Source organism: Veillonella parvula, assembly GCF_042850485.1.
GTDB classification, from domain to species: domain Bacteria; phylum Bacillota; class Negativicutes; order Veillonellales; family Veillonellaceae; genus Veillonella; species Veillonella parvula_Q.
The window spans coordinates 195,343-253,013 of record NZ_AP031417.1 but is presented as its reverse complement, the minus strand read 5'-3'; the positions used below and the strand labels follow the sequence as shown (position 1 = coordinate 253,013).

Genomic DNA, 57,671 nt, shown 5'->3' with positions numbered 1-57,671 from the left:
GCTCATCTCCTTCGATGTGGAATACGCCAAAACACTACAAATTCCCGTCACTTTCACCCTTATTTTATATCGTTCATTATTAATCATGACCATCATTATCGGCATTCAATCGGTAGGGGCTATCTTGATTAGCTCCCTCCTCATTGCACCCGCCGTTGGGGCAAGACAGTGGACGAATAAACTGGGCACCATGTGTATATTAGCAGGATTTTTCGGCATGATATCCGCCATCGGCGGTACTATCTGGAGTACATCAGTTCCAAAATTACCGACAGGTCCAGCTATCATCGTCATTTTATCGATTCTCGTATTATTGAGCCTCATCTTTGCTCCTAACAGAGGTATGCTCTGGCAGTTCCGTAAAAATAGACAGTCAAAGCACGCATTATTGTTAGAAACCACGAGGGCTCCCAAATCCAAGGCACAGCAAAGTATTTGCGTAGCAGAGGACGCACAACCTCGCATAGGAGGTGCCCCATGACAGTTCATACAGAGATATTGCTCATTGCCATTGCGGTATCCATCGCATGTGCCATCCCTGGGGTCTTCCTCGTATTGCGTCGCATGTCCATGATGGCCGATGCCATTACGCACACCGTATTCCTCGGCATCGTGCTCGCTTTCTTTATGACGGAAGATTTAAACTCTCCATTTCTACTCGTCGGGGCTACCTTAGTTGGTGTAGGCACCGTATGGCTTACAGAAATGATACACAATACGGGGCTTGTCAACGAAGATGCGTCTATCGGCATCATCTTCCCGCTTCTATTCTCTATCGCCATCATTCTAGTCAGCCTATACAGCGGTAACGCTCATCTCGATGTAGATACCGCATTACTCGGCGAAATAGCCTTTGCCCCCTTTGATCGATGGATTGTGAGCGGCACCGACTTGGGGCCTATATCGCTATGGATTTCCCTAGGCGTGGCGCTCATCAATTTAATTTTAGTCATGCTGTTCTACAAGGAATTGCAATTATCTACCTTTGATCCGCTACTAGCGGGGCTCTTCGGCTTTATGCCAGCCCTCATCCACTATGTACTCATGACCATGGTATCCCTCACCGTTGTAGCCTCATTCCAAGCGGTAGGTGCCATTCTCGTCATCGGCCTCATGATTGGGCCTGCGGTCATCGCTTATTTATGGACGGACTCTGTGAAAGCCATGCTTACTAGCAGTATCATCATCGGTATTATCTGTGCTGTCGTCGGTACGGAAGTATCTTTCACCATGGACGTATCCATCGCGGGTTCTATTGCAACCACCATCGGTATTGCACTAATTATCGCTGTTATCGCAACACCGAAGACAGGCTATATCGCCACATACCGTCGTCAACGTCATTTACGTCGCCACTATCGGGAAACGATGATGCTATGCCATATTTATACACATATGGATACACCTATCGCGCACGTTGAAAACGGCATTGGTACCATTCATGAGCATTTGAACTGGAGGCCTGATTATACTCATCAAGCTGCTTCACAGCTAAAGAAACAAGGTCTATTATATGTGACAAATGGACACTACGTGCTTACTGATAAGGGTATAGCACAAGTTAAAGAGATTATTTAAATACAATACCAATACTTTTCCCAACAAAAAGAAGCTGAAATCAATGCTGCTTGCAAAGATTTCAGCTTCTTTTATTTTTAACTAATAGTCTTACATCCTATTAATAACTGCATTCACGTCAATGACTATCTATAAGAAATAGTACCAACATTATAATAAGCTCAACACAATCACAAAGAATCCTATTAATTAATAATAGCTTCTAATGGAATTACATGAGGTAGCCCATTGTCATCCATATAAATTTTCGTTTTAACACGGTATACATCTTCCATCATGGCTTCTGTAAAGATGTCTTTCGGCGCGCCTTGAGCGTATACTCTACCCTCCTTGAGCACGATGATTTCATCTGCGAACATAGCCGCCAGATCAAGATGATGCAATGTTACGAGCGTTGTAAAATCATTTTCTTGAGTCAGATTTTTTAGCAATGTTAATAAGTCAAATTGCTTGTGCAAATCTAAAGCACTTGTCGGTTCATCAAGAATTAAGATTTTAGGTTCTTTTACAAGGGCTTGCGCCATGAACACAAGTTGGCGTTGACCACCGCTGAGCTCCATGATGCTGCGCGATGCAAAGCGCTGTAAGTTCAACCGTTCCAATACCTCTTGTGTGGCTGCAATATCCTCATCACTTACGCGGAAGGACATGGAGCCCATGCGCCCTAGCATAACGACTTCAAAAACAGATAGATTGACTTTACAGTCATTATCTTGAGACAAATAGCTCACTGTACTACTAAAATCCTTTGTAGAATATTGAGATACAGGTTTACCATTAACGGAAATCTCGCCCTTGCCTTTCAAAATACCCATGATTGTTTTTAAAAGTGTAGATTTACCAGCACCGTTAGTACCAATGAGCGCAGTCAATTTACCTGTTTTGGCAGCAAAATCAACGCCCTTTAAGATTTGTCCGTCTTCCGTAGCGGAATAACCAAAGGTTAGATTATGAACTTCAATCATTTGAAATAGCTCCTTTTCCTAGTTAATACCAACGAGAAGAAGAAAGGTACACCGATGATTGCTGTTACAATACCGATTGGGAACATCGCCCCAGGAACGAGCATCTTACTCGCAATAGATGCGAGAGACAAAATCGCCATGCCACACACTGCAGATAAGGGTAAGAAATACCGTTGATCCTCACCCACAAGCATACGTGCAATATGTGGTCCTACAATACCGATAAAACCAATGGTTCCAACGAAAGAAACGGCAACGGCTGTAATGATGGAGATGAAAGCAAACACTTTTACTCGTAAGCTTTCAACATTAACACCAAGACCAGAAGCCTTTTCATCGCCTAATTTTAATGCTGTTAAACGCCAAGATTCACGCATCATAAGCGGAAGCATGATTGCTAATACGATAAGAACAATAGAGATGTTCACCCAATTTGCCTTAGCTAAACTCCCCATAGTCCAGAACACGATGTTTTGAAGGGCCTCAGGAGATGCCATATATTGCATCAAAGATTGAAGCGCTTGGAACAAGAACATCATGCCAATACCGGCGAGAATCATCGTTTCAGAGGAGAAGTTCTTAATCTTATTGATGGAATAGATAAAGAAACTCGTCAAACTAGCGAATACAAAGGCGCCAAATGGAACCATAAAGACACCTAAAAACTCTAATGCACTAGCGCCTACAACAACCATAAGAGATGCACCGAAGCCAGCCCCTGCGGATATACCAAGTGTATACGGGCTAGATAACGGGTTATCAAGAATAGTCTGCATGCCAGCACCAGCAATGCCCAAAGAAGCACCTACGAGCAATGCCATAATGGCCGTCGGAAGACGAATCGACCAAATGATGACATATGCGTTTTTGGAAACCTCTGCAGGATCTGTTAATGCGAGCCACACATCACTTAACGTAAGTGATGCAGGGCCTACAATAATATCGGTAACAAAACTTACCGCACAAATGATCAATCCGATAATAATGAACAATAGTTTTTTATAACTCTGTTTCTTATAATCGTACTGGTTGTTAGTTTCTGTCACTACGAAAAACCCCTTTTTAGTTCAAATGCATAAACCAAACGCCACCGTAAGAGAATGGAAGGAATTTGTCATAGAATTCCTTAAGTGTGCCTTCAGGATCTACATCCTTGAATTCCTCAGGATAGAATGTTTTAGCTAAGTATTCGAATACTGCAACGTCATATACTTCACGAGGTAAACCATGGTGAGTAGAGAATACGTTTTTAGATTGAACGGCTTTCAATTCAGGCCAGCCTTGACGTTCTGTGGTGAAAGCTTTCAACAATTCTTGAGATTTTGCTTCATTTGTATCAAAACCTAAACGCATAGAAGTCGGTTTCTTAGGCCAGTAGGAACCGATGATCATTATAATATCTGGGTTTCTTTCTAAAATAAATTCTGGGTTAACAGGGCCTGCTTTTTGAACTACATCTTTGGTAATAAGGTCGCCACCAACTTGCGTTGCTAATGCGCCCCAGGCTACGTTTGCACTATACGCAAAACCTAAACCTTCTGGACCTTCGTTACCTGTTTCAATGTAAACAGTTGGTTTTGGTTTATTGATTTTGCTAATGCGGTCCATAACTCGTGTTAAACGGTCAGTATAGAACTTGTTAATTTCTGCTGCACGCTCTTCTTTACCCAATGCTTTACCGATAGCTTCGATAGATTTTTGGTGATTTTCAAGCTTTTCAGCATGGTAATCGATATAGATGGTAGGGATACCAGCTGCATCGATTTTAGGTTTGTAATCAGCTTCGTATTGATCTTTAAAGTATAAAGGCATGAAAATAACATCTGGGTTTAAGGAAATTACTTTTTCCACATCAAATGTTTTGTCATTTACGTTACCAATGAGAGGAATTTTTTCCAACTCTGGCACTTCAGATTTGTAGCGATCCCACATATCTGTACGCAATTTGCTCAAATAAGGGTCCATCCCAACAATAGTCTTAGCCACATCCTTGCCTTGCAACGCAGCCATAGTCAAGAACGCACCACCAGAAGCACTCAATTGAACTACTACGCGTTCTGCTGGTTTTTTCAAGGTAACCTTTTGACCAGTTACGTCTGTAATCTCAATTTGTTTGCCAGATTGTGCCGCATCCTTTTTCGTATCTGCAGGACCACCACAAGCTGTCATAATCATGCTCACAACTAGTAGGAGCACCGTGGCAAGATAAGCCATAAATTTCTTTTTCTTAACCATAAAAGCACCTCATATCTAAAACACAATAATTTCAAATGATAACATCAGAAAATAACTTTCAAAACCTCGGTCAATCAACCCCTATCGACACGACACAAAATCCTAGTTCATATGCATAAACCAGATACCACTATAAGAGTATGGCAAGAATTTGTCATAGAACTCTTTAAGTGTAGCTTCTGGATCAACATCCTTAAACTCTTCAGGATAGAATGTTTTTGCTAAATATTCGAATACGGCCGCATCAAATACTTCGCGTGGAAGACCATGATGTGCAGAATAAACTTGTTTATTCTCAACGGCTTTCAAATCACTCCAACCTTGACGCTCTGTAGTGAAAGCTTTCAACAACTCTTGAGATGATGCTTCGGTTGCTTCAAAACCTAAACGCATAGAAGTTGGTTTCTTAGGCCAGTAAGAACCCATGATCATGATGATATCTGGATTTTTTTCAAGTATAAACTCTGGATTAATAGGAGACGTTTTCTTAATAACATCCTTGGTGATGACATCAGCACCAGCCATAGTAGCTAATGCCCCCCAAGAGTAATTACTACTAAAGGAGTTACCAAATTCTTCCGGGCCATTCATACCAACTTCAAGGTAAACAGTTGGTTTTGGCTTATTAATTTTACTAACACGGTCGAGAACTCTTGTCACGCGATCCGTATAGAACTTGCTAATTTCTGCAGCGCGTTCTTCTTTACCCAAAGCCTTACCGATGGCTTCGATGGATTTTTGATGACTTTCAAGTTTTTCAGCATGGTAGTCAATGTAAATCGTTTGTACACCTGCTGCATCTAGTTTTGGTTTAGCATCGGACTCATATTGTTCTTTCAAGTCAACAGGAATGAAAATAACATCTGGGTTCAAGGAAATAACTTGCTCCACACTAAATGTTTTATCACCGATAGTCCCCACTACAGGAATCTTAGCTAACTCAGGCATTTCTGCAGTAAAGTGCTTCCACATATCCGCTCTATATTCCTGTAAAGATGTATCCATGCCAGCAATAACCTTCGGTGTATCCTTGCCCATAAGTGCGGAAATCGTAAAGAATGGACCACCAGCGCCACTCCATTGTAAAACAACTCTCTCCGCTGGTTTTTTGAGCGTTACCGTACGCCCTGTTACGTCTGTGATTTCGATAGGCTTGTTACTTTGCGCCGTATCTTTCTTTGTCTCACTAGGACCTCCACATGCAGCGATAAGCATACTCACAATTAGGAGAAAAACCGTGACTAAATACGCCATAAACTTCTTTTGTTTAAACATAAGTATCCCTCTTCTCTCAACTAAAACTATCACTATAAGTGCACATAAAAAGCCCGTTTCCCCACGAAGAGGAAACGGGCTGTCATCTCAGTTAGACTAACTACCACGCCTAATAAGCTAGCATATAGTATGAGCTTTCAACTATGCATAGCTAGTATAAATCCATCTATATCAATCCCCATCCCTGTCTGTCGCAGGTCAATCGGCAATTGTTAATTAGGCAGTTCTCCTGGCTCCAGTTTAACGTTACTTTGCGCCTTCCCAAAAATTTCAGTGACCGAGAGCATTTCACCCTCTATGCAAAGTACCTCGCTGTTACAGTGGCGTGACCGCTTTGGCTTGTACCAAATTCTCTATTAAGTCAATAGACACCTAACCCAATCATATGTGATTTTTCTCATCGTAGCATGAGGGATATACAGTGTCAATAAACATATAGGGGTACAGCTATTCTTGTAAAATCTATACTTTTCAGCAAAAAAGAAGCTAAAACTCAACCACTAAGCCGAGTTTTAGCTTCTCATTAGGACAATCTGTAGAAATGCCCTTCAAATTCGATAATTTATTTTTATCGATTAATAACTTTTCCGCTACAATTCAAGGCGCATTTGATACCATTTGGCACCGCCATGATCCGACGTTGACGCCCCTTCATTTACAAAACCAAACTTAGCATAATAAGGTATCTTTTCTTCCTTACAGGTTAGAATTAGGCCCTTTCGGTTTTCCTCTCTGGCCAATTCTATAAAAGCCTCTATCAAATGACCACCAACACCACGATTGCGATATTTAGGCATCGTATTTAGACCAAAAATCATCTGCCATGCGCCGTTAGGGTTATGCAAAGAAGCATCGGCAAACATCTCGTCCGTTAAGACTTCATCATCCGTTACAAAACCATCGATAAAACCAATCGGCGTAGTTCCATCAAAGGCAATTAAAAACTGACCTACATAATGGTCTAATCGTTCCTTAAAAGCCTCACGAGGCGCCGCCTCTGCCGGAGGAAAACAAGTTGCTTCTATATTCGTTACTAAATCCAAATCATCAATTGTAGCTTTTCTTATTAACATATTATGTCCTTCTTTATGTACTTACATACTTATGTATTTATATATTTTTATAGAGCACATTTTAAAATGAGTCAGCTAAAATAAATCATTTTTAGTATAAACGCTTTACGCCATAAAGGCTACACGTAGAGATGTTACGTGTAGCCTTTTTTGAATCTTATATTTACTAAATTTACTTTTTCGTATACTTAGGCCCATTGCGATACTGCATCGGTAAAGAATTCTCTTTTACTTTAAAGCCATGTTTCTCGTAAAAGGTCGCATTCTTGCTGTCGCCAATCATAACATTGATATACAAATACGACTTGTAAGCATCTTTTACTATCTCTAGCAAATGTCCAGCAATACCTTGGCCCCGATAATCAGGATGAACTAGCACATAATTGATGAAACACACAAGTTCGCTATCATCCATGACACGAATAAGACCGACTAAACGGTCACTGTCCCAAGCAGTAATCACGCGCGATGAATTCATCAGTGCCTTATGCAATCTATCAGGATACTTGCCCACCACCCAACGAACAGACAAAAACAACTCTGCTACCTGTTGAGGCGTGAAATCTTTTTCTTCGGTATACCTAATCGCCATATCGTCCTCAACTATACTAATCATACAAATGCCTTTATATCTATTTTATATTACGACGATAGATTATCTAGGCGATACAATCTCTTTAGGATTCCACCAAATCACAGCCGACCGAGAGGATATCAAGCACTTGTTGTCTTTTGATCGAGCGATAACCTCTTTGCGTATCTGTTCTTCTGCTTCTGGTGTTAAATCCCCTTCGTATTGTTCGTAGATAATCTTTCTGCACTCGATTTCATCCTCGACTATGCGCTCGCATTTATAATCAATGACGCTTACATTAGGGAATCGCCCTTGTGAAAGCAACATATTGTACAGAATCTGGAATTCTTCTACATCAGATTTACTTGCTGCTCGAGGATTTTTCCAGTCAGGAATACCAGCCACAATGGCACAATAGCCTTTTGAGTATTGCTCCATTTGTAAAATTCGAGGCCACACATCAGGAAACATCCAAAGTACTAAAGAAATAGCCACTACATCAAATTGGGAGTCAAAAGATCCATCTTGAGGTAAGTCCTGTACCATTTCTTCAATGATGTTAAAGTTCTCTACACCTAATTCTTTGGCATTTTCTTTAAGGACTGCAACCATGCCCTTAGAGGGCTCGATAGCGGTAACAGATTTAATATGTTGAGCAAAAGGAATTGTGAAAGAACCTGGACCAGCACCTATATCTAACATGCTAGAATCAGGTGTTAAGACACTACTTAAAGCAGCATACACCTTCCGTCCAAAGTCGTAGTCATTGCTTTTACGCATAAGAGAAAAATCATTGGCCCGCTTATCCCAATACTCTAATAATGGATTCGCCCGAATCCCTTTCTCACGATCATAATAACTTTGTTTCCACATTTCATTCCAGAACGAAAAATCTGTAACTTGCGGTGCCATACGAAACCTCCTGACTTAATCTAAATTCCTCATTTCTCGGATAAACTCTTCTGCCTCTTGCAGGTTCTTAGGGAACTCAAAATAAATGCAACTTTCATGACCACAATAAGGATTTCGGAAGTCATAGCCGCTCAACAACAAATACTCGATAATCTTCCATTCTTTGTCATTAGATTTCTTAGGAGCCTTGAACTTCTCGTTCACAAAGTACATTTTACCATTGCAGGTAGGGCAGGTTTTATTTCTATTAAATAACTCGTAGTTTGTTCCCTCCGACAAGGATATCCGGCAGTTTACACATACATTTTTATAGCCCATAGTCATTTACTCCCATATGGTTTATGCTGAAAGATATCTTTTATAATCCCTTCACCAACAATATTGCCACCTTCCATGATAAGAAACTCTGCACCTACCTGTATAGCAGAATAATCTACGGTTTCATATACAGGTAAAGCATTGGCTTGAATCGGTTTATCAAAGATAACATCTTCACCATCAATAAAGTTAATTCCAAGATACTCCTCAGTACCTTTTATAACGATATGAGGATAGTACATTCCATAATTTAAATCCGGTGGACTCGTTCTCTTCTTGCTGAAGAACGTAACTGTACAGCTAATAGTAAAATCTAAATTGCACATCTCAGGCCTCATTCAATTACATATACCATATCACCTTTAAAGTATATGTTCATTATGCAGTGAACTGGATTCCCTTCGGTCCATAACCAACCTTGGAATACAGCGTGTCCCCAATTATAAGTCTCCGTAATGACCTCGAATTCACTTTCACTATAATCCTGTTGATACTGAGGTAACTCAATTCTTTTACCTGTGAAAGTATCTAGTATTGTAGTATTAAAAACGAGAATTTCAAAAAAATCTATATCGCACGTCTCAAACACAACCTTGGCTTTATGAGTCTGTTCAACACCGTTCTCATAAGAGAAAATGTACTCAAATGTAAGGATCAAATCATCATCTGCGTATTCTATTTTCTGTACCCTTGCATCGTGGAGAGAATATTTGGAATACTCGCCAAAAGATTTTGTTGTTTTCATGAGACCTCCTTCTACAAATAAAATTACTTATTCATAGAAAAATACTAATACCAATATGAAAAAACACAATGAGCCTATATAAAAACACATAGTTAAACGCTCAAAGTCTAAACTATATGCTTTTTTATATACCATTCAATCATTTAAAATTTATTTGCTTACTTATATGTACCATATTTCAATCCAATAACCTTCATATAATTACAAATAATCAATAGTATCCATAAAATTTAAAAGTGACTCTTTAGTGTTTATTCGATTATTAGTTAAAATCTCTATTATATCTCCCCCAGATATAATAATTACAGGATGTCCATCTTCTAGTAATTCTTTATATGCCTGTTCAGAAACATAAGAAGTTGTAACAAAAATTCCAAAATCTCTATATTTTAATCTAGATATTAATCTAGACAACAATTTTACCCCATTTGAATTATCTCTTTGATAACATTTTGCCTCTAATGCACATCTCAGTTTTATAGAGTTATTTTTATGACCTAATCGATACTCACCTATAGCATCTATACCGCCATCCCTAACAGTCCGTGTAATATTAAAATTCAAAAAATTATTATCCATTAACCCAACTAATTTTGCAGCAAAATACTCAAATTTATAAGGCTCGTCTTTATAATATTGATATATAAAATCTAACTTTCTAAGATCTTTATCCGTTGATGGTAATTGTTCAATTTTTGATCTATACTCTTTATTCTTTGGGGCTCTTAAAATAATATCATCAGTTAAACCTTGTTTTACATACTTAAGCCAAGCATCAGGCGCAAATCTAGTGTTTAAAGAATCTCCATTTATTAAACAACTAAGCCATTCTCGATTAATTGATTTTGTATTTAAGATTGTAAAATGAGCCTCGTAATTTATAAATCTTTCACTATTAGAAGTTCTCCAAATTGCTTTCAATGAGTTATCCTTACCTAGATAGTAATCTTCTGGAACAGCTAAGCCCAAAAACCTAACACTCCTATTGCTTGCTACTGTAGGATTCTTCATGAAAATAAAAACTGGAGGAATTTTATTACGATTTTTCTCATTAAATATAGTTTCTAAAATTAGATTACCTTTCTTAGAATCTACTTTATCTCCAGGTCTTTTATTATCACCATAATATTTAAATTTACCAGTTTCTGCTTCTAATACATCTGGCCAATCTATATCTTCATTAGATGAATATAAAACAATATAAGCTTTATCTGTAGTATTCAAAACATTCCTATATCTAAAGCCACCAGCATTTTGTACCCCCATTAACTTAGTTAAAACGTCATCTAATATATTACCAACAGCTCCGCCTTCATAGATTTCATCTATCACAAGATCTACTTCAGTTTCACATACGTCTTTAAATGAAATCATATATTCCCCACCTTAACAGGCTCCACATTTTATAAATTAACAATATTATTATCATTATTATCTACTTTTATAAAATCTAATATAGCTGATGCCAGTTTAACTGATAGAATAGGAGGAACTGCATTGCCAATTTGCCTAAATGCAGCCGTCCGTGATGATTCAAAATAAAAATTATCTGGGAATCCTTGAATTCTTGCAGCCTCTCTTACACTTATAGATCGATTCTGTCTCAAATCAGGATGAATATAATAGTGTCCATCTTTAGATATATGGGCAACAACTGTATGGCTTACCGAATCATAATCTAAAGCTTTATATCTATCTAAAAATGAAGTCGTGTTAGAATGTGTCTGAAGCTCTACCGGTATATCATTATACCTCAAGTTCTCTCCTATTTTTTTTGCCTTCAATACTAATTTATAGATTCTTAAATCATTTTTACTATGTGGTCTTGCAATATGTTGAGTTAAAATATCATCATTACTACGAATATATTTTTGGACATACTTACTTACATAATTACAACAATATTTCTTCGAACTTTTTCCAGCCCTTATATTTGGCAAATCAGCGAATAATTCTTTTAATTTGGGGCTTGGTTCAACATAATTATATAGATAATCAAAAAAAGATTTATTAAATAGTAAATCCTTCCTATGTCCAACTATAATTACACGTTCTCTATTTTGTGAAACACCAAAATCATTAGCATTAATAACTTCATAATCTACAGCATATCCAGCAGAATCAAACTCCTGAATCATTTTATCAAGTAGTAAGTCTCCAGATATATCCTTAAAAGAAAGTAACCCTTTAACATTTTCAAATATAAAAAATTTAGGCTTATACCTATTGCAAAAATCTAAATAATGCTTATATAAGTAAATTCTTTTATCTGTGTCTTTTTTCTTCTTATTATTAGCTCTCCCAATAATAGAATAAGCTTGGCATGGTGGTCCACCTATAATTCCATCTAACTCTTTAGTTCCTAATCGCTTATCTATAAATTCAAATATGGGTGATATCGTCTCCTCACTTATTTCCTTAGACAAAATATCTTTTGTAACCTCATTTGGAACCATAGAGTACAATACTTCTCTAGATATATTTCCTTGTATATATTCAAAATATGGAGATAGGTTATTGATATTTTTTAAATAATAATATATATTTCTCAAGCATAGCGAGGCACAAGCATCTTTATCCATCTCTATATGACATATAAATTTAAATTTCGTGTTATCTCTAAAGCCCTCTGTAAGCCCACCAGCACCTGAAAATACATCAATTATATTTAGCATAACCACACCTCCTTTCCAAAATATTAATTATAAATTATTTAAAACACTATCACAGTTAAACTCTGGCTGCCCTTGTCTATGATAATAGGAACTAAATCTTGAAACTATATCTCTTTTAAAACTTTCAGTAATTACACCAATTTTAAAATATGAGTCATCAATAATTTCTCCACGCTCTTTATCATATTCAAGAGAAAGTATAGAACGAAAATCGACAAAACCTCCAGTAAAGTCTTTTACCTTTGGCAAAAAATGATATCTCAAAGAATCCGAGTGTGAGTTTCTAAACCACTTCATTAAATCCCCCTTTGCTTTCTTTGCTTTATTAGATTCTTTGTTTTGTTCATTATTATATATATCTAATCGTTCCTTAAAAGATTGTACTTCATCATAATTTTTAATTTTACACAATATGACTTCATCTACTTTTTTGTTAGCAAGATCACATGATGGTGTTAAAACCATATAATACTCACAAGAATTTTCACCTATGTTTTTTTTATAAATGTCACACGTACAAACTTGTTTGATAGGATTCGGAAACATATACATTTCAATTGGCTCGACATCAATATATTTATCATCAAACATATACTTATTGGAAAGCCAACTTGATATATATCTTATAATTACAGTTTCTTGCTTCTCTTTAGATAATAGTGATATATCTTGATTCTTACTAGTAAAACACTGAGGAATTACATTCCAAAATAACTCCTTTATATTTTTATTTATCTCACCTCTTGATCCAAAGATTTTAAAAACAGAATCGCTGTATTTTTCTATTAACGCATTAATCTCATCATATAAATTTGTCTCTTTAGGGAGGACCTTAACAATACTTTTATCAATATCAGTACTTACTTTATCAGGAAAACCAGTTATTACAACAATAGGAACAATTTCTTTTTCTATTATTCTTTTTAACAAAACATTTCCTGATATTTCTTCATCAGGTTTAGCTGCATTATCATCATTGTTTAATTTTAAATCTATTATAATTGCTTTAAAATAATTCTGATATAGTTCAATCATAGCCGATTCAGGTGTTTTTACTACTTTATATGTTATATTCAAATCAGTTGTCTCATTTATCTCATTTATAGCCTCTATAAATAATAATTCCTGATTCCGATCATCATCAATCAATAAAAAATCTATATTATTCATTAGTAGTCCCTATCCCCCGTCTAAAATTAACTCTAAACAATGCACCCACCTTAGAGTCTACAACCTCTAAAATACCATTGTTTCGTTGAATAGCCTCTCCTGCAATAGAAAGCCCTAACCCAGTCCCATTGTCTTCCTGCACATCATTTTTTGTTGAGTAGCCCGGCAAAAATAAGATATTATCAATAATACCTTCTGTAGGAATACTTGGCCCATTATCATAAATCTCTATAGTTACATTTTCACAATTACCATGTAAACCTATTTTTATTAATTTTTCATTAGCCTTAGTATATTGAACCCAAAATACAGCATTATCTATAATATTTGTCAATGCCATATATAAATCATCCTCAATTATATCTAATGTAATACTCGTCTCCATGTCATATTCAATTATAATATTTTGAGATTCTATTATTGATTCAAAAATATCTACCACTGCTTTAATTATTTCCGCAACCCTTACTTTTCGTCTTTTCTTTCTTTTGTTTGATGCCAAAGGATCTAATCGAGCAAAAAAAGTGCTCATTCGTTTTGCTTCAGAGTCTAATCTTTCTATATCATTAGACAAGTCAATATACCCATCAACCGTAATTTCGTTTTTATCTTCAAGTCTTTTAAGCTTACGATTCATCTGAGGTAACTTATTTGTGTACCATGACAATGGCTTTCGACCTTCATGTAATACAACACTTATTACGTTACCTAATGTTGTATGCTTTTGATATATAGCAATAGTTTCCTTTACCTCTAAGAATTCTTCTGCCTTCTCCTTTTCTAATATTTTTATTTCTTTACTAATTTCTTGATTCAATATATTAATTTGTTCCTCAGCTTTATCAGGATATTTTTTTATATTTTTATATGCCTTTTCAACTGCTTTTTCCATCTTCTCATTAATATGAGTAAAGTCAAAAAGTTTATCTATTACATTAGCCTTTTTTCGCGTCCTTTTTTGTCTATAGTTAAATCGTTCTTTCTGTAACAAATTAAGACTTAAATCTGCTATTCTTTGTAACACAAAATAGCTTGCATTCTCATACAATCCATCTCGGGCACTTTTTTCTTTTAAACCTGATTGTTCTTCAGATTCTATACTTATCCTACCATTAATTTGTTCCGAACCAATGGCCATACTAGGATTCTGAATCCGTTTAGAGTCTAAATTCAACCAGTCAAATCCTTTATCTCCATATGGTCTTATTCTAAAATCATTTCTATATATACTTATACCTGATTGATCTATTAACATACTTTTTACATCATTTTTTGATAACTTTGTATGCTGATGTCCATTTATAAAATTCATTATCACTTCTATACCAAATGGATCTTTATCATAAACTCTATAATCAATATATATATCACCACAAGGTTGTAGGTACTCAGTTAAAATCTTATCATCTGCAAAACTACCTTTAAATAATTTTGTTTCATTAGTATAAAAATTATGATAAGTTAACCCATAACTAAAGTCAGAATTAACATTCCCTGTTAATCTATAGTGCCAAGCATCATCAAATTCTAATTGTGAAATTGTTTTAGTTATATTTTTAGTACTATCATCATAAAAATTATCATAACAAATCTCTATCTTGAAATCATCTATATTTGATAAGAGTTTAGATAATTCTTTTTCAATTTTCAATACGTCAGATTCATGAATCTCATCAGTAAGATTATTACCATATTCATTTGTAATAGCTAATATAGTCCCACTATGCTCATCAGTCTTAAAATTATTAATCATTATAGGAATTTCACTTAGTTTCCTCTCCGAATTAAATTCACTCCAATCAAACGATGCTATTGTTTTTATAGAGTCTTTTATGGTAATTAATTCTAGTTTGTTACCAAGTAATGATACAGCATAACGTCCAATGCCTTTTCTACCTTGATATACTCTTCCATTAGGGCTCTTTTGCTTTTTTAATTTATAATCTGTTGAAGGTACCATCCATGCCCCTATAACAGTTTCTTGACTCATACCATGTCCATCATCTTCAACAATAATCTTTAATCCGCTATTAGTTCTCTTATATGTTATTTTTACATAAGTAGCATCTGCATCATAAGAATTTTTCACAAGTTCAACCATTGCAGCAGGGAGGTCCTTAATTAAATCCTTACCAATTGCCATTATAAGTCTACCTGTAGGCTCAATATAACCGTTCATAACTATATTTCTCCTAATAATCTACAAATAATAAAATAATAATTATAAACCTTACTATAATTACCCATTCAATCTTAAACTACTTCAAATTAAACATTATCTTTTAACATACCTTTTACTGTATTATTAATATAACCGTAACAATAATATTTAATAATATCAAGTTAATTCTTTATCTCTGACAGTCAATTCATTAGATATCACCTACTAAAAAGATTTCTTAGCGCAGAGCAAAAACTTTATCTGAGTGCACAATATGTTAATTTTTATCAAACTATTATTATCTCAAAAAAGCCAACAGAATTCTCACTCTGTTGGCTTAGTTAATAATATAATAAGAATTTATCTAACTTTTATCATATAGATAGATTTCCATGCGCGCTCAATTAATTATAGATTTATCTTATTCCCACTCAATTGTAGCAGGTGGTTTAGATGTAATATCGTACACGATGCGGTTAATGTGTTGTACTTCGTTTACGATACGACGGGAGATTGTGTCCAATACGTCGTAAGGGATGCGTGCCCAGTCAGCAGTCATGAAGTCTGTTGTTGTTACGCCACGCAATGCCAATGTGTAATCGTATGTACGGAAGTCCCCCATAACGCCTACGGTACGTGTAGATGTTAATACTGCAAAGTATTGGTTGATGCTGCGATCAAGGCCAGCTTTTGCAATTTCATCACGGAAGATGTAGTCCGCATCACGCAAGATGTCGAGTTTGTCTTTAGTGATTTCGCCCATTACACGGATTGCAAGACCAGGACCTGGGAATGGTTGACGCCATACGAGGTAGTCAGCCAAGCCTAGTTCAGAACCAAGTTCACGCACTTCGTCTTTGAAGAGGTTGCGCAATGGTTCGATAAGGCCTTTGAAGTCTACCACTGCAGGTAGGCCACCTACATTGTGGTGAGATTTGATAACTTCCGCTTCGCCAGTACCGGACTCGATAACGTCAGGATAGATTGTACCTTGCGCTAAGAAGTCAACGGAACCGATTTTGCGGCCTTCGTCTTCGAATACGCGGATAAATTCTTCACCGATAGCTTTACGTTTCGCTTCTGGATCTTCAAGTCCAGCCAATTTATCTAAGAAACGTTTTTCTGCATCTACGCGGATGAAATGCATTCCGGAATCTTTGAAAGCTGCTTCTACTTCGTCACCTTCGTTTTTACGCATTAAACCATGGTCAACAAAGATACAAGTCAATTGGTCGCCCACAGCTTTAGAAATAAGAGCTGCCGCAACGGAGCTGTCTACACCACCAGACAATGCCAACAATACTTTGCCGTCACCAACGGTTTTGCGGATGTCTTCAATAGCAGATTTCGCATAGTTTGCCATTGTCCATGTGCCTGTAAAGCCACATACTTCATATAAGAAGTTGTGAAGCATTTCTTTGCCATGTTCAGTGTGCAATACTTCTGCATGATATTGCATAGCATATAGTTTACGTTCTTTATTTTGCATGGATGCAACAGGGCAATCCTTAGTATGTGCTACGATTTCAAAGCCTTCAGGAACTTTTGCTACATAATCAACATGGGACATCCAAACAACTTGGTCTTCTTCCAATCCTTTGAACAATGGAGATGTAGTGTCCACTTTAGTAGGTGTTTTACCAAATTCACGGTTGTCCGCAGATTTAACTTCGCCACCCAATGTATGCGCCATAAATTGCATACCATAGCACATGCCAAGAATAGGAATACCAAGTTCAAAAATCTCTTTCTCAATTTTTGGAGAGTTTTCTTCATACACGCTGTTAGGACCGCCTGTGAAGATGATACCTTGCGGTTTTAATTCCTTAATTTTTTCCAGCGCTTTGTTGTATGGATATACTTCGCAGTATACGTGATTTTCACGAACACGGCGCGCGATCAATTGGTTATATTGACCACCAAAGTCAACAACAATTACAAATTCCTTGTTTTCCATGCCTTCCTCCATATGCATCTATTTGTGAAAGTATATTCACTATTTTTTATGCCCATACATTTCTGTACTGGGGCGCGTTTTTCCGAGCTAAACGCTAATTTTTCATTACAGTTTATTATACCATAGGAAATATAACGACTCCATATATTCCGTATGTAGATTATAAATAAATCTTTAATGTTCGGATTTCTAACTATCACGCTTTAAAAGCTTTCTGTATGTAAGTTAATTTGCTAACAATGCTAAAAGATATCTAAGCTATTACTTTTTAGGAGCCTCTCGTTTATACATTTTTACGGCTCCCACAGGACAGATGGAATAGCAGTCACCACAACTGATACAGCCTTTCCCGATATTAAATCGAGTCTTCCCTTCGGTGATGCATTGAACAGGACAATCCTCAGCGCAAGCACCGCATTTAACACAAGTATCATCAATATTAAACTTTAGATTTCCCATTATACATCACCTCCTATGCATTCTTTATCTGTGCCAAACTTAACATTATCTACTTTTACTTCTTCTTATTTAGCTCATTATTATACGCAATAGCCGAATAGATTGCCTTTGCCACGCCTTGGTGGTTATTGTCTGTCGTTTCGTATCGTGCCGCTTCTTTAATATTCGGCTTGCTATTACCCATGGCTATACCAGCGCCCGCAAAGCGTAGCATAGATAGGTCGTTTTCGCTATCCCCTAGTACCATTACCTCGTCAGGACTTAAGCCCCAATGTTTTGCCAACGCTTCTACGGCTGTACCCTTTGTAGTATGAGGCAAGACAAATTCTAAATTACCTTCACTAGAGAGCAGCACATCATAGAAGCGTTCACGACCTGTACCGTCGTGGGATAAACCTTGGTATTCATCACGCAAGTCTTGCAAGATACGTTGACGCATCGGTTCATCACCGTAGAAGATTTGAATCTTCTCAGGCCCTTCGTCTAAGGATTCCATATGGGCTAGTAGATCACATACCATTGTACGTGTAGCCAAGATAAATGGACGAATATTAGGTCTAAAGAAGAAATTAGATTGCTCTATTTCACATTCAGACATCTTTACCTTTGCGGCTTCATTACCTTCTGCCAATGCATAGTGATCGTACGTTGCTCCTGGCAGACGAGTGTCCCCTATACGAGAAATCTGATTTTTAGTATTAGGCAGATGATTATCCATTATGCCATGTACAGTCTTTTTATCTTCCTCAGCACGCTCGCTAGCGCATACTCCTAAGCGTTCAGGTGTAATACATCTAGATGGCGGATACATGCCAAAAATTTGGTCTTTCACATAGGCCTCTACATAGACACCATAGGTTAATAGTTTACGCAACAAATGTAGTGCTTGTTCTTTATCAAAACTTACGTGGAATAGACTGCGGTTTTCATCCTTATCCATCACGTAAGCGCCATTAGTGCACATGAAATAGCGCAAGCACGGCAGTTTTTCGATGACATCATTCATCTCATTCCAAGCGCGGCCAGAAGCAATGGCTACACGAATGCCACTTTCACGAGCAGCACGAATCGCCTCAATAGCATCCTCAGGAATCGCCTTTGCATCGGTTACCAAGGTGCCATCTACATCGGATGCGATAAATCGAATGGACTTATCCCCAGTGAGGCCTATATAATTTTTTATTTCTAATGTTTCAGTCGTGGCCATACATCCTCCTTCTGTTTCTTCTATTCCCTTTATTCTTTCTATTCCTTCTATTTAGAATTATTAAATTCGCCTACAATTTCCTCTAAGATTGCTGGTTTTTCTACCAATCGCAATACTGTGCCACCAATGATATTTGCACCGTCGGTAATGGTTTGTTCAATGGTAGGCTCTAACATGGCAGCAGCAAATTCTTTAGAATGACACACCTTCGGCTCGCCAGCGAGGCGCAATTTAGGATGGAGTGCTGCACATTGATAGCTTACATTGCCAATATCTGAACTACCTCCAAGGGCTGCTGGGCCGGGCTCAAAATCGAGGCCCATGTCGGTCATTACCTCTTCGATAAGCGCTTTGCCACGATTGTTTTGGTTCATATCATCATAGGGGTTACCATAAAACTCTACATCCACAGTTGTACCTGTACAAAGGGCCGCCCCTTCAAAGATTTTTTTGATTTGCTCAGATAAACCATTCAAGTACTCACGCTCCGTATGCCGCACGGTAACCTCTAATTCACCGAAGGCAGGAATTACATTGGATGCGGTACCTCCAGCAATGATCCACGTGCCGATGCGCGTTTCAGGGCGCACTTGTTGACGCATCATATCCATAGCATGGATGGCGAGTTGCACACCATTTACCGCATTGATGCCATTCCAAGGCTCTCCAGCTGCATGGGCTGGCTTACCATGATACTTAGCGCGAAAGCAATCGAGTGCCAAAAATTGTGAATTAGGCCGTGTTTCCTCGCCGTCGAGATGCACCATGATGGCAAAATCGTATTCTTTGAATACCCCTGCATTACACATAGCTACCTTACACCCCATCGCTTCTTCGTCTGGAGTACCAATGATATCGATATCCATGTTGAAAGCTACGCCCTCTTCTTGCATTTTATGCAGTATCAATGCAGCCAACACACTCATGGCACCGCTTGCAGAATGACCACAAGCATGGCCTACCTCTGGCAATGCATCGTATTCACATAGAATCGCCAATCGGCCTTTTGGATGATCTACTTTCACGGCTGAAGCCTTGAAGGCAGTCGGCAAATTACAAAATTCATAGGTTACGTCCATGCCATATTTTTTAAGAACAGCACCTATGGTTTTGACAGACTCGAATTCTTGACTAGAAATCTCAGGATTTTTAGCTAATGTATAATTCACCGCAAAAGCATCTGGAGCGAAGCTTTTACAAAGATCTGAAAATGTATGCGTAAGGGACATAGCTCCTCCAATAGATATAAATGAATTAATATGAACAGCCTAATTCACCTAATTCATATGAACAGACTTTTTAAATATGAACCTCATGTACTCTTAATTATACAATGTTATTGCCTATTGGTGTAAAATTCCGTACAATATAAACAGAAATGTATAAACCATGTATATGGATGTTTGAGGAGGATACTATGTTTAAGTTCAAAAAATTGACAGCCATCGCCCTCGTAGCGGTAGCAGCAATGGGTTTATTGGCTGGTTGTGGCAACGACAAGCCAAAAATGACACAACAAGAAGGCGTATTGCGTGTAGGTTCTGAAACTACATTCCCACCGTTTGAATTCACTGAAGGCGACAAATATGTTGGTTTCGATGTTGATTTATCCGAAGCAATTTCCAAAAAAATCGGTCTAAAAATGGAATTCAAATCCATGGGCTTCGACGCTTTGATCCCAGCTGTTCAATCTGGCGATATCGACATGATTGCTGCAGGTATCAACGCTACTCCTGAACGTGAAAAAGTATTGGACTTCTCCGATGTGTACTTTGATCAAGGCGGTTTCATTACAGTTGTTCGTAAAGACAACACTACAATCCACAACATGGACGAACTAGCAGGCAAAACTGTAGGTGTTCAAATCGGCACAATCCCTGTTGAAATGGCTCAAAAAATTCCTAACACAACAGTAAAACAAATCGATTCCAACGCTAATATCTTTATGGAATTGAAAGCCGGTACAATCGATGGTGCTATCATCGATAACGCAGTTGCTATGTACTACCTAAAACAAGGTGCTGATCAAGACCTTAAACTCGTAGGTGAACCTACACAATCCCCAGGCACAGTTCTTGGCGTGAAAAAAGGCAACAAAGAATTACAAGCTGCTGTTAACAAAGCTCTTAAAGAACTTAAAGAAGACGGTACTTACCAAAAAATCTACAACAAATGGTTCGGCGATTACATCAAAAAATAATATATATCCTTACGATCTAGGATAAGCAATAACCCCTCTGAAAGATTTCAGACATCACATAAAATTTGTGACAACAGATTTTCTTCAGAGGGGATTTTTTGCGCTTAAACACAACACATACTGAAGCTTCCGTTTAAATACAGGCATATTAGAAATAGTCTAGTATATTGTGAGAACAGTTAAACGATATCAATATGATATCAGCAGAAAACATACAGATATACTAGCATTGCCTCTTTTACGGTACCTAGCGTTCGTTATATAATAAATATGTATTTTATAGTATAAAAGGAGGCCTAATGGCACAGTACTTTACGGAACGCCTGCAAAAGGTCTTCCACATGATTTTTACATCCTATAATCAAAAAATGGCTCAAGAAGGCTTACGTCAGTTAGAACTCATCGTCAATAATCAGCAAGGTGCAGTACAAACTGATCATCGCGCCTTGCGAAACGATATGACGGCCCTTCTTGAAAGTGATATAGATACTAAAGATGATGCTCTCAAGATAGCCAATGATTCAGCGGCTAGAGAGCTAGGCGATGCGTATGCCCTTTTGGCACGTGTCTATGCAGGACCTCGCTTTACCTGGGAAGAGTCTAACTTCCCAGAGGACAATATGCGCACGTATCAGTGCTTACACGATAGCATTCGCCGTTGTAGCCCTATCGGCACATTACAAGCTTTGCGCATCAAAGGCTCCATCACGCCTACCGTAGAGAAGGATATGCAAATTTCCTTCGACGAAGCATTTCGCATTGTCTATGATTACGCAAACCAAGGCGATGCCTATTGCCAATATGTTATAGGCAATGTCTTTTTCTGGCGTGATGATAATCGCATCAGCTCCGCTGAGACTATGCTAACACCTCCGCCTATGAGTTGGACTAAACGCATTCAAAGAAGCCTTACAGCAAACTCTGTGCAGGATCGCATCGCCGCTTTGCAAGGCACTGTGCCAGATGAAACATTACAAGAAAATGCATCTAACCTTGCGAAAGAGTGGTTTAACAAGGCCCTCGACAACGGTCTTGCTATGTTCCAAGGGAACTTGCGCAATATCTATATCGACGAAGCCGATTTCAGCAATGCGCGCCGTGTCGCTAGGACTGCGGCCGAACTTGGCAACCCTGCCATGATGTTATATACAGGCCTCGACTGCCATGAAAATGGTAAATTCGAGGATGCTTTCACATGGTTCACTAAAGGTGCCGCCTTAGGTCAATCTGAAAGTATCGCAGAATTAGCGGATTATTACTATCATTTCTATGATGCTAAAGCGTTACGTTCTACGATTCCCTACGATCCGGTAAAGGCTATCGGTCTCTACCGCCGTGCGGCAACGAAACAGTTTAGTGATGCAGGGTACACCGCCTTACAGGCAGCCTTTGGCTATATCTTTCACATAGGCCACCTGCCTCTTGACTGGGGTCTCATTGCAGATTTAACACATATGGCGGCTACAAAAGATCGCTTCATATTCGCCTTGCCCTATATCGGATACATGCGAATCCACGGTTTAGGGGTAACGAAAAATATACGCTTTGGTGTGCAATCATTACTACGTGTCTTAGACGAGGAACAACGAGCCTTTGAAGAGGAGAATCGCGTTCTGTTCTATGATATTACACGCGCTTTAACACGTGTTGCTTTAGGTTATGCCTACGAAAAAGGCTATGTAACTGGCAAACCAGATTTAGATCAAGCCGTATCCTATTACGAGCAATCCCATCAATATATCTTATCTCATAAAGCCAATTTAGATCCGGAGCTAAAAGATATTCCTATCGATGACGAAGCAGAAGAACGCTTAGCAGCCTTTGAAGAGGTCGATGGTCATTGGCAATACAAAGAAGGTATTGCCGAGTCAACTACTACGGTGCGCCCTGCGCCTACCAACAGGCCTCAAAATGCGGCCCGCTTATCTGTAACCATGGACGACTTCCTATGGGATACAACCTTGTACGACTGGCAAACCATTGAAACCGCCTTAGAGTCACAAGAAGAAATGAAGCTCAGCTTTTACAATCATTTCCTATCCGTCCCAGATACATTGCGCAATATCTTTAAGGTCGATGTAAAACGGATGCTACGAGATCACTATCAAATAAGGCTACATGGTTATGATCCATCAGAAGGACATGAAATTATCTACAAGTCCATTTACGACAAAGAAAATACCATAAACCTATTGAAAGAGCTTTACGATAATCATCAATTGCCTAGCCTCGAAGATAATTGGACTATCGAAAAGAACGAAGAAAAGCCAACCTGGCATTACGTGCTCGATGTGGATCAACAGCCGTTTTTGCTAGAGGAATACGATGATGCAAACGCTATGATTCAGGCTGCCTTGCAAGGATTAAAAGAGAAAAAGTACGAACAAATTAATATTCGTACTCATGACTTTGTGGGCCCATCCTATTTCATTTTTAAAGGCAAGCAATCGACCCCATTTAGAGTGCAGCTCTATCTGAAAGAGTCCGCCCGTCATACCATCGATGACGATGGAAACCAACAAGACACACCTGGTAAGACCTACTTATTTGAACAATATGTGGGGAACGAGGTGTCCTTAAACTATTGGATTCAAAAAACAATAAATACCTTGGAAATCCCTGAACTAGATAATTGGAAACAGTTAACAGTACCAAAGGATTTACAAACATAAAAAAGACCATCCCCAGTGAACTGCAATCCAAAAATTGTGTCCAATTTTTGGAAGCGAAGTTCAGAGGATGGTCTTTTTTTTATTATAATGTTTTTACAACATCGGCACAGCGTGCACAAAGTGTAGGATGTGCACTATCTTGACCTACTGTATCGCGGTGGATCCAGCAGCGTTCACATTTTTCGAGACCAGATGCAACAACAACTGTGGCAACGCCAGTTTCTTCGTCTTTTACAGCTTCTGCTGGTGCAGCGCCGTTCACGATGTGAGCTTCGGATACGATAACGAGTTTAGCCAAGCCTTCTTCACCAAGGGCGTTCAATGCATCGAATGCAGCACCTTCAGCATATACTGTAACGGATGCATCCAATGGATGACCGATTGTTTTGTCTTGACGAGCAAGTTCCAATGCTTTTTGTACGGATGTACGCAAGTCTAACAATTGATTCCATTTGTCAGCCAATTCTTGGTTGAAATGTTCTGGATGACCTTGTGGCCAATCTTGAAGCATAACGGATTCGCGCATGCCCTCTTCTTTAGGCATATATTTCCAAACTTCTTCCGCTGTGAAAGAAAGTACTGGAGATACCATGGCTACCAATGTTTTCAAGATTTCGTACATCGCTGTTTGAGCAGAACGACGAGCTACATTATCTTTGCTTTCAGCATACATTGTATCTTTCATTACATCAAGGTAGATGGAACTCAAGTCTACTGTACAGAAGTTATGAATTGCATGGTACAACATGTGGAATTCATAGTTTTCGTACGCATCAGTAACCTTTTGACGTACTTCTTCTAAGCGCAATAATGCCCATTTATCGAATTCGGACATATCTGCATAAGCCACTTTATCGGTATTCGGATTGAAGTCATCCAAATTGCCGAGCAAGAAGCGGAATGTGTTACGGATCTTACGGTATACTTCGGATAATTGTTTTACGATGTCTTTGGACAAACGTACGTCTGCTTGGTAATCTGCGGAAGATACCCACAGACGCATAACGTCAGCGCCGTATACGTCGATAATGTCGCTAGGAGCTACTGTATTACCTACAGATTTGGACATTTTACGACCTTCGCCGTCCACTACGAAACCGTGAGTCAGTACGGAGTTATATGGTGCTTTACCTGTTGTGGCTACTGCAGTCAACAAGGAAGAGTTAAACCAACCGCGATGTTGGTCAGAACCTTCAAGGTACATAGCACATGGTACGTCAAGATCATTTACTTCGAGCACACCAGCCCAAGAGGAACCAGAGTCGAACCATACGTCCATGATGTCTGTTTCTTTTTTGAACTCATCATGACCGCAATGAGGGCATTTGAAACCTTCTGGCAACAATTCTTTTGCACTATGAGCCCACCATGCATCGGAGCCTTCTACGGCTACTTTTTCTTGTAATGCTTTGATAGTATCATCGTTGATGATGTGCTCGCCGCAGCTTTCACAATAGTAAATAGGAATTGGCACGCCCCAAATACGTTGACGGGAAATTACCCAGTCACCACGGTCGCGCACCATGTTGAAGATGCGGTCATGGCCCCATTTAGGAATCCATTGCACTTGGTTGTCGATTGCATCAAGCGCTTGTTGACGGTACCCATCTACAGAGGAGAACCATTGTTCTGTAGCGCGATAGATGACAGGATTTTTACAACGCCAGCAGTGAGCGTATTGGTGACGCAAACTAGATTTGTGAAGTAATGCATTGTTATGTGCCAAGATTTTGATTACAGGCACTTCTGCATCGTGGATTTCTACGCCAGCCAATGGGAATTCAGTATCGCCATAACGGTTGTCGTCTACTTGTTTAGTGTAGTTACCAGTTTCGTTAACAAGAGAAATGATAGGAAGATTAGTTTTACCTTCCTTGTTATAACGCATAACGATGTTAAAGTCGTCTTCGCCGTGTGCAGGCGCTGTATGTACGCAACCAGTACCTGCTTCAAGTGTTACATGGTCGCCACACAATACAGTGGATGTACGTTCTACGAATGGATGTTTAAATTCAGCTAATTCTAAATCTGCCCCAGAGAAGCGGTTTACGATTTCGTAGTCTTCGATACCAATATCTTTCATCGCCGCGTCAACAAGTTCAGTAGCCATCAAGTAGTATTCGTCGCCAGCTTTCACCCAGCCATATTCTAGATCAGGGTTAACGGAAATAGCTACGTTGGCAGGCATTGTCCAAGGAGTAGTTGTCCAAATAACAGCATATGCTTGTTTAGGATCTACGCCAGCTGGCAATGTTACCTTTTTCTCGGATACGTAAGGGAATTTTACGTAAATGGAGAAGGATTTTTTCTCAGCATATTCGATTTCTGCCTCTGCCAATGCAGTTTCGCAGTGCGTACACCAGTATACAGTTTTAAGACCTTTGTAGATATGTCCGCGTTTTGCCATTTCGCCAAAGATGCCGAGTTGTTTTACTTCGAACTCAGGACGCAATGTCAAGTACGGACGGTCCCATTCGCCTAATACACCAAAACGAATGAAGTCTTGTTTTTGTGTTTCTACGCACTCCAATGCATATTCCTTACATTTATTGCGCAAGTCCAATGGAGCCATTTCATGACGGTTAAGACCAGTGTTCTTAATAACCGCATGCTCGATTGGCAAGCCGTGCGTATCCCAACCAGGAATGTAGCGAGTATAATGACCAGTCATTGTTTTGTATTTCATGATGATGTCCTTCAACGTTTTGTTGAGGGCATGACCGATATGCAATTTACCGTTTGCATATGGAGGGCCATCATGCAAAATGAATGGCTTTGCATCTTTACGCAACTCCAAACGTTTTTGATAAATCTTGTTATCTTCCCAGAATTTTAAGATTTCTGGTTCGCGCTTAGGCAAATTGCCGCGCATTGGGAATTCTGTTTCAGGCAAATGTAACGTCTTACCGTAATCCATGCTGTGCTCCTTTTACATAAAAAAATCGCCCGCCCCCGAAGGGACGGACGTAATATCCGTGGTACCACCCTACTGACTCTCGTTACTTGTGAAAGCCACTTAAACATATAACGGTGTTCACCGGCGGCATTGCCGCTTGCTCCAAAGTGATCCGCAAATCTCTAGATTTCCAAACCTTTCAGCCCATGAGTTTGGTCTCTACTAAATCCGTCTGAGACATGCCGTCTTTTTCAACGCAATATTCATATAATAGATAATTATAGGACTCAAAGGGGGAAATTGTCAAATATTTCATTTCTAAATTTAACAGAACCTACATCCCCTATTAAGCAAAAGAAAAAGCCTACTTACGTAGGCTTTATTGTATATACAATTATTAAATAGCACTCATGAGAATTAGTTCAAGAATAATAATTGCAATGCACACGTACATGAATTTACGATCCATGTCGTCAGTTGGAGTTTCTTTAAGACCAGTGCAAGCAGCTTCTTCAGCTGTGACAACTTCATAGTTCATTGGAGATCCGTATTGGTTATCACCTTCATCACCCTTTTGAGCAAGTAGATAAATAGGATACATCATAGCCTACATCGCACTAGTCATAAGTAGTTTATCTACCAAGAACCAAAGCACAAAGATAGCGCAGAATAGTCCTGCAGTTAGTCCCATAGATGGCGTAGTATCAATAAGACCTAATTCACGGGCCATTTGTTTTGTTACAACCACTTGACCTGTAGGGGGACCAAAGCGATTTGGTTGGCTTTCACCAGGCAGAGTCATAAGGATCAACAGGATAATAGTCCCTATTACAGGGATGAATCCAATAAATACGAGGCCCCCTGAGCGGCCTTGATCGTGTAAACGTCGCACTGAAACGGCCACGCCAGGGATAACCATAATCACGGACAAGAGGACAAGGATGACCAAACCAAAACCTACGCCTACTACGCTAGATAGTGGGCTAATATAGCTCAAAAAAGCACAAGTAAATAGAATGGCCACAAACAACAATTGATAGACTAACAAGAAATGCCAATATTCACTACGACTTGCACGACCATCAAAATCAGCATATTTATAAACCAAACATTGTTTAAAGTTTTCAATCAAGCCTAGATTGTATTTATCTAACGAGATTTGTGGTCTACTAACATGCCCACACTCTGGGCAGTAACAATCTGTTTTCAACACTGCATGTCCACAATAGGGACAAGATTTCATAATAAACTCCTTCTAGCTACAAACAGAAATCAGCAAAGATTACGATGTCCTGCTGTACTTAACACATATAACAACTAAGATATTCTTTATTTATTAATATCTAAGTTTTTAAATTCATCTGAAATTCATTTTACTATAAAGTGTTATATTGTCTATAAAGGAGATGTTAAACTTTTATAAAATAAAATAATGAGATTGTTAATAAATACAGGTATCTATTACATGTATCCATTCCCATTAATACCATACCATAATATCTCTCTAATGATATCAGCAATAATAATAGATTGGATAATAAAGATGGCAATCCCCATCGCCCAATCTTGACGACGAGATGGAGTTTCTTCTAGTCCTGTAGCCTTGCTGATCTCAGGAGTAATAGGTGTATAGCCGGTTCTTTCACCATATGAATTCTCTCTTTCATCGCCACGACGCAATTCGTAAACGAGGAATATAAAGAAGCCTATAACAGGAATAAATGAGATTAACTGCGTCCAACCACTCCGGCCAATATCATGCATACGCCGTGTTGTGATAGCTATATTGGGAACTATAAAGAAAAGGGATACCCCTACAGTAACATTATCGATAAGCGCTTCATAATTAGGAAAGCCCAAGTTACTACATAGTAAAGCCAAAATCCCAAGTAATCCTTGTATCAACGTAACGCCTGCCACGAATCGCCAATATTCACTACGACTAGCACGACCATTAAAATTAGCATAGTTTCTAATGCCTAATTTGAAGGCATCGGTATAATTCAAATCATATATATTTATGGTTGACATAACCTAATCCTCCTCCGCGGCTTCAATAGCAACAATGCCCCAGCCTTTGCCTTCATTATGCAAACGAACTAATACGGGCTCTAGATTATCTTCAAAGGTAATGGTAAAGCCCATATAGTTTACAACAATATCATCATCTTGGTCTTGGGAAACATAGTCAAGCTGTATCGCTTTCACCTTAGGAACCTCTTCCTTAGTCATGGCTTGTTCCCATAGTTCAAAGGTACCATATCGCTCCATAGCACGAGCACTCAAATAACGATATGCACCATGATAATCCTTTTTGTTGAGGGCTTCATAATAATTACTTACCACAGTACGCCCCTCTGTTGTAGCCGTTTCACTTTGTAAAAGACGATTTGCTTGTTTCGTTAACGAACTAGGTTCCAAATTGCCATAAGCAGTCTCTTCTACCATAAAATTATGATTAATCATTGTACTACCTGCACTAGTGGCTAGGCATCCTAATACTAATATGGACACAATAAAGAGGCCCGAAACGGAACGTTTTTCCTCTAATTCATTAGATACAGGCGATGTGCGCTTACAGAATAGATACAATAATGCAAGCCAGCCTAAAATAGGAACCAATAGTAAAATCATCAACGTTGGATCATTATTAGAATCTCGTAACCGTCTTGCCATTAACATAATCTTCGGCAAGCATAACAGGATGGACAATACAAATAATACGCCGCCACCGATAGAGACAGCATAAAGAAATCCATACGGTATGTAGGTTGCAAGACCTGTAATACATATAATTAAGCCATATACAAAGGATATAGCACTTATGGTGAGCCAAAAATCGGCTGTATTTGTACGTCCTTTACTGTTTGCATAGTTTTCCACTAGCTCACGATAGAGGATTTCGTATACTCTCTGTTTCATAAAACTCCTACTATAATCTTAGATAATATTAGATAATAAATATATATAGATATTCCTATTATACTATGATTTATCAACTTAGTTGATTCATTTTTTGTTCATGAAATATGCCTATACTACAGATATATTTCTTACAACTAAAATTCGTACAATCAATTATACAGGAGATAATTATGAAAGCTAAATTAATGAAAGCAGTAGCTTTAGCTAGCTTAGGTGCCTTCTTAACAGTTGGTATTGGTGCCAATGTAGCCCAAGCCAAAGATTACCACTTCAAAATCGGTGAAAATCATCGCATGGTAAAAAATGATGATGGCACAGTAGATAGCAGCGCTCATCCATGGTACAAAGTAAATGATAAAAAGAAAAAGCACAGAAAGCATAGAATATCTGAACGTGAAAAGCATGATAAAAATGCAACAGCAAAACGCAGTGAACAACATCAACGTTCTGAATCCTCTAATGACTAAGCCTTGCGCATAATACATATTACTAGCCCTAAAAACACAAAACTAAATTAACCAACCAATGAAAAGGACGTTATACATTGTATAACGTCCTTTTGTGTTATCCCCTATATAATTTTTCCCAAGGCTATATGAGTTATTATGTTATGCGCCAGCCTTTAGAACAGCTTGTTTCATGGATTGTACGTAATCAAACAACGCTTGATCCGCATGTTCACCGTGTTCTGCCACGATTTTAACGATGGCAGAGCCTACGATAGCACCGTCGGATACGCGCGCCATAGCTTCCGCTTGTTCTGGCTTAGAGATACCAAAACCAACAGCTACCGGGATATCCGTATATTTGCGAATCATTTCAACAATGGATTTAATATCCGTCTTAATTTCACTGCGCATGCCTGTAACGCCAAGTGAGGATACACAGTATACAAAGCCTTCTGCGTCTTTGGCGATCATTTCGATGCGGTTTTCAGATGTTGGCGCAATTAAGGATACAACTTCAACACCATGCTTATGAGCCACACTAGCGAGCTCGCCTTTTTCTTCAAACGGCATGTCTGGTACGATAACACCAGAGATTCCCACCTCTTCACAGAGGGTAAAGAATTTTTCACGACCAAATACGTAAATAGGATTCAAATAGGTCATGAATACGAGCGGTATAGTCACCGCATCATCACCTGTACGCAGACGACGCACCATATCGAAGATATCATTGATTTTTACGCCTGTAGATAATGCGCGTGTACTTGCTTCTTGGATAACTGGGCCTTCCGCTGTGGGATCGGAAAAAGGAATACCGATTTCCACCATGTCTGCACCGGCTTTCACCATAATGCGAATATAACGTTCTGTATTTTCAATACCGTGGTCACCAGCACTAATGAACGGGATGAATGCCTTGCCCTTTGTGAAAGCGTCTTTAATTTTACTCATGAAGATCCACCCCTCTATATTTCGCCATAGCCGCTACGTCTTTGTCACCGCGACCAGATAAACAAATAATAATGATGTCATCCTTGCTCATAGTAGGAGCAATTTTACGTGCATGTGCCACCGCATGAGCACTTTCAATCGCAGGAATAATACCTTCCAAGCGAGATAAATATTCAAAGGCATCTACTGCTTCGTCATCTGTAACAGGCACATATTCAGCACGCCCGCTATCGTGCAAGTACGCATGTTCAGGACCGATGCCAGGGTAATCGAGACCTGCAGAGATAGAATATACTGGAGCAATTTGACCGTCTTCATCTTGGCAGAAGTAAGATTTCATACCGTGGAAAATACCAACAGACCCCTTCGCGATTGTTGCTGCATGTTCCTCTGTATCGATGCCGCGACCTGCTGCTTCACAACCGATGAGACGAACCCCTTCATCTGGAATGAAGTGATAGAACATGCCCATCGCATTGGAGCCACCGCCTACGCAAGCCATAACAGCTGTTGGCAATTTGCCTTCTGCTTCGAGGATTTGTTCACGCGCTTCACGACTGATAATAGATTGGAAATCACGAACGATCATAGGGAATGGATGAGCACCCATAACGGAGCCCAATACATAGTGCGTATCGGACATGCGGTTTGTCCATTCGCGCAACGCTTCGGAAACCGCATCTTTCAATGTACTAGTCCCTGTTGTTACTGGATGCACCTTAGCGCCTAGCAATTCCATACGATATACGTTAAGTGCCTGACGTTCACAGTCCTCTGCACCCATGTATACTTCGCATTCCATGCCCATCAATGCAGCGATAGTAGCCGTTGCCACGCCGTGTTGACCTGCGCCGGTTTCAGCAATAACGCGTGTTTTACCCATCCGTTTTGCCAATAACATTTGGCCAATTACGTTATTCAACTTGTGAGAACCAGTATGGTTTAAGTCCTCACGTTTTAAATAAATTTTGGCTCCCCCAAGGTCCTTTGTCATACGGTCCGCATAGTATAACAGGGATGGACGACCTGTATATTTTTTATGTAACTCCTCAAGTTCATGTACGAAATCAGGATCATCTTTGTACTTATTGTACGCCTCTTCCAATTCGATAACTGCATTCATCAATGTTTCTGGCATAAATTGACCCCCAAAGGAGCCAAAATAGCCATGTCTTTGTTCACTCATATAACTTACCTTTCTATATACCATTCCTGCTAGCACGCCATACTATGGCATTGCTATTGTTCTCACAATGTTAGTGAAAGCTTTTATCTTCTCATCGTCCTTCACGCCTTCTGTTTCAATGCCGCTACTGATATCGATGCCGTACGGTCGAACCGTACGAATGGCACGCGCCACATTGGTGCTATCGATACCACCAGCGAGCATAAACGGTCGTTCAAACTCATCTAAGCAAGACCAGTCGAATACTTCACCCATACCGCCCCGCTCGTCTTTGTGATATGCATCAAACAAGAGCATATCAGCACTGCTATCAATCCACGCCTCTGCATCTGCAGCACTGCGGATTTGAACAGCCTTCCAAACCTCTACATTAGTACGTTCTTTTAAGGATTGGATGAAAGCTTCATCTTCATCACCGTGCAATTGCACCGCATCAAGATTGGTTTCTGTAGCAATGCTAACGAGATTATCTAGCGTTTCATTGACAAAAACGCCGACAGTTTTAATCTCATCATTATTAGACTGTTCAGCACCATTGTTATATCTTTTAGTATATTGCTTATGTAGTTCTTCAACTAATGTTTTAGCTTGGTCTACAGTGACTTGTCGTTTACTTGGTGCAAATACAAGGCCCATATAGTCTGGTTTTGCCTCTACTACAGCAGGGATTGTTTCTACCTTTGAAATACCGCACATTTTAACCTTTGGTGTGTAGTAGGTTGGACCATAGAGATATGCTAGTTTCTCCACCTTGTTAGGAGAACGCATGAAGGTTTCCCCCATCAAAGCTACTCCGATATTGTTATCGCGCAAGACTTGGATGTCCTCTGGAGTTTCAAGACCGCTTTCAGATACGAAGATCACATCGTCTTGAACGAGATTGCGCAAGCGCACGCTGTTTTGTACATCTACTGTAAAGTCTTTCAAATTGCGGTTGTTAACGCCGATAATACGCGCACCGCAATCGATGGCCATTTGTACTTCGTGCTCATCATGAGCCTCTACCAAAGAGGACAATCCAAGCGAATCAGCTAGCTCACGGAACTTTGTTAATGTTGGCACATCGAGGCATGCACAGATTAATAAGATGGCACTAGCGCCCCAAACCTTCGCTTGGTAGATTTGGTATTCATCGATGATAAAGTCCTTGCGAAGCACGGGAATTTTTACGGTGCTTGCAATCTCTTGCAAATATTTTTTATCGCCTTTAAAGAAGTCTGGCTCCGTCAAAACCGAGATAGCCGCAGCACCAGCCACTTCATATTCCTTGGCGATGTCTAAATATGGGAAGTGCTCTGCTATGATGCCTTTTGATGGAGATGCCTTCTTTACTTCGCAAATAAAGTTGAAGTCTTGCTGACGAAGGGCTGCTTCAAAAGGAAATCCTGTATCAGATGGTAACGCTAAAGCCGCTGTTTTCACAGCCTCAGGAGACTCCACCTGTTTTTCTTGGGCTACCCGAATTTTGGTAGCCTCTATAATCTTATCTAAAATCAATGGTTACACCTCTTGGGTTGCTTTCACAAACTGTTCTAGTGTAGCAAGTGCCTTGCCAGAATCGATCATGTGTTTCGCCTCTTCGATGCCCTCTGCCAATGTAATGCCGTCTTTCGCAAGGTAAATCGCCATGCCCGCGTTAAGAACAACCGCAGTGCGTTTACCACCTTGTTCACCACCGAGAACGCGACGTGTAATCTCAGCATTCACCGTAGCATCACCACCTTCAAGCTCGGTTTTATCAGCATATTCGAAACCATATTCCTTAGGATCGAATTCGTAGTTTGTGAAGGTACCATTATTAATTTCGCATACGTACGTTTTGTTGGTAGCCGTAATCTCATCAAGGCCGTCAAAGCCGTGTACCACAGCACCGCGTTTAACGCCAAGATTAGCCAATACACGAGCCAATGGTTCTACTAAAGATTTATCGTAAACGCCCATCAACTCAACCGTAGCACCTGCTGGATTTGCCAAAGGTCCAAGGATGTTAAACACAGTACGAACGCCCAACGCCTTACGTACAGGGCCCGCATATTTCATGGCTTGGTGATATACAGGCGCAAACATGAAGCACATATTCGCTTTGTTCAACACCGCCTCATTTTGCTCGCCATTAAGCTCTAATTTAGCACCCAATGCTTCGATTAAGTCAGCAGCACCACATTTACTAGATACACTGCGGTTACCATGCTTTGCTACGGGAATACCTGCTGCGGAAATAATGAACCCAGACGTAGTGGAAATGTTGAACGTATTAGCCTCGTCGCCACCAGTACCTACAATTTCTACAACTGTACCTTCATGAGGTACGGAGCCAGCCTTCTCACGCATAACCTCAGCGAACGCCGTAACCTCATCTACAGTAGGGCCTTTCGCTGCAAGAGCGCACAAGAAACCAGCCATAGGAACCTCGTCTACCTCACCGCTCATAATCTTATTCATTGTATCTTTTGCAAGGTCATAAGATAAATCTTGACCATGCGTTACTGCATATAATGCGTCTTTAATCATTTTAAATCTCCTTTTGAGGATATCTATTAAATTAATACCATTCTACCTAGTCGGTACCGATTGGGTCATGCCCTCAGCCTCCAAGAGGCCACCCCCCGCTATGCGGGGCGCCAAGTCGGCTTCGCACATAACCCAATCGCACCTATCAATAAAATCATACCAATTTAATAGATATCCCTCAAACAAACTATTATCAAATGATCCTGCGCATTATATGGAGTAACGCACAGGTCATTTCTTTATATGGGGTGGGAATGGTGGTGCTACACACCACCTTTTCCTATATTAGGGGTTCTGGTTCGCATATTTTTTAGAAAAATATATCTACAGTTCATGTTATGTATTGTAGAGGGGCTATTATTAGATATTGTCAAAATTGAGTTGGCAGAAAATAAGGTCTTAAGGAACGACTTGGCGGCCCCACATAGTGGGGTGGGTGGCCATCGGAGTTCCGAGAGACCTTATTTTTGCCTCAACGTGTTAATACTTAAAAATAGCCCCTCGAATACCTAAATTAGACAGTAGCTATTTTTCTAGGAAATTGCGAATCATTTGTTCCCCGTTCGGTGTCATGATGGATTCCGGATGGAATTGTACGCCGTAGATTGGATAGTCTTTGTGTTCTACGCTCATTACTTCGCCGTCGTCTGTAATGGATGTAACGATGAGTTCGCTTGGCATGGTTTCGTCAATAATCGCCAAGGAGTGGTAGCGAGCCACTTCAAATTGTTCTGGTACGCCTTTTAGGATTTTGGATGGGTGTACTTGTTTTGCTACGCTTTGTTTACCGTGCATAACTTGTTTTGCGTAGGAAACTGTGCCGCCGAATACTTCGCCGATGGCTTGGTGACCTAGGCATACGCCGAGGATTGGGAATTCACCTTTGCATTCGCGCAATAGGTCTTCATATACGCCCGCATCAGCTGGTCTGCCAGGTCCTGGTGAAAGTATTACATAGTCTGGTTTTAAAGCGCGGATTTCTTCAACTGTTAATTCATCACTGCGGATGACTTTAATATCTGGATCGATAGAGCCTACTAATTGGTATAAATTGAAGGAGAAGCTATCGTAATTATCTATAAGGAGTACCATTATTCTACCTCCTGTGCATTTGTAATTGCGGAAATCATGGATTGACCTTTTATCAAGGTCTCGTTGTATTCACTTTCAGGAACACTATCTCGAACGATACCTGCACCAGCGCGAACATAGACCTTGCCGCCTTTATTCATGGCCATGCGAATGCCGATACATACGTCCATGTTACCAGAGAAATCGATGTAACCTACGGCGCCACCGTATACGCCGCGTGGGCTTTTTTCAAGTTCGTGTAAAATTTCGATAGCACGAATCTTAGGAGCACCAGACAAGGTGCCTGCTGGCAGTGTAGCACCGATAGCATCGAGTGCATCTTTGCCGTCTTGAATCTCGCCGCTTACAGTAGATGTAATGTGAATGACATGGGAGAAACGTTGCAACATATGTAATGCCTCTACTTTTACAGAACCGAATTTAGAAATTTTACCTAAGTCGTTACGCCCAAGGTCAACAAGCATGTTATGTTCAGCCAACTCTTTTTCATCGTTGATGAGTTTTTCTTCAATAGCGAGGTCCTCTGCTTCGTTTTTACCACGGCGCATAGTGCCTGCAATTGGGAAGGTGTACATTTTACCATCTGTCATTTTCACCAAGGTTTCTGGAGAAGCACCTGTGAGCTCTACATCGCCACCAGATAGGTAGAACATATACGGTGATGGATTTAAGGTACGTAACACTCGGTATGCATTTAACAAGCTCCCCTCAAACTCGGCTTCGCGGCGGTTAGATACAACACATTGGAAGATATCCCCTTCCTTGATGTAGTGCTGCGTTTTTTTAACAACTGCTTCAAACTCGTTCTTTGTAAATTCTGAAGTAAATTCTGTTTTAAGGATGCATTTTGGAATGTTAGCCTCTTTACCGTTCACTACGAGGTCAGCAAGAGTTTTCAATTCAAGCTCAGCCTTGTTGTAGTTGCGTTCCAAATCATTTGTGCTGATGTTAGCGATTAAATAGATTTTATTTTTGTAATGGTCGAATGCAATAACCTTATCAAAGAGCATAAGGTCTACATCGTTGACCATCGCAGAATCATCATCTGGCGTTGGGAAGTCCAATGTTGGCTCGATATAACGAATATACTCACAAGCGAAGTACCCTACAAAGCCACCTGTAAAAGTTGGCAGTTCCTCGAGACGTGGGCTCTTGTATTGACTCAAAATATTGCGAATCTCTGCGGCAGGATCAGAACACTCAAAGGTACGTGTTGTACCGTCTTTGATGGTCATTTTATGGTTTTTGCAGAATAGCTCAATCTTAGGATCATAGCCCAAGAAGGAGTAACGGCCCCAATGATTACTATTATCCGCACTTTCAAGCAAGTACGTATGACTGCTCACTTGTTTTAACGCTTTCAACACACTAATCGGTGTGCGTACGTCGGATAAAATTTCCATATATACAGGCACGATATCGTAGCCCGGTGCGATAGCTTTCACACGGTCAAGACAAGGGAAAATCATGAGAACCTCCATCTGGCATTTGCCAATAAAAAAACTCGCCCATGACAATATAACGTCAAGGACGAGTTTATAGTTCTATTCTTATACAATTATTAGAAAATATTTGTATTGTGCTATAAATCGCGGTACCACCTTGTTTGAATGCAGTGCATTCCCCTTTCGCAGGATACTAACATATCCCTCACAATTAACGCTCGTGTGACGTCGCACCATACTAGGAATGAAAGTTCATTCTTTTCCATGCGCCCTCGGTGGTCCATTTAATAAGCTGCGTACTACGGGTTCTCAGCTAATCCCGCTCTCTGTGAGTGCATATCCTATTTTTATCTCCACCTCATCGGTTTCTAACAGGCGAGTATAAAATTATAATCTGATTATAATGTTTCTATAGAATGAAAGTCAAGAAGTTTTAATTTCTGATTGTTGTTCTATTATGGAAATATTATTAGCATACAATCCTATATATTGCTAATAATTCATCAAAACAAGGATGATTTCTTTGCTTTATCCTTGCCTTGCTCAATAAGTTCTTTGACAATAGAGTAGTCATTACTATCTAATTCTTCTAAGCGATTTAAAACAATAAAATCATTCCCATATATGTTAGATAATTCTTCTAATGAGTTAGTATATATACTGAACTTTCCATATGTCTGAACGAAGTCATAATATCTTCCATTCGGAATCTTTATAACTTTAGGATTTATAACATTCATCGTAATAATAGTTATTCCAGACTCTCCATAAAGATATAACTTATCTCCTACTTTGCTATAACTATAAATATTTTGCTCAAACCCATTATCCCGCCACGTATCTTCAAATGTATGATTGGCATGCAATTTATATCTTCCAAAAGTATAATATTTATTATAATCATAGTTAATGAAGATTAATAAAGACTGTGAGACTATTATACCTAACAAAAAAAGTATAGCAATATATTTATACATTATATTTACTCCAATAAAAAAACTAACTTACAGAAAAATCATATGTAGTTTTGTATGCAAACGTTCGTCTATAACCTGATTGTTGTAAAATATAGGCCGCTTCATAAATTCTCAGATATGAAACCAATTCTGCTAACATTTTATCATGATTCCTTATCTATTATAGTAATTAATGTTTTATATAAATCTTATCTACTAATATTGTTTTCCTCTAAACACTAATAGTATACTGAAATTACATATGTTATCAGTTCCCACTGATTATTTTGTGGAAAAGAGAGCCTAAGTTTTATTTTATCCATCAACTACTGGATTCAAGATACCAGTGCAAACGACAAACTTCCTGACTTAATATTGGGGATGAAGTCAAAAAGATATAGAATTACTATTTTTCCGGTACTATAAATTGTACTAAGACTAGTGAAGGAGAGATACTTTGGAAACCTGGAAACGTACGGTGTATATAAGTTTAATATGTGTATTCTGTACATCCTTTGGGGTGAGCCAATTAGCACCTATTCTCCCACTATATTTTCATGATTTAGGAGTTCAAACACCATCGGCTATGTCTCTCTGGTCAGGTTTAGCAACTGGTGCAACCTATTTAATCGTATGTTTAGTGGCACCCTTTTGGGGGCGTGTAGCAGATAAAAAAGGTCGTAAAATCACATTAATACGATCTAGCTTTGGTATGGCTTTATGTAATTTATTGCTCGCCTTTCAAACAACACCTGAAGGGGTTGTAATCATTCGTCTCATACAAGGTTTAGTGAGTGGTTTTTATTCTGCAACCATTACATTAATAGCCTCAGAGTCCCCCATCGAACGAACTGGCTGGGCACTTGGCCTATTAGCTTCGGCCAATCTAGCGGGTTCTCTAATTGGCCCTTTATTAGGTGGTTATATTGCGGATACCATAAGTATTCGCAATGACTTCATCTTGGTTGGTATACTCATGGGTTTAGCTGGATTATTAGCCACTATATTTATCCATGAAAATTATGTACCAAAGCCTAATGTTGAAAAACTGTCTATTAGCAAGCTAAAAGAACAAATTCCTGAATTTAATAGTATTGTAGCATTGTGTATAGCATCATTTATTTATGCTATATGCATCATGTCCTTACAACCTGTTATCTCCGTATATATCAAAGGTATTGTTCCGAGTAACACTGAAAATCTAGCATTTATTGCAGGCGCTGTCTTCTCAGCTATGGGTATTGCTCAATTGATAAGTAGTTCACCGCTCGGTAAGTTAGTTGATAAAATTGGGCCTCGCAAAGTATTAGTCGTATCTCTTATCTATGTAGGCTTATTTAACATTCCTCAAGCCTATGTAACTGATGTTTACCAACTAGCACTCATTCGATTTTTACAAGGCTTCGGCCTAGGTGGTATGCTGCCGGCATTAAATACCTATCTTTCTTCAAAAACGCCTCGTGAGTTTACGGGACAAGTATTCTCCTATAACCAATCAAGTTTATTTCTTGGTTATTTCTTAGGTGCTGTCGGTGGTGCAAGCCTAATGGCTTGGCTAGGTTTTACTACCTTGTTCTGGGTAAGTGGTGGTCTCTTTATAATCTCTGCCCTCTGGATTGGTTTTAAACTCAAATAACACGTATACAAAGCAAAACAAAACCCTTCTATATATCTAATTAGTAAAAGTTATATACTCACGCATATGACTTAATCTAACCAGTATTAGAAGGGTTTTCTTTTACAATATAGTTTTATTAGACTAGAGTAACAATAGCATGATAACTACTGTCGCAATAATACAAGGCACGGCATTGCGTTTCGCCATTTCCATAGGATTGATACCTGCAAGGCCGGCGATGATGATACCTGCACCAGCTACAGGGCTCATACTACGACCGATACCAGCACCCAATTGAGCCATGGAACCGAGTTGCATAATGCCATAACCAAAGTCTGCTGCATGAGGTGTGACAGCACCATTAAAAGCAAGAGCTGCTGCATTACCAGAACCAGAGATAACAGCCAACAAGAATGGACCAAAGGCTGCCCCGATTTGAGCGATTTGTTGAGAGTTCTTCATACCATCGATGAGTGCACTTGTAAGGCCGATGTGTTGCATACCTGCTGTGAAGCACGCTGCAGCAGCCATAAGACCTACTACATCGCACATGCCATCGCCAGTACCGCGGAAGAACTTTTTAACAGCTTCTGCCACATTAGGACGCACGGCAATGATACCAATAGCAGTACCGATGAGCATAGATACAGGGACAGAGATTTCTGGAATCACCGCTACTTGTTTACTGCCAAGTACGAGTAATACAAGAGGAATAATGGGAATGATTGCATAGAAATAATTTACTTTAAACTCTTTGCCTTCCTCTACAGTATCGTTTTTCATTACATACCCGGTATGTTCTTTTTTTACAATAGCCACAATATTAAGCAAAATAGCGGCCACTACGATACCGATAATAGCTTGCATGGAGAAGCTGGCAATAACTGTCATTACGTCTACACCCGCCAGTTGTGCCACTTGAGGATTGAACATAAGGCCTGGACTCAAGGAGCTACCCCATGTACCTAAGAAGATAGCAGAACCAGCCATCGCTGGATGCACACCAGAACGAATTAACGCCGGAATTAATAGCGCACCTACGGCTGCAGCACAGCCGGCTGCAGTCGGTAATGCAATGTTGATCAAAAACGTAATAATAACGGCTGCAGGAATGATAATTTTCGTCATCTTTTTGAGTCCTGCAGAAATGAAATACACCATGTGCTCCGTACATTTTGTATATTCCATAACATAGCTAAAACCTAACACCGTACAGATTGTCGGTACAAGGCCTGGATTCGTAAGTTCTTTCACAAAGGCCGTCGTACCAGCACCAAGCTGCCCACCAATAAGGCACATTAGTAAGCCCGATAATAGTAAAACGAGCCGCGTTTCAAACTGCTTAATAATAGCGATAAATGTCGCTACTACGATAACAATACCTGTAATAACCATAACTCTCCTATCCGTGTACATAGGATGCAAGATAGCTTTATCCCCTCTATAAACGCTTTACACCCAATACACAACTAACAACACTAAATACCATAGTCCTATCTATGTCTTACACCTAATAGACCAAAATATAGTAAAAGTAACCACTTAATGATATACAGTATAATCATATAACTATACAACTACATAACTACATAACTACATAAAGGAGTATTTTAAACAAGCTTTGTTTCTTCCAAGCTAAGTTTTCTAAGTACCTTATCAAGCACGTCCGCACCCGTTACGATATCATCCATTTCAGCAAATTCTGCAGGATTATGACTGATGCCGTCACGACATGGAATAAAGATCATTCCCGTCGGAACCACTTCCGCCCAATGCATTGCATCGTGACCGGCACCGCTCGGCATGGTCATGTACTCTACACCGACAGACTTAACGGCCTCTTCGATTTCTCGAATCATCGCCGGGTGCATCTCCACCGGTTGGTCCTGTGCAATTGTTTCAATTGTATACGATAATCCCCGTTTTTCGGCAGTAATGTCGATAAATTCCTTAACAAGAGTGACTACAGAATCGCGAGCTGCCTTAGATATGCTGCGAATGTCTACCCCTAGCTTTACAGCTCCAGGAATGACATTCATCGCACCAGGCGTAACCTCTACAACACCAACAGTGCCCACCACGGGTGGTTCCTCTTGCATGGATGCAATCTCCTCGATGCCAAGGATGATTTTTGAGGCCCCACACAGAGCATCATGACGCAAGTTCATCGGCGTAGCGCCACTATGGTCGGCATTGCCCCGAATGGTCACATAGAATCTCTCTGGTGCTGCAATACCAGTCACAATGCCAATCGTTTTCCGTTCGTGCTCCAGCACCTTGCCCTGCTCGATATGAATTTCTGTGAAAGACTTTACAGGTCGTTTATATTTCATTATTTCAATCCCATCAGGGTTTAAATTACGACCTTTCAAGGCTTCATACAAGGAAATTCCTTGTTTATCCACCAATCGGTGTAAGTCTTGTACTGTTAATTCACCACGCATAGCCTTACTGCCTAGTGTAGCATTCCCAAAGCGACCGGACTCTTCACACATGAAGTCCACTACAGCAATAGTATGATCATGTTCATAGCCATCATCGATCATGCTACGAATTACTTCAATGGCAGATAACACGCCGACCACACCATCATAATTGCCTCCATTGGGCACGCTATCCGTATGAGAACCCACCATGACAACGGGTAACTCTGGTTTCTTCCCACTCTTATAGCCAATGACATTACCAAAATCGTCTATTTCAATGGATAAACCCGCATCAGTCATGCGGTCTATAATATATTGCCGTCCTGCCCAATCTGCATCGGTGAAAGCAAGGCGATTAATGCCCTCAACAGGTGCCGTCAATTGAGCCATAGCCTCAAAATCCTTAACTAATCGCTCTCGTTGAATCATGTAACACCTCACAATCTATTACAATAATTACTGACAAACCATATGGTGCTAGTACATAAAGCCTATTTTAAATAGTGAGCAGCAATGGTACCTAATGCAACGATACCATTTAGCATATCTTCTTCATCGATATCAAAGAGCGGATTGTGATGCGGTGCTTTAATGGCAGATCCCACAACCATATAGGTCGCTCTACCACCGCGATCGATGACACGATTCAAGAAGTACGCACAGTCTTCACTACCGCCACCGCTGTAATCGAAGGGAACCTCTTTAAAGATCCCAAGTGGTTCCACGATAGCTTGTACTTCACGAGCTAAATCATCGCTGATGCGACCTGCCGGAGTTTCTCCTTGTTTTGTAATTTCAAAGGTACAATCATGCATTTCTGCAGCACCTTTAATAATAGTCTTCGACCGTTCAATCATGTAATCATTAATTTCTGTCGTAGCACCACGAGTTTCTAGTTTAAGAACTGCCACATCAGGCGTCACATTGCGACCTGTACCGCTTTCAAAAACACCTACATTCATGCGAGAAGCCCCTTGACTATGACGAGCGATGGCTTGTAAGTTAAGAACCGCTGTACAGCCGGCGAGCATTGCATTTTGTGCCTTTTCAGGGGAGCCACCAGCATGAGCAGAATAACCGTGGAATACCGCATCAAGTTTTGTAGTGGCTAAGAAGCCATGATCACTACATGCAAAGCAATTGGATAATTTTTCGTTAAACCCAATATGCATGCCGAACATCAAATCTACATCATCTACTACGCCTGCTTCCGCCATCGCTTTAGCACCACGTACACCTTCCTCTGCTGGTTGGAAGATAAGTTTAATTGTGCCTTTGAATTCATCCTTGTGAGTAGCCAAGTATTCGGCAAGACCTAACCCCATCGTCATATGTGCATCATGACCACAGGCGTGCATCGCTTTATCGTGACAAGAACGGAATCCTTTCTTTGTAGGCACATGGTTATCCTCTTTAGCTTCGATGACATCGTTAGAGTCCATGTCTACACGAAATGCTACTACAGAGCCTTCACCACCGAAGTTCATAGTTGCAACAATGGCCGTTTTACCATAGCCCATCTTTTCTACAAGCTCAAGATTTGCACCTTCTTCGATGGCTCGATCCATAGCAGCTTTCATGACCTCATCACTAGGTAAGCCCATACGAGAGTCTAAATCGAGTACATCTGCCCCTAATGCCACATCATAGCCCAAGGAGATAAGCCTATCCGCTACCTTCGCAGCAGAGCGATACTCAAGCCAAGCAGGTTCAGGGTACATATGAAAATCTCGACGCATAGCGATTAACGCATCGCGCCGTTGTTGCACAAAATCTTTTACAGACATAACTACCTCCGTAACAAACTAATAATCCTGTATACATTTACTATATGAATAGATAGGTAAATAGTCAACTAAATGGAGCATGTATACAGTATCTAAAATATAATTGTATGTTATAACAAAAAACACATATACCACAAAACGGTTTCTGTGATATATGTGTGCTTATCAATTTATTCTAATATTGTTTTATTCAGTTTTGCCAGCACTTCTCGTTTAATAGTTCGTTGTCTATCCCAGGCAATGATAATAACGGTGGCAATAATCATAGCCATACCAATTAGCCCCAATAGGCTAAATTCATTTCCTAAAAAAGCCCACCCAAAGAAAGCCGCCGAAATAGGTTCAATAGATGACAAAATAGATCCTGGTACGGCCCCAATTCTTTTAACCCCTTCTAAATAGGCATTAAAAGATACGATCGTACCAAGGAATATAACATTGAAACAACCAATTACAGTCCATACATCCCACGTCGCATAAGAATTTGGTTGATGGAATAATATAGCCGCAACAATACCGCTAATAAGCATTCCGAATCCTACAATAGGCAATGTGCCATATTTGTTGAGTAAATCAACGGGAGAAATGCTATATACGGCTACACCCACAGCAGATAAAAGCCCCCATACGAGAACCATTAAAGGGAAGCTTTCAATAGAAAGGCCATCATCATTTCCCATTAAACAAATAGTCCCCACTAAAGCCAGTATAACAGAAACCATCTCACCTTTGGATGGTCGTTTACCATAGCGTACCAGCAGGTAAATAATAATCATAGACGGCGCCAGATATTGTAATACCGTTGCAATGCCAGCTCCAGCTAAAGCAATGGATCTGAAATATGTATATTGGCATAATGCCATTCCAAATACGCCAAAAACAATGAGCCCTAGCGTATCCTTTACACTATGAAATACATTAAAGATAGAGTTTCCAAATCTAAACCATGCATAAATAACAGTTAGTAAACCTGCTGTAATCAATCGCATAGTTACTAGCCATTCCAAATTCATATCTCTAAAATTGCTTAAGAACTGTACGGATGCACCAGATACACCCCATAAAACAGCGCCTAATAGAGTTATAATAACACCAATAACTTCATATTGTTTCATGCTAGTCACCGAGCAAAGATACGTGAACTTTCACAACCACCTTACGGATTTTGATAGGTTTATCGTTTACGGCGAGTAAGGGTCGATGAACATCAGCGGGGAAGAATACAGTATAGTACCCTTCTGGGCAATGGATTTGCCCTTCATCAACGGCTTCATTAGAATAGAAATAGCAATCTCGCTCCGGATAGGACTCCACAGGTTTAACGAGACCTTTATCTACGAAAAAGCCCATGTTTTCCTCGCCGCTCACCATAAATTGAATATCTACATAATTACGATGCGATTCTGGTTTTGTAGCTTCAAATAGTTTTGTTTCTACATCATCTACGTTGGCATACATCATGTCACCCTCGATGGCATGACGCCCTCCAGGCAACGCTTTCAAATCTGTGTTTTTCAAGAAATCTAAAGCACGCACGATGGCTTTAGGATAGCCCATTTTTGTATAATCTGCGGTAATACTAGAGAAAAACATACACAATCCTTTCACAATATCTATGGATATGGCACCACAATAAACCAATTATATTACCTTTTATGTTAGCACATATATACATAAAGGACTAGCTATTCTCTTATGTAAAAGCCCTCCATACGCTACATATATGGAGGGCCTCAGTAAAATACTATTCAAATTTATGACTTACGTCAATTATTACACTATGAAATTGTTACAGTATTAAATTGTTACATTATGCAATTGTCTATTCAGTTGTAGTGATTCAAACTGTATTAAATACAGCATGTGGCCATTACCTTATTCTTGGGTTTTATGAGCAGCGATAATTTCTTCCGCTTGCTTATGTGGAACCTCTTCATAGGTATAGAACTGACGGTTAAATACGCCTTGTCCTTGTGTAATGGAGCGCAATGCAGTCACATAATCGGACATTTCAGCCAATGGTACTTGTGCTTTAACAACGGAAATACCGGTTCTTTCACTTTGTTCCATGCCTAATACACGACCTCGACGGCTATTCAAATCACCCATGATGTCGCCCATGAAAGAATCTGGCGCAAACACGTTGACTTCATAGATTGGTTCTAATAGGACTGGTTTCGCCTTAGGAATCACATCCTTGATAGCCTGTGACGTAGCTACTTTAAATGCTAACTCTGAGGAGTCTACGCTGTGGTAAGATCCATCCAAGAGTGTCACTTGCACGCCAATCATAGGATATCCTGCAATTAGGCCTTTATCTAGGGTTTCTTTGGCACCCTTTTCCACTGCTGGTATGTATTGTTTAGGTACAGCACCACCAAAAATTTTGTCTACGAATGCAAATTCGCTACCATCATATAATGGATCCACTTGAATCTTAACGTGACCATATTGACCATGACCGCCACTTTGTTTCTTATACTTAGACTCGGTTTCAGCAGAGCCTTTAATGGTTTCGCGGTATGGAATATATGGAGCCACAAGTTTAGCTTGTACGCCGTATTTACGGTCCATTTTATTGAGGATATGCTCAAGATGTACTTCGCCCATACAATCAATTTGTAATTGGCGAGCTTCAGCATTTTTCACTACTACGCAAGTAGGATCTTCTTCTGCCACTTTAAGAACAGCACTAGCTAATTTTTCCTCCTCACCTTTTTTCACTGGCTCCATAGCCACAGTGTATAGAGGTTGAGGAAAACGGATAGCATCGTATGTCACTTTAAAGTCAGGAGCCGTTAATGTATCACCGGTCTTAGCATTAGCCAATTTCGGTATCACTACGATATCGCCAGCTTTTGCAGCAGATACAGGGATTTGTTGCTTCCCGATAAGGGTAACCATCTTGCCCCATTTTTCTTCTACACCTTGGTTTACATCATAAAGGCGATCGCCTTCTTTCAGTTCACCAGAGAAGATACGTACAAAGCTTTGTTTGCCTGCGAATGGGTCTAACAATGTTTTAAATACGAATGCAGTTAATGGTTTATCTACATGTACAACACATTGTTCGCCGGTTTCCGCATCAGTTGCGGTCATCACTTTTTTAGTTGCATCCGGCATGTAACGGATCATACGATCCAATACTTGATCTAAGCCAATACGAGATGTGGCACTGCCACACATGATTGGGCACACACGGCCACTAATCATCCCTTCACGCAAGCCTTGGCGGATTTCCTCTAAGGATAATTCTTCGCCTTCTAAATATTTTTCCAACAACTCATCGCTACCTTCAGCCGCGGCTTCTACGGTCATTTCCCGAATTTCTTGAGCCTTTTCGATAAGGTGAGCTGGTACAGCGACCTCTGTTGGTTGGCCGTCCTTATAAGTAAACGCGGTCATTTTCGCTACGTCTACAACGCCTTCAAAATCGGCACCTTCACCGATAGGAATCTGCAATGGCATAATGCCTTTGCCAAATAATTCCCGCATTCTTTCAATAGTGCCAAAGAAGTCAGCACCATCGACATCCATTTTATTGATAAATGCCATGCGAGGCATTTGTAATTCAACTGCATAATCCCATGCGCGAACTGTGTCAGTTTCTACACCAGATGTGGAGGATAGCACCATCAACATACCATCACAAGCACGCAAAGCGGCACGAACTTCGCCATGGAATTCGTTATAGCCTGGAGTGTCTATGAAGTTAACCTTATGGTCATGCCACTCACATGGCGCCATGCCCAATTGAATAGTTACATTACGTTTAATTTCTTCCGGTTCAAAGTCCATAATATGTTTATTATCTTGACCTTTACCTACGAAATCAACCGCACCAGAAGTTAACAACAAGGATTCAACAAGAGCTGTTTTACCCGCACCATCGTGGGAAACAACAGCAACGTTTCTAATTTTATCACTACTGTACTCTTTCATTGGAATCGCCTCCTTACTGGCAAATTACGGCTTTGCTAATACATTTCGACACTACAATAAAAAAATCCTCTTTTTCTGAGAAAAATTTCTTAGAAAAAAAGGATTATATAATAAGACTAAATTATAACGAAAATTTTAGTATTCCTATATAGATCCTAAACTTAATTAAATTATTAATAAGACTTTATCGGTATATCCTATATATAGATGGGACTAGTGCCCTCACAAAGTTATAAAAAAGACGGTCTGTACTTGTGTAGCGACATTAGGAACGAGGAGCAAGCAAGTATAGACCGTCTTTTTTAATTAAGTTGTCGTTATGTAACGGGGCCCCATCTATATATAGGCAATACTAAGGACAAAGATATAGTCAACTAAATAATTTAGTTCGAACATAGAATACTAAAATTCTCCCGTCCGTTTGCCGTAGTGTTTAGAGTCCCCATTTTGTTTCCAACCCACTGTATCACCGATAGACATTACGCGGCGCGTCAAGCAGTCTTTACATTGTTCTGCATTGTCGTCCACGCAAGGTTTATTATCGTATAGCAAATATTTCGCACGGTGTTCAGGAATGGTAATAATAGGCATTAGGATATTTGCACCTGCGGCTAAACCTTTTTCACGGCCTAGTTTATCTAGTGCTTGTAAGGCAGTAGTTGCCGCAATGTTTACGTCTTTCAAAAATAAACGTGTTAAGGCAATCATCTTGAGCCCTAGTTGAACGCGGCGCAATTTACCTACTTCATCATCAATGCCCATCGCTAACGCTTCTTGGCCTAAAGGCGTATCATGATGCACCACATAAGGGCCCATGCCGATCATGTCGATATCCATATCGCGATAGAACAAGATATCATTCACAAGATCTTCTTCTGTTTGACCAGGTAGGCCAATCATAACGCCTGTACCTACTTGGAAGCCTACGCGGCGCAAACGACGTAAGCATTCTACGCGCGTCTCAAAGGAGTGCAATTCATCACGAGGATGAATCTTATGGTATAAATCTGTATTGGTTGTTTCAATGCGTAATAAATAACGACTCGCACCAGCTTCACGCATGCGGCGGTACACCTCTTCGCTTTGTTCCCCTACGCACATTGTAATGCCTAGAGAACCATCGCCAATGGCTTTAATGTCGCGAATTAAATCCACAACATAGTCCACAAAGGCATCATCACAGCGTTCACCAGATTGGAGTGTAATGGAACCATATTCATGATCGTATGCCCACTGTGCCATCTTGATGATATCTTCGCGATTCATATCAAAGCGTTCCGTCTTATCGTTTTCACGACGGATGCCACAGTAATTACAATTCTTAATGCATCGGTTCGAGAACTCAATGAGGCCGCGATAGTATGCTACAGGCTTTACATATTTTGCCTTCACTTCGTAGGCCTTTTTATATATCAACTGCAACTGTTCTTCATCAGTTACAGACATGAGAAATCGCAATTCCTCCTCGGTCAGCCATTCATCACCGACGAGGTCTTTTGCAAGAATGTCTTGCACTTGCAAACAATCACTTCCTTTCGTAACGAACCGTCATCGATTCGCTTGGTATGGTAATGGATTCAATGTCAGAAACACAAATAAATCCATTGACTTCGCGCGGCAAGTCCCGCACATGTTTCACTTGTCGAGTTAAACATTCATGAGCCATCACACCGCGACTCATTTTGGAGGACGTACTCATCTGCTTAAACGTATCGCCCCGTAATTCCCAAAATTCAACGGTTACCACCTTTGGATGATTCACCATTTTTGCATATTCTTTAGAGGCTAGGTTTAGAATCCAATCTTCCTTGTAAAAGTATACATCCACCGCATCACGCCATGTATCGTATAGATTAATGCCCACCTTATCGACCATATCGAGTCGATAGTCGCGCACTCCCATATTAGGTTCAACAATGCCGTATAATGCAGACAGCACAACGAGATGGCTTTCACCAAAGGTCTTGGCTTCATCAGATAAGTTCGACCAGTCCAAATATTTGAAAGCAATGCCATCATAACTTTCACAGGCACGACCTACGGGATGAGCCTCAAAGGACTGATAAAAATCAAAAAGAGCTTGCGCCTTATCAGCCTTTAGCTTTAGCGCCTTTCCAAGAGCTATTACATCAAGGGATTGTACATGTGTTACAATTTCTTTCGTGATGTTCGGCTGAAATTGGCCGTCTCGGACTGCATGATGTACTGCCTCAGCGTTGCTAGCAACATCGGCAATCGTTTTTGTCTTACTAGGAGAGAGGACGATTTTCATGGGATAATTCCGCCTTAATAGATTCCTCTGTCAAATTGTCGATCAATTCAGGGTTCCACAACATGAGAGGCACCGCCACTACGTGGCTTGCTTTCAATTCTTTACATAATTTAATGCATTCTTTGAGATAATTAGAATCTTCATCTACAAGATCACATACGATAACCACGTGACGACCTTTAAGATTTACACCTTCGTAATCGATGCTTTCAGCAGATACTGTGAGCATGCCTGTTTCCAAGCGGCCTTCGCTCATGTCGTTTAAACGAGACATCAATACATGCTCAAGCATAGTAGATACAGGTGTCACTACGCGGCCAATGCCGATAAAAGCCTCAGGTTGTGCATGAACGATAACTGTTTTCTTACGTTTATCCGTTCTGAACTCAATAAGAGCTTTTTCTAAAGCGCCAAAAAATACAAATAACTGCCAAGGATCAAAAGAGCCTGTTTGGAACATATCGATAACAGAACCATCCTCATCCATATTGAGGCGCGTCAATAACTCTTCAGCAATGTCGTTAACCACAACACTAAAATCAGATTGTATTGTCTCTTGTACGTTGATTTCCTTTGCCATTAGGGCCTCCTAGTTTTCCATATATCACACTGCTAAGGAATACTCCCAACAGATATTATATTATCCTTAAAAATATTATTCTTATATAATACTATTCTTAATTGTACCATATTTTATACCCCTCTTGGGTATTCAAAGATACGCTTTTCACATAATAGATACGTTAGTAACATGACAAAAGGACCGCCATAGCGGTCCTTTGCATTTTAATTTTGTATTCTAATGTTGTACTCTAATATTATACTCTAATATTGTACTCTAATGCTGTATTCTAATTATGATTTTATAATAAACCTTTTGGTAACTAACAAAGAATATTCTATTAGCCTACAATCAATAAGTAGATATTCATGATCGTAACGATGATACCTATGCTCCATAAGAGAATATTTGTAAATTTACGGTTTGCGTATTCTCCCATGACCTTGCGGCTACTCGTCATGTAAAGTTGCAAGAAGATGGTGATTGGTAATTGCAAGCTCAAGAACATTTGAGAGAACAATAATGCTTGGAAGGAATCTGTAATAAACACGATCAACAATAATGCTGGAACATATGTTAGTGCCAAGCCTAATCGCGTATGGAAGTCTTTCATATCGTAAGACTCGCCAAACATTCCTGCAAAGATACTTGCCCCCGCCATACCTGCCGTAGCGGATGAGGCAAAACCTGCAAATAACAATGCTATTGCAAAAATAATACCCGCTGCGGGTCCAATGAGTGGTCGCAACAACTCTTCAGCCTGTTCAAGCTCTGTTACTTCAATTCCATGAGCAAAGAAGACAGCCGCCGCCAATATAATCATGGCGGAGTTAATCATCCACCCAATCCCCATAGATAACAAAGTATCGAGGAATTCATAGCGCAACTGCCGTTTCATAATCGCTGGGTCTTGTGTATTAAACTGGCGACTTTGGATGATTTCAGAGTGTAAAAACAAGTTGTGAGGCATAATTACGGCCCCTAATATACTCAAAATAACGAGCATCGATGTATTAGGAATATTAGGATCCACCCAACCGATACCAGCCGCTGCCCAATCCACATTGACCATATTTACCTCAACGAGGTACGCCAACGCGATGAGGGACACAAAGCCAGCAATGATTCGCTCTAATTTACGATAGGAGTTCGTAATGAGCATGACCGTACAGATAAGAGCCGTCAGACTACTGCCTATCAAGATAGGAATACCAAAGAGCATCTTCAAGGCGATAGCGGCACCAATAAACTCAGCCAAGGCCGTCGCTGCCGCCGCAATTCCTGCCGTGCTAAGCACAAAGCGAGATGCATAACGCGGTAAGAATTCATAGGCACATTCCGACAAGCATTGACCGCGTACAATGCCTAAATGTGCCACATTATGCTGTAATAAAATGAGCATAATCGTAGATAGTGTGACTACCCACAATAATTCGTAACCATAACTGGCTCCAGCTGCCAAGTTAGCGGCCCAGTTGCCTGGATCGATAAATCCAACGGTTACGATTATACCAGGTCCTATATATTTAAAGACATCACTTACCTGTTGCTTACCGTTTTGATGGACAGTAAACAATTGTTTCTTTAAAAAATCAATCATTATAACCCCTTACCAAGAGTTATAGAGTGAACGTCATCTCCGTCTGCATACGAGCATCTGTTTTAGACTTTTTATCCTTGGAATCAGCGTAACGAATACGCACTTGATTATTTACCTTAACGCGAGAATCATCAATTTTAAATTTCTTCATTTTATCTTTGATCTGTTCATCTGTTAAAGCCCGTTCTTCCGGTTTTGCTACTTCATCGCCAGCCTTATCAAGGGCCTCTTGTTGATCCTTGGATACTTGATAGGTCTTACCAGATTTTTTAGCCCTTTCAGCACGCTTTTCATCTAGTTTTTGACGGCGCTCATCAGTAGCTTTTTTATCGCGAGCAATACGGTAATCCATTACATCACGCATATTTTCTTGGTAAATACGCAATGCATACTCTCGATCATTGTCGTTCATTTGCTCACGTTTTGTGACTACCTCATCGATAAGCGGCATAAGCTCATCCTTTGTGTAGCTAGCACCATCAAAAGTAAATCCGTGAGTATCTGTAATAGCACCATGTTTAATGAGCCTTTGTAACGCTGTATATGTCCAATCATTAGGCGTAATAACATCTGAGTTCACATGCTGTTGTCCTTTACTAGAACTACTAACAGCCTCTACATCAGCACTTACGCCATCCACCATAGGACGTGCACTTGGGATGGCAATACTTTCAGCATGACTAAACCCAACAGACGCAACAAGGCATAATGCACTAATGCCTAACGCTCGACGGATACGATTCATTTGACGTGTATGTTTTGTATTCATAAGAGTCTCCTTAAAATTACATTTTATACAATCTATTATATGAAACCCCTAGACATACGTCAACTCTATAACCTTACACACCTGTGTCATTCAATACTAATAAGGCCTTGGACTCACTCGAATCCTCACAAATTAGGCCTATATAAATAATATAATAAATCACTATATTATACAAAAAGACCCCACATCGAGTGATGTGAGGTCTTTACATGGCGGAGGATTAGGGATTCGAACCCTAGCGACGGTAACCCGCCCTAACGATTTAGCAAACCGTCCTCTTCAGCCTCTTGAGTAATCCTCCATGCTTTACTGGGTAATCATATCATACCCAATAAGGCATTGTCAATCGTCTTATTTCAGCATAGATTCGATGAACCAGATCTGTTTTACATAGTATGCAACGTGATCTTCCATCATGCTTACGAGCAAGAAATCACCTTCTTCATCAGCTGCTGCACGAATTGCTACAGCTTGATCATTCATGTATTTAAAATCCTTAAGAAGGATATCAATTACCTTTGCTTGAGGAATGTCTTCTTGTCCCAATTCTTCGATTTTAGTCAATTTTGCGTATTCTGCAGAATTTACCAACGGAAATTGACCTTGCATTTTCACATGTTCTGCTACGGCATCAAAGTATTCAAAGGCTTCATCATAAATGGATTCCAAGTATTCATGAATAGATTTGAATTGCGGACCAGTTACATTGAAGTGTAGGTTATGTAATTTTACATTCCATACGGAAAGATCTGCTAAATATTGATTTACTTGTTGTACGTTTTTCATAATAAAACTCCTTTTTTCACTTAATTCTCAATTATAGTTTATTCTAAAAGCAGAACAAACACAGTTGGCTTCTACGCCATCAATTCGTTTATTTAATTTATAATCAATATTGATTATATTTATATTTTACCAATAATGATTTTCCATGTCAATATATGAATAGATATTTTTGTATAAAAGTTTAATGAAAACATTATAACCATACTAAATCAAACATATCCCCAATCCAATCCAATACAATACAATCCATACCAAATCTAAATCCAATAATTCATAGAATCATATTTCTACGAATCATAAAAACCTCTAACTACTAGTTAATCTAATAATTAGAGGCTTGTATGATTCTATATTCAATATGACTCTATATTAAAATGAGTATATATTAAATACATTTTTATATTAAATATAGTATTCTATGTAATTATCAGGAATTTTCTTCTCCTCTGCTTGTGCAGCAGTTGCATTACGACTAGGTTTACGGACATACATATTTTCTGGATCTGTTTCAAAGATTACCATATCCTTAGGAATATCATGTTTAATAACGAGATTACAACCGATCTTCGTGCGCGCCCCAATCGTAATATCCCCTAAGATTTTTGTACCCGTACCGATGAGTACATCATCTTCAATGGTCGGATGGCGCTTTACCTTTTTAGAAGACATCCCACCTAGTGTTACTTGATGGAACAAGGTTACATTATCGCCTACAATAGCCGTTTCACCAATAACAACCCCCATACCGTGATCGATAAAGAGACCGCGACCAATCGTCGCACCTGGATGGATTTCAATGCCCGTCACATGCCGAGAATGGAGAGCCACACGACGAGCCAAGATGGGCCACCCCGCCTTATATAAACGGTGGGCAAAGAAGTGCCAGAACAAAGCCGTAATATGAGGATATGTCCATATAACCATCCATACACTTGTGGCAGCTGGGTCAGAATCCATTACGCGCTTAATATTATATTGAATTTTGCCCCATAATTTGCGCAAACCTTGCATCATAGTGACTCCATCTCAAATAACTCTACTTAACATTCTACAAAAATATAGATATATCTAGTATACAACATATTTGGTCTATATTCCTATATATAAGGCTTTATATCTATATAGAACCTATTCTTTTACCAATCTAAAATTCAGTATTGTATCTATTTGAAATCTATTATTTAACGTATTCGTTGTTGCCAAAGTCCAAGAGGGATAAATATTTCTCTACCCCATCAGGTGCAATAACAACGATATTCGCCTTAGGTAACTCACGAGCCATGCGTTTTGCCGCTACAATGGCCGCCCCCGCGGAAAGGCCAATAGAGATACCACTTTCACGCATAAAGGTTTGCACCTCGCTAAAAGCTTCTTCGTCACTTACCGTTTGCACGCCATCCATCAATATTTGGTCAAAGTTTTCAGGAATGAAACCAGCCCCAATACCTTGTATTTTGTGAGGGCCGCCCTTACCTTCGGTAATAGCAGGAGATCCCGTTGGCTCTACAGCAATGGCTTTTAGATTAGGATTATGTTCTTTCAATCGTCTCGTAACGCCTGTGAAAGTACCACCCGTGCCGATACCCGCTACAAATACATCGACATTCGGCACTTGTTCTACAATTTCAGTACCCGTCGTGCGGTAATGCATATCTGGGTTTGCAGGATTTACGAATTGGCCCAAGGTGAAAGCATTTGGATACTTCTCTAAAATTTCATTGGCCCGCTCAAGAGCCCCCTTCATACCTGTTTCTTTTGGTGTTAAGATGAGCTGCGCCCCATACGCCTTGATAAGCTCACGGCGTTCTTTACTCATACTTTCAGGCATGATAATCACTGTTTTAATATGTAGAATAGCGCCTACCATAGCAAGAGCGATCCCCGTATTACCACTTGTGGCTTCTACAATGATGCTATCCTCATGGATGCGACCTTGCTCTTTTGCAGCTTGTAACATACCGAGTACGGCACGGTCTTTTACAGAACCACCTACATTATATTTTTCAAGCTTTACATAAATATTGGTATTTGGCAATTGATATATCGGTGTTTTACCAATAAGTTCAATTGTTTGGCTTGTTACTATACTCATCTAATCCTCCCTCTAGCGATAGATGATAAAAATCGCCCTTAGGAACATCCCAAGGACGATATTATATTGCACCTTGTTATTCACCATATACGGGGTATAACCGTTTATGTATTCCAATTAATACAACCATACTCTAACATTTGAATCATTTCATTGTCAAGAGAATGAGAACGACTTTTAAAACCCTAAAAATACAGGAAATAACTAGCTTTATCTATTTTGTTGTAAGTGCGTCAAGTACCCCATCCCATGTGATGGGTACCATTATAATGATGAGGGCCAATCCAATAAAGAAAATTGCTCCTACCAAGACTGTAAGACGAGGGATAAGAGATATAGCCATACTACTAGCTAAATGCGATACTTTAGTTACATCATGATGTAACGCTACATGACCCCATAAGAAACCAGCAACTACATAGGTGATAATATATGGGTCGAAAATGATTAGGGTCGTCAATTCATTATCAGCATGCATAATTCGGTTAATACTCGGAGACACTAGTACATTTACAAGTATGGCTAGGATTTTAAACCACACTAGACACACGATATAAGGCCACATTGTTTTTATCGTCATTCTCAGCATATAAAGCAAGCCCACCAAGCTCGCTCCAAGAGAGCCTCTTTGACTCCCCATGTACCGCTCCATCCAAGAAGGCTTATGTTTACCTGCATCTACTTGGTCATAATAAAAGGATAAATCCCGTTCTCCATGAGCTAAATCAACGAGCCCTAATACTTGAAACAATATGAGCGAAAAGACTAGAATAACACCTATTTGAAAGCTTTCACTAAAGAACATGTCCATCAGATCGAAATCAAGATAACCAATGTTAAAGAGATTACCATACACATCGTGAAACGCAATATATATACCATTTGTTACAAGCATATCTAGCACAAATAGGAGCAACACAAAAATGATATATCCGTTCCAGCGAGTCCATTTACTTTGTTCTCTTAAATGAGTGTGAGTCCCTACGATTATCGATGCAGGTTGTAAAGACAAGGTCACACCAATCATAAAACAAGTAATAAAGGATGTGACCATTGTTAAATATTCGTATGCCATATTAACGGTATGCTACACGCTCAGGCTGCATGTCGTGGAAATGAAGGCGCTCTTTTGCAGTCTTTTCCCACTCTGTACCAGGCTTGCCATAGTTTGCGTATGGATCGATGGACAAACCACCGCGCGGCGTAAACTTGCCCCACACCTCGATATAT

General features: G+C 39.7%; 52 protein-coding genes, 1 tRNA gene and 1 riboswitch (2 of these 54 only partly in view). Of the genes, 6 read left to right on the top strand and 47 right to left on the bottom strand.

Annotated features, from left to right (window positions below; all coding sequences use genetic code 11):
* Both ACGHIY_RS00995 and ACGHIY_RS00990 read left to right on the top strand, forming a co-directional pair.
* A protein-coding gene (locus tag ACGHIY_RS00995; protein ID WP_278618593.1) for a metal ABC transporter permease crosses the window boundary here: on the top strand, positions 1 to 481 show its 3' end. It extends 485 nt beyond the left edge of the window; only the last 481 of its 966 coding nucleotides appear in the window; its start codon lies beyond the left edge, outside the window; it ends in the stop codon at positions 479 to 481.
* Positions 478 to 1,578, top strand: coding sequence for a metal ABC transporter permease (locus ACGHIY_RS00990; protein WP_012863795.1), 1,101 nt, complete (start codon positions 478 to 480; stop codon positions 1,576 to 1,578). Before ACGHIY_RS00995 ends, ACGHIY_RS00990 begins: the two co-directional genes overlap by 4 nt.
* A 185-nt stretch (positions 1,579 to 1,763) precedes the next feature.
* On the opposite strand, the gene ACGHIY_RS00985 is transcribed toward ACGHIY_RS00990, so the two are convergent.
* From ACGHIY_RS00985 to ACGHIY_RS00900, 18 genes are all read right to left on the bottom strand, one after another.
* Complete coding sequence (locus tag ACGHIY_RS00985; RefSeq protein ID WP_278618595.1) at positions 1,764 to 2,543, bottom strand: ABC transporter ATP-binding protein; 780 nt, start codon at positions 2,541 to 2,543, stop codon at positions 1,764 to 1,766.
* On the bottom strand, positions 2,540 to 3,589 hold the full coding sequence (locus tag ACGHIY_RS00980; RefSeq protein ID WP_278618596.1) for an iron ABC transporter permease: 1,050 nt from the start codon (positions 3,587 to 3,589) through the stop codon (positions 2,540 to 2,542). The genes ACGHIY_RS00985 and ACGHIY_RS00980 overlap by 4 nt, the downstream gene beginning before the upstream one ends.
* A gap of 16 nt (positions 3,590 to 3,605) precedes the next feature.
* A complete protein-coding gene (locus ACGHIY_RS00975) occupies positions 3,606 to 4,778 on the bottom strand; it encodes an ABC transporter substrate-binding protein (protein WP_278618597.1) in 1,173 nt (390 codons plus the stop codon).
* Between the two features lie 102 nt (positions 4,779 to 4,880).
* Positions 4,881 to 6,053: an ABC transporter substrate-binding protein gene (locus ACGHIY_RS00970; protein WP_278618598.1), complete on the bottom strand. Its 1,173-nt coding sequence runs from the start codon at positions 6,051 to 6,053 to the stop codon at positions 4,881 to 4,883.
* A 201-nt stretch (positions 6,054 to 6,254) separates the two neighbouring features.
* Positions 6,255 to 6,444: riboswitch (cobalamin riboswitch) on the bottom strand.
* 199 nt (positions 6,445 to 6,643) lie between these two features.
* Complete coding sequence (locus ACGHIY_RS00965) at positions 6,644 to 7,126, bottom strand: GNAT family N-acetyltransferase (RefSeq protein WP_390525598.1); 483 nt, start codon at positions 7,124 to 7,126, stop codon at positions 6,644 to 6,646.
* A 172-nt stretch (positions 7,127 to 7,298) separates the two neighbouring features.
* Positions 7,299 to 7,742 carry a GNAT family N-acetyltransferase gene (locus ACGHIY_RS00960; protein WP_390525597.1) on the bottom strand — a complete coding sequence of 148 codons (444 nt, stop codon included), beginning with the start codon at positions 7,740 to 7,742 and terminating at the stop codon, positions 7,299 to 7,301.
* 39 nt (positions 7,743 to 7,781) lie between these two features.
* A complete protein-coding gene (locus ACGHIY_RS00955) occupies positions 7,782 to 8,612 on the bottom strand; it encodes a class I SAM-dependent methyltransferase (protein WP_390525596.1) in 831 nt (276 codons plus the stop codon).
* 15 nt (positions 8,613 to 8,627) lie between these two features.
* Positions 8,628 to 8,930 (bottom strand): hypothetical protein, encoded by a 303-nt coding sequence (locus tag ACGHIY_RS00950; protein WP_390525595.1) that lies wholly within the window; start codon positions 8,928 to 8,930, stop codon positions 8,628 to 8,630.
* A 2-nt stretch (positions 8,931 to 8,932) separates the two neighbouring features.
* Complete coding sequence (locus tag ACGHIY_RS00945) at positions 8,933 to 9,256, bottom strand: hypothetical protein (protein WP_390525594.1); 324 nt, start codon at positions 9,254 to 9,256, stop codon at positions 8,933 to 8,935.
* 8 nt (positions 9,257 to 9,264) lie between these two features.
* Complete coding sequence (locus ACGHIY_RS00940; protein ID WP_390525593.1) at positions 9,265 to 9,675, bottom strand: hypothetical protein; 411 nt, start codon at positions 9,673 to 9,675, stop codon at positions 9,265 to 9,267.
* Positions 9,676 to 9,876: 201 nt separating this feature from the next.
* Complete coding sequence (locus tag ACGHIY_RS00935; protein ID WP_390525592.1) at positions 9,877 to 11,049, bottom strand: restriction endonuclease; 1,173 nt, start codon at positions 11,047 to 11,049, stop codon at positions 9,877 to 9,879.
* 29 nt (positions 11,050 to 11,078) lie between these two features.
* Positions 11,079 to 12,350, bottom strand: a complete 1,272-nt coding sequence (locus tag ACGHIY_RS00930) for a DNA cytosine methyltransferase (protein WP_390525591.1) — start codon at positions 12,348 to 12,350, stop codon at positions 11,079 to 11,081.
* 27 nt (positions 12,351 to 12,377) lie between these two features.
* Positions 12,378 to 13,520 (bottom strand): hypothetical protein, encoded by a 1,143-nt coding sequence (locus tag ACGHIY_RS00925; protein ID WP_390525590.1) that lies wholly within the window; start codon positions 13,518 to 13,520, stop codon positions 12,378 to 12,380.
* On the bottom strand, positions 13,513 to 15,699 hold the full coding sequence (locus ACGHIY_RS00920) for a sensor histidine kinase (protein ID WP_390525589.1): 2,187 nt from the start codon (positions 15,697 to 15,699) through the stop codon (positions 13,513 to 13,515). Before ACGHIY_RS00920 ends, ACGHIY_RS00925 begins: the two co-directional genes overlap by 8 nt.
* 403 nt (positions 15,700 to 16,102) lie before the next feature.
* A complete protein-coding gene (guaA, locus tag ACGHIY_RS00915) occupies positions 16,103 to 17,638 on the bottom strand; it encodes a glutamine-hydrolyzing GMP synthase (protein WP_287513037.1) in 1,536 nt (511 codons plus the stop codon).
* A 261-nt stretch (positions 17,639 to 17,899) separates the two neighbouring features.
* The gene (locus ACGHIY_RS00910) at positions 17,900 to 18,097 is read right to left on the bottom strand and encodes a 4Fe-4S binding protein (protein WP_120055812.1); all 198 of its coding nucleotides are present in this window, start codon (positions 18,095 to 18,097) and stop codon (positions 17,900 to 17,902) included.
* Between the two features lie 55 nt (positions 18,098 to 18,152).
* On the bottom strand, positions 18,153 to 19,304 hold the full coding sequence (locus ACGHIY_RS00905) for an HAD hydrolase family protein (protein WP_390525588.1): 1,152 nt from the start codon (positions 19,302 to 19,304) through the stop codon (positions 18,153 to 18,155).
* 47 nt (positions 19,305 to 19,351) lie between these two features.
* Positions 19,352 to 20,533, bottom strand: a complete 1,182-nt coding sequence (locus ACGHIY_RS00900; RefSeq protein ID WP_390525587.1) for an amidohydrolase — start codon at positions 20,531 to 20,533, stop codon at positions 19,352 to 19,354.
* 188 nt (positions 20,534 to 20,721) lie between these two features.
* Here ACGHIY_RS00900 and ACGHIY_RS00895 point away from each other — a divergent pair, with 188 nt between their 5' ends.
* On the top strand, positions 20,722 to 21,504 hold the full coding sequence (locus ACGHIY_RS00895; protein ID WP_316055290.1) for a basic amino acid ABC transporter substrate-binding protein: 783 nt from the start codon (positions 20,722 to 20,724) through the stop codon (positions 21,502 to 21,504).
* Positions 21,505 to 21,803: 299 nt separating this feature from the next.
* Positions 21,804 to 24,176: a tetratricopeptide repeat protein gene (locus ACGHIY_RS00890; RefSeq protein WP_390525586.1), complete on the top strand. Its 2,373-nt coding sequence runs from the start codon at positions 21,804 to 21,806 to the stop codon at positions 24,174 to 24,176.
* 82 nt (positions 24,177 to 24,258) lie between these two features.
* Here ACGHIY_RS00890 and ileS read toward each other — a convergent pair whose 3' ends face one another.
* From ileS to ACGHIY_RS00865, 5 genes are all read right to left on the bottom strand, one after another.
* Positions 24,259 to 27,093, bottom strand: coding sequence for an isoleucine--tRNA ligase (gene ileS, locus ACGHIY_RS00885; protein WP_123138367.1), 2,835 nt, complete (start codon positions 27,091 to 27,093; stop codon positions 24,259 to 24,261).
* A gap of 376 nt (positions 27,094 to 27,469) precedes the next feature.
* On the bottom strand, positions 27,470 to 27,676 hold the full coding sequence (locus ACGHIY_RS00880) for a hypothetical protein (RefSeq protein ID WP_390525585.1): 207 nt from the start codon (positions 27,674 to 27,676) through the stop codon (positions 27,470 to 27,472).
* A gap of 3 nt (positions 27,677 to 27,679) precedes the next feature.
* Entirely contained in the window at positions 27,680 to 28,315 is a 636-nt protein-coding gene (locus tag ACGHIY_RS00875; protein ID WP_295816781.1) for a DUF805 domain-containing protein, read from the bottom strand.
* Between the two features lie 218 nt (positions 28,316 to 28,533).
* Complete coding sequence (locus ACGHIY_RS00870; protein ID WP_105086866.1) at positions 28,534 to 29,103, bottom strand: DUF805 domain-containing protein; 570 nt, start codon at positions 29,101 to 29,103, stop codon at positions 28,534 to 28,536.
* 3 nt (positions 29,104 to 29,106) lie between these two features.
* Entirely contained in the window at positions 29,107 to 29,994 is an 888-nt protein-coding gene (locus ACGHIY_RS00865; protein ID WP_008715195.1) for a DUF805 domain-containing protein, read from the bottom strand.
* A 173-nt stretch (positions 29,995 to 30,167) separates the two neighbouring features.
* On the opposite strand from ACGHIY_RS00865, the gene ACGHIY_RS00860 reads away from it, so the two are divergent.
* The gene (locus tag ACGHIY_RS00860) at positions 30,168 to 30,464 is read left to right on the top strand and encodes a hypothetical protein (protein WP_004697907.1); all 297 of its coding nucleotides are present in this window, start codon (positions 30,168 to 30,170) and stop codon (positions 30,462 to 30,464) included.
* Between the two features lie 141 nt (positions 30,465 to 30,605).
* On the opposite strand, the gene trpA is transcribed toward ACGHIY_RS00860, so the two are convergent.
* The 7 genes from trpA to ACGHIY_RS00825 form a co-directional block, all read right to left on the bottom strand.
* On the bottom strand, positions 30,606 to 31,397 hold the full coding sequence (gene trpA / locus ACGHIY_RS00855; protein WP_174892161.1) for a tryptophan synthase subunit alpha: 792 nt from the start codon (positions 31,395 to 31,397) through the stop codon (positions 30,606 to 30,608).
* A complete protein-coding gene (trpB, locus tag ACGHIY_RS00850) occupies positions 31,390 to 32,583 on the bottom strand; it encodes a tryptophan synthase subunit beta (RefSeq protein WP_174892160.1) in 1,194 nt (397 codons plus the stop codon). Before trpB ends, trpA begins: the two co-directional genes overlap by 8 nt.
* Positions 32,584 to 32,625: 42 nt before the next feature.
* Positions 32,626 to 34,080 (bottom strand): bifunctional indole-3-glycerol-phosphate synthase TrpC/phosphoribosylanthranilate isomerase TrpF, encoded by a 1,455-nt coding sequence (gene trpCF / locus ACGHIY_RS00845; protein WP_287551313.1) that lies wholly within the window; start codon positions 34,078 to 34,080, stop codon positions 32,626 to 32,628.
* A 3-nt stretch (positions 34,081 to 34,083) separates the two neighbouring features.
* Positions 34,084 to 35,094 (bottom strand): anthranilate phosphoribosyltransferase, encoded by a 1,011-nt coding sequence (trpD, locus tag ACGHIY_RS00840; RefSeq protein ID WP_390525584.1) that lies wholly within the window; start codon positions 35,092 to 35,094, stop codon positions 34,084 to 34,086.
* Positions 35,095 to 35,619: 525 nt separating this feature from the next.
* Positions 35,620 to 36,186, bottom strand: coding sequence for an aminodeoxychorismate/anthranilate synthase component II (locus ACGHIY_RS00835; RefSeq protein ID WP_119206233.1), 567 nt, complete (start codon positions 36,184 to 36,186; stop codon positions 35,620 to 35,622).
* Complete coding sequence (locus tag ACGHIY_RS00830; RefSeq protein WP_287517353.1) at positions 36,186 to 37,655, bottom strand: anthranilate synthase component I family protein; 1,470 nt, start codon at positions 37,653 to 37,655, stop codon at positions 36,186 to 36,188. The genes ACGHIY_RS00835 and ACGHIY_RS00830 overlap by 1 nt, the downstream gene beginning before the upstream one ends.
* 479 nt (positions 37,656 to 38,134) lie before the next feature.
* Entirely contained in the window at positions 38,135 to 38,608 is a 474-nt protein-coding gene (locus ACGHIY_RS00825) for a hypothetical protein (protein WP_287517354.1), read from the bottom strand.
* Positions 38,609 to 39,044: 436 nt separating this feature from the next.
* On the opposite strand from ACGHIY_RS00825, the gene ACGHIY_RS00820 reads away from it, so the two are divergent.
* Positions 39,045 to 40,223 (top strand): MFS transporter, encoded by a 1,179-nt coding sequence (locus ACGHIY_RS00820; protein WP_287517355.1) that lies wholly within the window; start codon positions 39,045 to 39,047, stop codon positions 40,221 to 40,223.
* A gap of 123 nt (positions 40,224 to 40,346) precedes the next feature.
* Here the strand turns inward: ACGHIY_RS00820 and dcuC are convergent, their stop codons facing one another.
* The 17 genes from dcuC to queF all read right to left on the bottom strand — a co-directional run.
* Positions 40,347 to 41,600 carry a C4-dicarboxylate transporter DcuC gene (gene dcuC / locus ACGHIY_RS00815; protein ID WP_287517356.1) on the bottom strand — a complete coding sequence of 418 codons (1,254 nt, stop codon included), beginning with the start codon at positions 41,598 to 41,600 and terminating at the stop codon, positions 40,347 to 40,349.
* Between the two features lie 215 nt (positions 41,601 to 41,815).
* On the bottom strand, positions 41,816 to 43,060 hold the full coding sequence (locus ACGHIY_RS00810; protein ID WP_287517358.1) for a M20 family metallo-hydrolase: 1,245 nt from the start codon (positions 43,058 to 43,060) through the stop codon (positions 41,816 to 41,818).
* Positions 43,061 to 43,122: 62 nt separating this feature from the next.
* Positions 43,123 to 44,418 (bottom strand): amidohydrolase, encoded by a 1,296-nt coding sequence (locus tag ACGHIY_RS00805; RefSeq protein WP_278467109.1) that lies wholly within the window; start codon positions 44,416 to 44,418, stop codon positions 43,123 to 43,125.
* Between the two features lie 170 nt (positions 44,419 to 44,588).
* Positions 44,589 to 45,533, bottom strand: a complete 945-nt coding sequence (locus ACGHIY_RS00800) for a DMT family transporter (RefSeq protein ID WP_287517360.1) — start codon at positions 45,531 to 45,533, stop codon at positions 44,589 to 44,591.
* Between the two features lies 1 nt (position 45,534).
* Complete coding sequence (locus ACGHIY_RS00795) at positions 45,535 to 46,011, bottom strand: YhcH/YjgK/YiaL family protein (RefSeq protein ID WP_123138348.1); 477 nt, start codon at positions 46,009 to 46,011, stop codon at positions 45,535 to 45,537.
* 282 nt (positions 46,012 to 46,293) lie between these two features.
* Positions 46,294 to 48,360, bottom strand: coding sequence for an elongation factor G (gene fusA / locus ACGHIY_RS00790; protein WP_287517361.1), 2,067 nt, complete (start codon positions 48,358 to 48,360; stop codon positions 46,294 to 46,296).
* A gap of 402 nt (positions 48,361 to 48,762) precedes the next feature.
* A complete protein-coding gene (gene hydE, locus ACGHIY_RS00785; protein WP_215676241.1) occupies positions 48,763 to 49,881 on the bottom strand; it encodes a [FeFe] hydrogenase H-cluster radical SAM maturase HydE in 1,119 nt (372 codons plus the stop codon).
* A 4-nt stretch (positions 49,882 to 49,885) separates the two neighbouring features.
* Complete coding sequence (locus ACGHIY_RS00780) at positions 49,886 to 50,632, bottom strand: YaaA family protein (RefSeq protein ID WP_120055848.1); 747 nt, start codon at positions 50,630 to 50,632, stop codon at positions 49,886 to 49,888.
* Complete coding sequence (locus tag ACGHIY_RS00775) at positions 50,610 to 51,212, bottom strand: hypothetical protein (RefSeq protein ID WP_287517362.1); 603 nt, start codon at positions 51,210 to 51,212, stop codon at positions 50,610 to 50,612. Before ACGHIY_RS00775 ends, ACGHIY_RS00780 begins: the two co-directional genes overlap by 23 nt.
* Positions 51,213 to 51,534: 322 nt before the next feature.
* Complete coding sequence (locus tag ACGHIY_RS00770; protein WP_118091105.1) at positions 51,535 to 52,794, bottom strand: Nramp family divalent metal transporter; 1,260 nt, start codon at positions 52,792 to 52,794, stop codon at positions 51,535 to 51,537.
* A gap of 19 nt (positions 52,795 to 52,813) precedes the next feature.
* Positions 52,814 to 53,563, bottom strand: a complete 750-nt coding sequence (locus ACGHIY_RS00765; protein ID WP_120055852.1) for a hypothetical protein — start codon at positions 53,561 to 53,563, stop codon at positions 52,814 to 52,816.
* Positions 53,564 to 53,773: 210 nt separating this feature from the next.
* Positions 53,774 to 53,864: transfer RNA gene (locus ACGHIY_RS00760), tRNA-Ser, on the bottom strand.
* A gap of 50 nt (positions 53,865 to 53,914) precedes the next feature.
* Positions 53,915 to 54,349, bottom strand: coding sequence for a DNA starvation/stationary phase protection protein (locus ACGHIY_RS00755; protein ID WP_004697769.1), 435 nt, complete (start codon positions 54,347 to 54,349; stop codon positions 53,915 to 53,917).
* Between the two features lie 402 nt (positions 54,350 to 54,751).
* Entirely contained in the window at positions 54,752 to 55,363 is a 612-nt protein-coding gene (gene epsC / locus ACGHIY_RS00750) for a serine O-acetyltransferase EpsC (RefSeq protein ID WP_120055854.1), read from the bottom strand.
* A 163-nt stretch (positions 55,364 to 55,526) separates the two neighbouring features.
* Positions 55,527 to 56,441, bottom strand: coding sequence for a cysteine synthase A (gene cysK / locus ACGHIY_RS00745; RefSeq protein WP_123138344.1), 915 nt, complete (start codon positions 56,439 to 56,441; stop codon positions 55,527 to 55,529).
* 214 nt (positions 56,442 to 56,655) lie between these two features.
* Entirely contained in the window at positions 56,656 to 57,516 is an 861-nt protein-coding gene (locus ACGHIY_RS00740) for a hypothetical protein (protein WP_123138343.1), read from the bottom strand.
* A gap of 1 nt (position 57,517) precedes the next feature.
* Positions 57,518 to 57,671 carry the end of a preQ(1) synthase gene (queF, locus tag ACGHIY_RS00735; protein WP_004697960.1) on the bottom strand. It continues 344 nt past the right edge of the window, so 154 of the gene's 498 nt are visible here — the last part of the coding sequence; its start codon lies off the right edge, out of view; the stop codon is at positions 57,518 to 57,520.

Coding starts and splice junctions, on each gene's coding strand:
- ACGHIY_RS00990 (WP_012863795.1), top strand. CDS start 478: ATGACAGTTCATACAGAGATATTGCTCATTGCCATTGCGGTATCCATC.
- ACGHIY_RS00985 (WP_278618595.1), bottom strand. CDS start 2,543: ATGATTGAAGTTCATAATCTAACCTTTGGTTATTCCGCTACGGAAGAC.
- ACGHIY_RS00975 (WP_278618597.1), bottom strand. CDS start 4,778: ATGGTTAAGAAAAAGAAATTTATGGCTTATCTTGCCACGGTGCTCCTA.
- ACGHIY_RS00970 (WP_278618598.1), bottom strand. CDS start 6,053: ATGTTTAAACAAAAGAAGTTTATGGCGTATTTAGTCACGGTTTTTCTC.
- ACGHIY_RS00965 (WP_390525598.1), bottom strand. CDS start 7,126: ATGTTAATAAGAAAAGCTACAATTGATGATTTGGATTTAGTAACGAAT.
- ACGHIY_RS00960 (WP_390525597.1), bottom strand. CDS start 7,742: ATGATTAGTATAGTTGAGGACGATATGGCGATTAGGTATACCGAAGAA.
- ACGHIY_RS00955 (WP_390525596.1), bottom strand. CDS start 8,612: ATGGCACCGCAAGTTACAGATTTTTCGTTCTGGAATGAAATGTGGAAA.
- ACGHIY_RS00950 (WP_390525595.1), bottom strand. CDS start 8,930: ATGGGCTATAAAAATGTATGTGTAAACTGCCGGATATCCTTGTCGGAG.
- ACGHIY_RS00945 (WP_390525594.1), bottom strand. CDS start 9,256: ATGTGCAATTTAGATTTTACTATTAGCTGTACAGTTACGTTCTTCAGC.
- ACGHIY_RS00940 (WP_390525593.1), bottom strand. CDS start 9,675: ATGAAAACAACAAAATCTTTTGGCGAGTATTCCAAATATTCTCTCCAC.
- ACGHIY_RS00935 (WP_390525592.1), bottom strand. CDS start 11,049: ATGATTTCATTTAAAGACGTATGTGAAACTGAAGTAGATCTTGTGATA.
- ACGHIY_RS00930 (WP_390525591.1), bottom strand. CDS start 12,350: ATGCTAAATATAATTGATGTATTTTCAGGTGCTGGTGGGCTTACAGAG.
- ACGHIY_RS00925 (WP_390525590.1), bottom strand. CDS start 13,520: ATGAATAATATAGATTTTTTATTGATTGATGATGATCGGAATCAGGAA.
- ACGHIY_RS00920 (WP_390525589.1), bottom strand. CDS start 15,699: ATGAACGGTTATATTGAGCCTACAGGTAGACTTATAATGGCAATTGGT.
- guaA (WP_287513037.1), bottom strand. CDS start 17,638: ATGGAAAACAAGGAATTTGTAATTGTTGTTGACTTTGGTGGTCAATAT.
- ACGHIY_RS00910 (WP_120055812.1), bottom strand. CDS start 18,097: ATGGGAAATCTAAAGTTTAATATTGATGATACTTGTGTTAAATGCGGT.
- ACGHIY_RS00905 (WP_390525588.1), bottom strand. CDS start 19,304: ATGGCCACGACTGAAACATTAGAAATAAAAAATTATATAGGCCTCACT.
- ACGHIY_RS00900 (WP_390525587.1), bottom strand. CDS start 20,533: ATGTCCCTTACGCATACATTTTCAGATCTTTGTAAAAGCTTCGCTCCA.
- ACGHIY_RS00895 (WP_316055290.1), top strand. CDS start 20,722: ATGTTTAAGTTCAAAAAATTGACAGCCATCGCCCTCGTAGCGGTAGCA.
- ACGHIY_RS00890 (WP_390525586.1), top strand. CDS start 21,804: ATGGCACAGTACTTTACGGAACGCCTGCAAAAGGTCTTCCACATGATT.
- ileS (WP_123138367.1), bottom strand. CDS start 27,093: ATGGATTACGGTAAGACGTTACATTTGCCTGAAACAGAATTCCCAATG.
- ACGHIY_RS00880 (WP_390525585.1), bottom strand. CDS start 27,676: ATGATGTATCCTATTTATCTACTTGCTCAAAAGGGTGATGAAGGTGAT.
- ACGHIY_RS00875 (WP_295816781.1), bottom strand. CDS start 28,315: ATGAAATCTTGTCCCTATTGTGGACATGCAGTGTTGAAAACAGATTGT.
- ACGHIY_RS00870 (WP_105086866.1), bottom strand. CDS start 29,103: ATGTCAACCATAAATATATATGATTTGAATTATACCGATGCCTTCAAA.
- ACGHIY_RS00865 (WP_008715195.1), bottom strand. CDS start 29,994: ATGAAACAGAGAGTATACGAAATCCTCTATCGTGAGCTAGTGGAAAAC.
- ACGHIY_RS00860 (WP_004697907.1), top strand. CDS start 30,168: ATGAAAGCTAAATTAATGAAAGCAGTAGCTTTAGCTAGCTTAGGTGCC.
- trpA (WP_174892161.1), bottom strand. CDS start 31,397: ATGAGTAAAATTAAAGACGCTTTCACAAAGGGCAAGGCATTCATCCCG.
- trpB (WP_174892160.1), bottom strand. CDS start 32,583: ATGAGTGAACAAAGACATGGCTATTTTGGCTCCTTTGGGGGTCAATTT.
- trpD (WP_390525584.1), bottom strand. CDS start 35,094: ATGATTAAAGACGCATTATATGCAGTAACGCATGGTCAAGATTTATCT.
- ACGHIY_RS00835 (WP_119206233.1), bottom strand. CDS start 36,186: ATGGTACTCCTTATAGATAATTACGATAGCTTCTCCTTCAATTTATAC.
- ACGHIY_RS00830 (WP_287517353.1), bottom strand. CDS start 37,655: ATGATTTTCCCTTGTCTTGACCGTGTGAAAGCTATCGCACCGGGCTAC.
- ACGHIY_RS00825 (WP_287517354.1), bottom strand. CDS start 38,608: ATGTATAAATATATTGCTATACTTTTTTTGTTAGGTATAATAGTCTCA.
- dcuC (WP_287517356.1), bottom strand. CDS start 41,600: ATGGTTATTACAGGTATTGTTATCGTAGTAGCGACATTTATCGCTATT.
- ACGHIY_RS00810 (WP_287517358.1), bottom strand. CDS start 43,060: ATGATTCAACGAGAGCGATTAGTTAAGGATTTTGAGGCTATGGCTCAA.
- ACGHIY_RS00805 (WP_278467109.1), bottom strand. CDS start 44,418: ATGTCTGTAAAAGATTTTGTGCAACAACGGCGCGATGCGTTAATCGCT.
- ACGHIY_RS00800 (WP_287517360.1), bottom strand. CDS start 45,533: ATGAAACAATATGAAGTTATTGGTGTTATTATAACTCTATTAGGCGCT.
- ACGHIY_RS00795 (WP_123138348.1), bottom strand. CDS start 46,011: ATGTTTTTCTCTAGTATTACCGCAGATTATACAAAAATGGGCTATCCT.
- fusA (WP_287517361.1), bottom strand. CDS start 48,360: ATGAAAGAGTACAGTAGTGATAAAATTAGAAACGTTGCTGTTGTTTCC.
- ACGHIY_RS00780 (WP_120055848.1), bottom strand. CDS start 50,632: ATGAAAATCGTCCTCTCTCCTAGTAAGACAAAAACGATTGCCGATGTT.
- ACGHIY_RS00775 (WP_287517362.1), bottom strand. CDS start 51,212: ATGGCAAAGGAAATCAACGTACAAGAGACAATACAATCTGATTTTAGT.
- ACGHIY_RS00770 (WP_118091105.1), bottom strand. CDS start 52,794: ATGATTGATTTTTTAAAGAAACAATTGTTTACTGTCCATCAAAACGGT.
- ACGHIY_RS00765 (WP_120055852.1), bottom strand. CDS start 53,563: ATGAATACAAAACATACACGTCAAATGAATCGTATCCGTCGAGCGTTA.
- ACGHIY_RS00755 (WP_004697769.1), bottom strand. CDS start 54,349: ATGAAAAACGTACAACAAGTAAATCAATATTTAGCAGATCTTTCCGTA.
- epsC (WP_120055854.1), bottom strand. CDS start 55,363: ATGATGCAAGGTTTGCGCAAATTATGGGGCAAAATTCAATATAATATT.
- cysK (WP_123138344.1), bottom strand. CDS start 56,441: ATGAGTATAGTAACAAGCCAAACAATTGAACTTATTGGTAAAACACCG.
- ACGHIY_RS00740 (WP_123138343.1), bottom strand. CDS start 57,516: ATGGCATACGAATATTTAACAATGGTCACATCCTTTATTACTTGTTTT.